The 57,671-nt window shown below is 44.4% G+C and carries 46 protein-coding genes (2 of these 46 cut by a window edge); 24 read left to right on the top strand and 22 right to left on the bottom strand.

The features are described 5' to 3' along the window. The 3 genes in view from atpG to AB6E51_RS04440 are tightly spaced (at most 44 nt apart) and all read left to right on the top strand, a layout consistent with a single transcriptional unit that may run on beyond the window. On the top strand, nt 1-610 hold the 3' portion of the coding sequence (atpG, locus tag AB6E51_RS04450; RefSeq protein WP_017064727.1) for a F0F1 ATP synthase subunit gamma. Its footprint begins 260 nt before the window's first position; only the last 610 of its 870 coding nucleotides appear in the window; the start codon falls outside the window, past its left edge; it ends in the stop codon at nt 608-610. A gap of 44 nt (nt 611-654) precedes the next feature. Continuing rightward, on the top strand, nt 655-2,040 hold the full coding sequence (atpD, locus tag AB6E51_RS04445) for a F0F1 ATP synthase subunit beta (protein ID WP_017060843.1): 1,386 nt from the start codon (nt 655-657) through the stop codon (nt 2,038-2,040). Between the two features lie 14 nt (nt 2,041-2,054). After that, nucleotides 2,055-2,498: a F0F1 ATP synthase subunit epsilon gene (locus AB6E51_RS04440; RefSeq protein ID WP_004730391.1), complete on the top strand. Its 444-nt coding sequence runs from the start codon at nt 2,055-2,057 to the stop codon at nt 2,496-2,498. Nucleotides 2,499-2,656: 158 nt separating this feature from the next. Here the strand turns inward: AB6E51_RS04440 and AB6E51_RS04435 are convergent, their stop codons facing one another. After that, nucleotides 2,657-3,619, bottom strand: coding sequence for a nitrilase family protein (locus tag AB6E51_RS04435; protein ID WP_102332885.1), 963 nt, complete (start codon nt 3,617-3,619; stop codon nt 2,657-2,659). Nucleotides 3,620-3,725: 106 nt separating this feature from the next. On the opposite strand from AB6E51_RS04435, the gene AB6E51_RS04430 reads away from it, so the two are divergent. Then, entirely contained in the window at nt 3,726-4,607 is an 882-nt protein-coding gene (locus AB6E51_RS04430) for a LysR family transcriptional regulator (RefSeq protein WP_017064729.1), read from the top strand. A 136-nt stretch (nt 4,608-4,743) separates the two neighbouring features. On the opposite strand, the gene AB6E51_RS04425 is transcribed toward AB6E51_RS04430, so the two are convergent. The 14 genes from AB6E51_RS04425 to AB6E51_RS04360 form a co-directional block, all read right to left on the bottom strand. Next, the gene (locus AB6E51_RS04425; protein ID WP_017064730.1) at nt 4,744-5,280 is read right to left on the bottom strand and encodes an RNA-binding S4 domain-containing protein; all 537 of its coding nucleotides are present in this window, start codon (nt 5,278-5,280) and stop codon (nt 4,744-4,746) included. Between the two features lie 79 nt (nt 5,281-5,359). Further along, nucleotides 5,360-6,649 (bottom strand): ATP-binding protein, encoded by a 1,290-nt coding sequence (locus AB6E51_RS04420; protein ID WP_017064731.1) that lies wholly within the window; start codon nt 6,647-6,649, stop codon nt 5,360-5,362. A 19-nt stretch (nt 6,650-6,668) separates the two neighbouring features. Further along, the gene (locus tag AB6E51_RS04415; RefSeq protein WP_017064732.1) at nt 6,669-7,373 is read right to left on the bottom strand and encodes a response regulator; all 705 of its coding nucleotides are present in this window, start codon (nt 7,371-7,373) and stop codon (nt 6,669-6,671) included. Nucleotides 7,374-7,613: 240 nt separating this feature from the next. Continuing rightward, nucleotides 7,614-11,561 carry a zinc-dependent metalloprotease gene (locus tag AB6E51_RS04410; protein WP_102332887.1) on the bottom strand — a complete coding sequence of 1,316 codons (3,948 nt, stop codon included), beginning with the start codon at nt 11,559-11,561 and terminating at the stop codon, nt 7,614-7,616. A 72-nt stretch (nt 11,562-11,633) separates the two neighbouring features. Continuing rightward, nucleotides 11,634-12,473 (bottom strand): hypothetical protein, encoded by an 840-nt coding sequence (locus AB6E51_RS04405; protein WP_017064734.1) that lies wholly within the window; start codon nt 12,471-12,473, stop codon nt 11,634-11,636. A gap of 55 nt (nt 12,474-12,528) precedes the next feature. Beyond that, nucleotides 12,529-13,362 carry an ABC transporter ATP-binding protein gene (locus AB6E51_RS04400; protein WP_017064735.1) on the bottom strand — a complete coding sequence of 278 codons (834 nt, stop codon included), beginning with the start codon at nt 13,360-13,362 and terminating at the stop codon, nt 12,529-12,531. Nucleotides 13,363-13,364: 2 nt separating this feature from the next. Beyond that, entirely contained in the window at nt 13,365-14,234 is an 870-nt protein-coding gene (locus AB6E51_RS04395; RefSeq protein WP_102332934.1) for an ABC transporter ATP-binding protein, read from the bottom strand. A gap of 13 nt (nt 14,235-14,247) precedes the next feature. Beyond that, nucleotides 14,248-16,071: an extracellular solute-binding protein gene (locus AB6E51_RS04390; protein ID WP_102332888.1), complete on the bottom strand. Its 1,824-nt coding sequence runs from the start codon at nt 16,069-16,071 to the stop codon at nt 14,248-14,250. Nucleotides 16,072-16,087: 16 nt separating this feature from the next. Further along, a complete protein-coding gene (locus AB6E51_RS04385) occupies nt 16,088-17,131 on the bottom strand; it encodes an ABC transporter permease (protein ID WP_029235249.1) in 1,044 nt (347 codons plus the stop codon). A gap of 2 nt (nt 17,132-17,133) precedes the next feature. Next, complete coding sequence (locus tag AB6E51_RS04380) at nt 17,134-18,156, bottom strand: ABC transporter permease subunit (protein WP_055319460.1); 1,023 nt, start codon at nt 18,154-18,156, stop codon at nt 17,134-17,136. 368 nt (nt 18,157-18,524) lie between these two features. Continuing rightward, nucleotides 18,525-20,174: a microcin C ABC transporter ATP-binding protein YejF gene (gene yejF / locus AB6E51_RS04375; protein WP_372058260.1), complete on the bottom strand. Its 1,650-nt coding sequence runs from the start codon at nt 20,172-20,174 to the stop codon at nt 18,525-18,527. A gap of 9 nt (nt 20,175-20,183) precedes the next feature. Continuing rightward, nucleotides 20,184-21,206, bottom strand: coding sequence for an ABC transporter permease (locus AB6E51_RS04370; RefSeq protein ID WP_017068487.1), 1,023 nt, complete (start codon nt 21,204-21,206; stop codon nt 20,184-20,186). Nucleotides 21,207-21,237: 31 nt separating this feature from the next. After that, entirely contained in the window at nt 21,238-22,326 is a 1,089-nt protein-coding gene (locus AB6E51_RS04365; protein WP_004730359.1) for a microcin C ABC transporter permease YejB, read from the bottom strand. Nucleotides 22,327-22,338: 12 nt separating this feature from the next. After that, nucleotides 22,339-24,234, bottom strand: a complete 1,896-nt coding sequence (locus AB6E51_RS04360; protein ID WP_372058261.1) for an extracellular solute-binding protein — start codon at nt 24,232-24,234, stop codon at nt 22,339-22,341. Nucleotides 24,235-24,646: 412 nt separating this feature from the next. Here AB6E51_RS04360 and AB6E51_RS04355 point away from each other — a divergent pair, with 412 nt between their 5' ends. After that, nucleotides 24,647-25,690, top strand: a complete 1,044-nt coding sequence (locus AB6E51_RS04355; RefSeq protein WP_372058262.1) for an endonuclease/exonuclease/phosphatase family protein — start codon at nt 24,647-24,649, stop codon at nt 25,688-25,690. A 115-nt stretch (nt 25,691-25,805) separates the two neighbouring features. Here AB6E51_RS04355 and AB6E51_RS04350 read toward each other — a convergent pair whose 3' ends face one another. Then, entirely contained in the window at nt 25,806-26,369 is a 564-nt protein-coding gene (locus tag AB6E51_RS04350) for an outer membrane beta-barrel protein (RefSeq protein ID WP_372058283.1), read from the bottom strand. A 35-nt stretch (nt 26,370-26,404) separates the two neighbouring features. Between AB6E51_RS04350 and AB6E51_RS04345 the strand changes: the two genes are divergently transcribed. The 8 genes from AB6E51_RS04345 (at nt 26,405) to AB6E51_RS04310 (ending at nt 35,924) form a co-directional block, all read left to right on the top strand. Further along, complete coding sequence (locus AB6E51_RS04345; RefSeq protein WP_017060852.1) at nt 26,405-26,719, top strand: winged helix-turn-helix domain-containing protein; 315 nt, start codon at nt 26,405-26,407, stop codon at nt 26,717-26,719. Nucleotides 26,720-26,919: 200 nt separating this feature from the next. Next, complete coding sequence (rbsD, locus tag AB6E51_RS04340; RefSeq protein WP_102320981.1) at nt 26,920-27,339, top strand: D-ribose pyranase; 420 nt, start codon at nt 26,920-26,922, stop codon at nt 27,337-27,339. A 99-nt stretch (nt 27,340-27,438) separates the two neighbouring features. Next, complete coding sequence (rbsA, locus tag AB6E51_RS04335) at nt 27,439-28,944, top strand: ribose ABC transporter ATP-binding protein RbsA (protein ID WP_009844906.1); 1,506 nt, start codon at nt 27,439-27,441, stop codon at nt 28,942-28,944. Continuing rightward, nucleotides 28,941-29,927: a ribose ABC transporter permease gene (rbsC, locus tag AB6E51_RS04330; protein WP_229648140.1), complete on the top strand. Its 987-nt coding sequence runs from the start codon at nt 28,941-28,943 to the stop codon at nt 29,925-29,927. The genes rbsA and rbsC overlap by 4 nt, the downstream gene beginning before the upstream one ends. Before the next feature lie 149 nt (nt 29,928-30,076). Then, a complete protein-coding gene (gene rbsB, locus AB6E51_RS04325) occupies nt 30,077-30,955 on the top strand; it encodes a ribose ABC transporter substrate-binding protein RbsB (protein ID WP_017060856.1) in 879 nt (292 codons plus the stop codon). A gap of 191 nt (nt 30,956-31,146) precedes the next feature. After that, nucleotides 31,147-32,091 carry a ribokinase gene (rbsK, locus tag AB6E51_RS04320; protein ID WP_102428317.1) on the top strand — a complete coding sequence of 315 codons (945 nt, stop codon included), beginning with the start codon at nt 31,147-31,149 and terminating at the stop codon, nt 32,089-32,091. Between the two features lie 152 nt (nt 32,092-32,243). Next, nucleotides 32,244-33,245, top strand: a complete 1,002-nt coding sequence (locus AB6E51_RS04315) for a substrate-binding domain-containing protein (protein WP_048613455.1) — start codon at nt 32,244-32,246, stop codon at nt 33,243-33,245. A gap of 219 nt (nt 33,246-33,464) precedes the next feature. Next, nucleotides 33,465-35,924, top strand: coding sequence for a CHASE3 domain-containing protein (locus tag AB6E51_RS04310; RefSeq protein ID WP_102428318.1), 2,460 nt, complete (start codon nt 33,465-33,467; stop codon nt 35,922-35,924). Nucleotides 35,925-36,010: 86 nt separating this feature from the next. Here the strand turns inward: AB6E51_RS04310 and AB6E51_RS04305 are convergent, their stop codons facing one another. Continuing rightward, on the bottom strand, nt 36,011-36,802 hold the full coding sequence (locus AB6E51_RS04305) for a carbon-nitrogen hydrolase family protein (protein ID WP_102428319.1): 792 nt from the start codon (nt 36,800-36,802) through the stop codon (nt 36,011-36,013). 174 nt (nt 36,803-36,976) lie between these two features. Next, on the bottom strand, nt 36,977-37,387 hold the full coding sequence (locus AB6E51_RS04300; RefSeq protein ID WP_017067713.1) for a lysozyme inhibitor LprI family protein: 411 nt from the start codon (nt 37,385-37,387) through the stop codon (nt 36,977-36,979). A 363-nt stretch (nt 37,388-37,750) separates the two neighbouring features. On the opposite strand from AB6E51_RS04300, the gene AB6E51_RS04295 reads away from it, so the two are divergent. The 4 genes from AB6E51_RS04295 to AB6E51_RS04280 all read left to right on the top strand — a co-directional run bounded on the left by AB6E51_RS04295 (nt 37,751) and on the right by AB6E51_RS04280 (nt 41,134). Continuing rightward, nucleotides 37,751-39,322, top strand: coding sequence for an EAL domain-containing protein (locus AB6E51_RS04295; RefSeq protein WP_102428320.1), 1,572 nt, complete (start codon nt 37,751-37,753; stop codon nt 39,320-39,322). A 96-nt stretch (nt 39,323-39,418) separates the two neighbouring features. Then, nucleotides 39,419-39,817, top strand: coding sequence for a hypothetical protein (locus AB6E51_RS04290; RefSeq protein WP_017064752.1), 399 nt, complete (start codon nt 39,419-39,421; stop codon nt 39,815-39,817). 788 nt (nt 39,818-40,605) lie between these two features. After that, nucleotides 40,606-40,854, top strand: a complete 249-nt coding sequence (locus AB6E51_RS04285) for a type II toxin-antitoxin system Phd/YefM family antitoxin (RefSeq protein WP_004730320.1) — start codon at nt 40,606-40,608, stop codon at nt 40,852-40,854. Beyond that, the gene (locus AB6E51_RS04280) at nt 40,844-41,134 is read left to right on the top strand and encodes a type II toxin-antitoxin system RelE/ParE family toxin (RefSeq protein WP_053407936.1); all 291 of its coding nucleotides are present in this window, start codon (nt 40,844-40,846) and stop codon (nt 41,132-41,134) included. The genes AB6E51_RS04285 and AB6E51_RS04280 overlap by 11 nt, the downstream gene beginning before the upstream one ends. Before the next feature lie 123 nt (nt 41,135-41,257). Here the strand turns inward: AB6E51_RS04280 and AB6E51_RS04275 are convergent, their stop codons facing one another. Both AB6E51_RS04275 and AB6E51_RS04270 read right to left on the bottom strand, forming a co-directional pair. Then, nucleotides 41,258-42,088: a hypothetical protein gene (locus AB6E51_RS04275; protein WP_102428321.1), complete on the bottom strand. Its 831-nt coding sequence runs from the start codon at nt 42,086-42,088 to the stop codon at nt 41,258-41,260. A gap of 331 nt (nt 42,089-42,419) precedes the next feature. Then, nucleotides 42,420-45,017: a molybdopterin oxidoreductase family protein gene (locus AB6E51_RS04270; protein ID WP_102428322.1), complete on the bottom strand. Its 2,598-nt coding sequence runs from the start codon at nt 45,015-45,017 to the stop codon at nt 42,420-42,422. A 472-nt stretch (nt 45,018-45,489) separates the two neighbouring features. On the opposite strand from AB6E51_RS04270, the gene nirB reads away from it, so the two are divergent. The 4 genes from nirB (at nt 45,490) to AB6E51_RS04250 (ending at nt 52,065) form a co-directional block, all read left to right on the top strand. Continuing rightward, complete coding sequence (gene nirB, locus AB6E51_RS04265; RefSeq protein ID WP_372058263.1) at nt 45,490-48,072, top strand: nitrite reductase large subunit NirB; 2,583 nt, start codon at nt 45,490-45,492, stop codon at nt 48,070-48,072. Between the two features lie 76 nt (nt 48,073-48,148). Next, nucleotides 48,149-48,493, top strand: coding sequence for a nitrite reductase small subunit NirD (nirD, locus tag AB6E51_RS04260; RefSeq protein ID WP_012600889.1), 345 nt, complete (start codon nt 48,149-48,151; stop codon nt 48,491-48,493). Nucleotides 48,494-48,636: 143 nt separating this feature from the next. After that, nucleotides 48,637-50,106 carry a NarK family nitrate/nitrite MFS transporter gene (locus tag AB6E51_RS04255; protein WP_017060867.1) on the top strand — a complete coding sequence of 490 codons (1,470 nt, stop codon included), beginning with the start codon at nt 48,637-48,639 and terminating at the stop codon, nt 50,104-50,106. Between the two features lie 168 nt (nt 50,107-50,274). Next, the gene (locus tag AB6E51_RS04250) at nt 50,275-52,065 is read left to right on the top strand and encodes a bifunctional protein-serine/threonine kinase/phosphatase (protein ID WP_102428325.1); all 1,791 of its coding nucleotides are present in this window, start codon (nt 50,275-50,277) and stop codon (nt 52,063-52,065) included. Nucleotides 52,066-52,149: 84 nt separating this feature from the next. Here AB6E51_RS04250 and cra read toward each other — a convergent pair whose 3' ends face one another. Beyond that, on the bottom strand, nt 52,150-53,154 hold the full coding sequence (cra, locus tag AB6E51_RS04245) for a catabolite repressor/activator (protein ID WP_065584604.1): 1,005 nt from the start codon (nt 53,152-53,154) through the stop codon (nt 52,150-52,152). 385 nt (nt 53,155-53,539) lie between these two features. Between cra and fruB the strand changes: the two genes are divergently transcribed. Genes fruB through fruA form a run of 3 tightly spaced genes read left to right on the top strand, consistent with a single transcriptional unit; the run spans nt 53,540 to nt 57,436 of the window. Beyond that, nucleotides 53,540-54,673, top strand: a complete 1,134-nt coding sequence (gene fruB / locus AB6E51_RS04240) for a fused PTS fructose transporter subunit IIA/HPr protein (RefSeq protein WP_048608700.1) — start codon at nt 53,540-53,542, stop codon at nt 54,671-54,673. Nucleotides 54,674-54,682: 9 nt separating this feature from the next. Further along, nucleotides 54,683-55,660, top strand: coding sequence for a 1-phosphofructokinase (pfkB, locus tag AB6E51_RS04235; RefSeq protein ID WP_372058264.1), 978 nt, complete (start codon nt 54,683-54,685; stop codon nt 55,658-55,660). 15 nt (nt 55,661-55,675) lie between these two features. Beyond that, a complete protein-coding gene (fruA, locus tag AB6E51_RS04230) occupies nt 55,676-57,436 on the top strand; it encodes a PTS fructose transporter subunit IIBC (RefSeq protein WP_372058265.1) in 1,761 nt (586 codons plus the stop codon). A gap of 165 nt (nt 57,437-57,601) precedes the next feature. On the opposite strand, the gene AB6E51_RS04225 is transcribed toward fruA, so the two are convergent. Next, nucleotides 57,602-57,671, bottom strand: partial view of a DOPA 4,5-dioxygenase family protein gene (locus AB6E51_RS04225; protein ID WP_017060873.1) — the final stretch only. The gene runs 254 nt beyond the window's last position; 70 of the gene's 324 nt are visible here — the last part of the coding sequence; the start codon falls outside the window, past its right edge; the stop codon is at nt 57,602-57,604.

Genomic DNA, 57,671 nt, shown 5'->3' with positions numbered 1-57,671 from the left:
GTGTGGTGGCTTGAACTCAAACTTGTTCAAGAAAGTGTTAGAAGAAATGGAGCAATGGCGCACCAAGGGAGTCGAGGTAGAAACAACCTTAGTGGGATCTAAGGCTATCTCGTTCTTCCAACGCGGCGGCAACGTTATTGCACAAACGTCAGGTCTTGGCGATACACCTAAGTTAGAAGACATCTTAGGTACGGTGAATGCGATGCTCGGGCATTACGACGAAGGTAAAATCGATAGCTTGTATCTCGTTTACAACCAGTTCGTCAACACCATGGTTCAAGCGCCAACGACCTTGCAGTTGCTCCCCCACCCTTCGGATTCTGAGGAAGGTGGTGAGCCTAAAAAAGCGCGTCGTTGGGACTACATCTATGAGCAAGCACCCAAAGACATACTCTCAGAACTGTTACATCGATACATCGAATCGCAAGTGTATCAAGGCATTGTTGAGAGCATTGCCTGTGAGCAAGCAGCCCGAATGGTCGCTATGAAAGCGGCGACTGATAACGCAGGCCAACTCATTGATGACTTGCAGTTGGTCTACAACAAGGCGCGTCAGGCTGCCATTACCCAAGAGCTGAGTGAAATAGTCTCAGGTGCCCAAGCTGTCTAGGGCTAGAAAAGACTGGGTCAAGAACAGAATTTGAGGATTTAAGAATGAGTGTTGGAAAAATAGTTAAAGTAATCGGCGCGGTGGTTGACGTCGAGTTCAGCGGCGGCAACAGCCCACGCGTTTATGATGCATTGAAAGTGACTAGCGACGAAGCAAGCTCGTTAGTATTGGAAGTACAACAACAACTGGGTAGCAATATCGTTCGTTGTATTGCAATGGGTACGTCAGATGGCTTACGTCGTGGCCTAACGGTTGAAAACACAGGCTCTCCAATCACGGTTCCTGTCGGCGAAGAAACGCTAGGCCGTATCATGAACGTGCTTGGTCAACCTATCGATGAGTGTGGTGAAATCGGTCAGAAAGAAAACTACGAGATTCACCGTGAAGCCCCTTCTTATGAAGAACAAGCAAACAGCACTGAGCTTCTAGAAACAGGCGTTAAGGTTATCGACCTTATCTGTCCATTCGCTAAGGGTGGTAAAATTGGTCTGTTCGGTGGTGCTGGTGTAGGTAAAACCGTCAACATGATGGAGCTTATCAACAACATCGCCAAAGCCCACTCAGGTCTTTCTGTGTTTACCGGTGTAGGTGAACGTACTCGTGAAGGTAACGACTTCTACTACGAGATGAAAGAAGCAGGTGTACTAGACAAAGTAGCCATGGTTTACGGTCAAATGAACGAGCCACCGGGAAACCGTCTACGTGTAGCACTTACAGGCCTAACTATGGCTGAGCGCTTCCGTGATGAAGGTCGTGACGTACTGTTGTTCATTGATAACATTTACCGTTACACGCTTGCGGGAACAGAAGTATCAGCTCTGCTAGGTCGTATGCCTTCAGCAGTAGGTTACCAACCAACACTGGCTGAAGAGATGGGCGTACTTCAAGAGCGTATCACGTCAACAAAACAAGGCTCTATCACCTCTATCCAAGCAGTATACGTACCTGCGGATGACTTGACTGACCCATCGCCAGCAACAACCTTTGCTCACTTAGATGCGACCGTTGTACTGTCTCGTAACATCGCGGCACTGGGTCTATACCCTGCGATTGACCCGTTAGATTCAACGTCACGTCAGTTAGATCCGCTGATCGTAGGCCAAGAGCACTACGACATTGCACAAAAAGTACAAACAACGCTGCAACGCTACAAAGAGCTAAAAGACATCATCGCGATTCTTGGTATGGATGAGCTGTCTACTGAAGACAAACAGACCGTATCTCGCGCTCGTAAGATTGAACGTTTCTTAACGCAGCCTTACCACGTAGCCGAAGTGTTTACCGGTCAGAAAGGTGTCTTTGTACCGCTAAGCGAAACACTAAGAGGCTTTAAAGGTCTATTGAGCGGTGAATATGACGATATCCCAGAGCAAGCGTTCTTGTACTGTGGCTCTATCGACGAAGTGCTTAACAAAGCAAAATCACTCTAAGAGGCAGGTGCACCATGGCTATCGGAATTACAGATAATACATTTCAACTTAATATTGTAAGTGCGGAAGGTACGCTGTTTTCAGGTCCAGCGTATGCCCTAGCCGTTTCTGGCGCTGATGGTGAGCTGGGGATCCGCCCGGGTCACTCCCCGCTTCTCAGTAAAATAAAGCCAGGCGTGACCGTGTTTGTCACAGACCCTAAGTCAGAGGGGCAAGTGCTTTATGTTTCTGGTGGGATGCTGGAAGTTCAGCCGGATGTGGTGACGGTGTTAGCCGATACTGCCTTGCACGGCCAAGATATTGACCGCGCTCGCGCAGAAGAAGCGAAATATGCAGCTCTAGAAAATATCAATAAGGGCAATGTAGACATCAACTTTGCACAAGCTCAGCTTGAACTAGCAAAAGCCGTTGCTCAACTTCGTGCATCAGAACTGACGTCTTCTCGCACTCGACACTGAGAATAGAACTTAGATGCTTAGTGCTTGATGTGTAAATAGTCTACCCACTTAAAAAACAGTTTAAGTGGGTAGACTACATCAGGAACCCTTCTCTCCTTTCCAGCTTCCCCTCCCTTTCAACCGTCCCTAGTACATCCTTTTCAACAACGTTTACACCATTACTTCTCTGAAAAACGCGCTTGGTGCGGATCAAGTTCATGACCAAGAGGTTGTGTGAGTGAATGATATAACTCTGGCTTACGGCCACGAATCCAGCGTCTACCAGTACACATGTCTAACTCTTCTGCTTTTAGCTCTGCAATCACCATGTCGTTATCAACACTATCGGTCTCAGCAATGATTTCACCATAAGGGCTGAGGATCATCGCATTGCCTGTTCTTACTTCATCCATATCAACGCCGACACCATTACTAAACACCACAAACATACCGTTGTCGTGCGCTCTTGCAGGCAACCAACGCATTAACCACTCGCGGCCATTCTTGCCCTGCATTTCAGCACGAATCGCCTCTGGGTTTTCATCTCGGTTAAACCATAATTCAGGGTCAATTCGCTTCATCGCATTCGGGCTTCGTGAATGACAGCCGCCCGTTTGGTGTGGCGCAATCAAAATATCGGCGCCTTTCAATGCGGTGATTCGAACGTTCTCAACCAAGTTGTTATCCCAACAAATCAAGATACCGACTTTACAACCATGGGGCGTATCGAACACCGTGTATTGGTCGCCGCTGCTCATATGTGGGCTCACAAAGGTGTGCAGTTTACGGTGTTTCTGAACTTCTCCATTGGGCATCACGAACACATAAGTGTTGTATAACTCGCCATCCACACCCTGCTCTATCAAACCAGCCCCAACACTGATGCCAAACTGTGTTGCCAGTGCAATCAGATTTTGAGTCGATTCACCACTCGGCACAGGTTCCGCTAGCGCTTCTATCTCGTCTCGCGACAAAGCAGACACATGCCAGTAGCCAGTGATGCACATCTCTGGGAAACTGATGATCTCCACACCACTCTTCGCAGCTTGTTGAACGTATTGACCTATCACCGACAAGTTATACGCCTTATCGCCTGCATGATGGTTAAACTGAACCGACGCTACTTTGATGTCTCTTTTCATTATTCGTCCTCAAATTTCGCTTTATCTGATTTGGTATGAACTCAGTATAAAAAATCGATTCAATTCCATATAATGAAAGATATTCTTAGTTCAATGAGCATTCGGAATGGAATTTGATTTACTGAAGGCGTTTTGTCAGTTGGCTAAGTCGGGCAATTATCGTATGGCATCAGAGCAGCTCTACATTACTCAGTCGGCACTGACCAAAAAGATTCAACGACTGGAATCCAATATAGGAGCGAGTCTGTTTTCTCGCGGCAGGAACGGCGCAGAACTGACACACGCAGGTAAAACCTTACTACCCGAAGCCCAACGTTTGGTTCATTCAATGCAAGCGTTTGAGCAGCTTTCAGGCTCCGTAGTGAATGGAACGCAGGGGCATTTGAACATTGGTTTTGGCGTATCTAATTATCACGAAGCACCTAAACTGATTGCCGCCTATAAACAACAGTACCCAGACGTTCACATCACCTTAAATGACACACCTTCTAAGCAGCAGACCGACGAGCTATTGAGCCATGAACTCGATATCAGCTTCAATCGAATACCCGACTCCTCGGATTTAAAGAGCCTAACGCTTTTCAATGATTCGCTTGTGATTGCGGTTCACAAAGATATTCTCAAGCAAGCGCCAGGTAACGATCAGGTTCTCTTTGAGTTATCGAAATGGCCTTATCTAAAATTGGCTCAGCACCGTGGCCCCGGATTAGACAGACAGATTCAACAATATTGTCTTGCCAATAAAATCGACTTATCTAAGACACAAGAAGCCGATGATATCCTCACCCTGCTTGCCTTGGTTTCGGCCAATATCGGTTTCACCATCGTACCCAGCAGTGCGCAGTACATTAGTAACACCGATGTGGAATTCATTGCGTTAGAAGGTGAACACGCGACTTGGCCTGTTGGGTTAATCTGGAATGGAGAGAGTGACAACCCACTCAGGGATAGGTTTGTAGAGTTTGTGGCTCATCAAAAAGGAAATTAGACCAGAAGCTAAATTTCACCAACAAAAAAGGCTCACTAAATAGTGAGCCTTTTGATATTTTCTTAACGTAAACCTAAGTCTAAGGTTGCTTGCGTTTTGAAAGAATAGCTTTAGATCAGTAGGTTAGAGCTATAACTTAGAAGAACTCAATCGAATTACGGCCGCTTTTGTCATCACGTGTTGGCTTTGGCGTATCCGCTTTCTTTTTCGGTTTCTTCTCTTTTTTCTCTTTCTTTGGTTCAGCCTTTGCGCTTAGCATTTCTGCTTTGCTTTTCTTAGATTCCTTCTTCTTAGAATCCTTTTTAGACTGACCTTTCTTCGCCTTGTTCTCTTTTTTAGGCGTTTCTTTCTTTTTCGGCTTTTCTGATTCTTCTTGTACTGGCTGATCACACACCACTACATAGTATTCTTGGTTGAATTCAAAGAAGTCGCCATCGTACATTTTACGACGCTTACGGGTTTCTAGCTCACCATTTACCGCTACGTAGCCTTCAGAGATGATGTGCTTAGCTTCACCGCCACCACTCACTAGGTTAGCAATTTTAAACACTTTGTAGAGCTCGATTGGCTGTGATGAAACATCAATACCAATTGCTTCAATTTCAATCTCTTCGCCTTCTTCGCCCAGCTCTTGGCCTTCGTAATCAGCGTCTTCGTAATGTTCTTGGTCCATGGTGACCTCTACCTAAATATGTACTTCTGAAATATTGGGCGCAGTGTAATCTTAAAACAACTAAATGACCATGTTGAATTTATAGCTCAAGCCGAGGAAACGACAAGGCAAAACACGCACCATCCAAGTAACTTTCACCAACAGTGACATGTGCTTGGTGACGGTCACACACCTGTTTAACAATAGCTAACCCTAAACCATGGCCCGTTTTCCCCTTGTTCCTCGCTGCATTAGCGCTGTAGAAAGGATCAAACAAAAAAGGCCAATGCTCCGCTTCAACGCCTTTACCGTCATCATGAACCTCAATAACAAATTCATTGTCGGTATACCACAACTCAATAACGATCTTAGTATCGGCAAACTTAAAAGCATTCCTTACTATATTATCCACCGCCCTATTGAATAACTTTAGATCGACATACAAAGAGGCTGGGACTTTTAGTGGCACCTTAATGAGATCGAGTGTTGTCTCTTTCTCCCAAATGCTAAAACGCTCGTTTAGCCATTCATTGGCATCAATAGGTTGCTTAAGCAATTCAAAGCCCCCTCTTTCCAATCGAGCGTAATACAATAGCTCATCAACCATGTCTTCCATTTCATCCGTATCAGCAAGAATACGGGCTATCGCCTTAGATTGTTGCGGAGTTGGTGCTAAGTCACTCAACAACTCAGCCTGCCACTGAATTCGGAATATAGGCGTCCTTAGCTCGTGAGCAACGGCATTAGTCAAAGACTTATTACTATTGATTAAGTCTCTTATCTTGTCCGCCATAACATTAAAGCTACGGTTTAACGTACCTAATTTTATGCTATTTTTTTCGGAAGCTCTTTCTAGTAGATCCCCATGAGAAAAAGCAACCGTCGCCATTTCAAGGTTATTTAATCGGCGCTTGATTCTCCAAACCAAAAACAAGCCGCTAAACGCGAAACCTGTTATTGCAAAAACCCAAATAAGCCGGTTTTCAAATTTGATTTGCTTCCTCAGATAAGAATTTTTGTTCTTAGATAACTCATATAAATCATCACTTCCAACTAACCTTAACCACAGGAAGTATTCGTCATGGTAGTAAACATTTCGGCCTTGCTGCTGAAACGCTTTTCTCACTAGTTCTGGAGCGTTATCAAAAGGTATGATTCGCAGGTTCTGCCGAGTCTTATCCGCATAACTTTTTAATAGATTCTGCGTTTCAAGCAAACCTTTTTCACGGAAAACCACATCAATTAATTCTTGATAAGCTTCTGCTTCATGGTCTCGTAATATGTATTCGTAGTCAGTGCTTAACTTGTAAACAATAAAAGCATAGGAATATATACTCACTAAGAAGATGACTGTCAGCCCCGCTAGGTATTCAAAATAGATACGTCGCATATTATTTATTCAGCTACCGTTACCAACGTTCTGGTACGAACAAGTAGCCTTTACCTCTTACAGTGATGATCTTTTTAGGTGGGACAGTTATGTCATTAAGCTTTTTACGTAAGATTACGATTTTATTGTCGATAAAGCGGTCAATGCCATCGTAATCAATACCTCTCAACTGTTGAGTCAAAAAATTACGTGATAACACCTGTTCTGGCGAGGAAGCCAATAGCCAAAGCAGTTCAAATTCACTCTCCGCTATGGATATATCTTTTCCAATATGCGTACAGGCTTTGGTTGTGCGGTTTAAATTTAACTTACCAAAAACTAACTCATTCTTACTCACTTCAGCACTTATTGAACTGTCAGGAGTGCGACGCAAAAGCATCCTCACTCGAGCAAGTAATACTCTTTGGCGAATTGGTTTACTAATAAAGTCATCGGCGCCAGTTTCTAACGCTGCAACATGGTCAAAATCATCATCACTAGCTGTAAGAATGAGTATCTTTCCCTTAAACTGACTCCGGACTTGCCTACAGATAGTTAGCCCATCAACTTCTGGCAACATAAGATCAAGTAGAACAATGTCGGGCTGAATATTTAAGATTTGCTCACTCGCTGATGCGCCATCAGAAATAGTGATTACATCAAAAGATTGGCTTTCAAAATATTCCTGTAACATCTCTCTTAAGATGGGATCGTCTTCTACGATCACTAGTTTCGGGTTGGTCATAAATCCTTCTCACCATTCCTATTGCTACCTTGCGAACCCGCGCCTCTCTATTGCGAAATTCAGCATATTCTTTTTACATAGCTTGTATTTATAAAATTAACAAAAACATCTATATAACATATAAATATAAGGTAATGCAGCTAAAAATAGACCAAAAGCTCTTAATTTTAGACTCAAAAAAACCGGTCACCTTAGTAAGGTAACCGGTTCAATTTATGGGTTTAATTAAACATTTGTTGTCTAGTCATCATAAACAGGGAACTGTTCAAATGCGCGACGATAATTCACGTACTCATTAGAGCTCCATAACCTCAATTCTTCTGGGTCATAGTTGTACACTTCTTTATGAGCCGCATTTGTGGAACTGGTGTTGTTATCCGCAATCTGATTACCAAAGATTTGTGCTAAATCGAATATACGTTCGTGCTCTTCATCTTCGAATTTACCAATCGAGCTATTTTGTACCGTCTGCAAACTGGATTGAGAGTTACACTTACGTTTCATGTGATCTTCGGTCGACTCGCCATCGACTTTAAATCGTAAACACTTCTGACCATCTTCATCATATTCTTCGAACTGATTATCAAACATAAAAAAGCGTGCGAAACCAGTGGTGTCACGAAGAGCAACGAGCGCCTCTTTATCACCGACAGCGATAATACGAGCTTCGTTGCGATCTCGCGTATTCTTAAACACAGACAGCGCGTTACGGACTCGGTAAGGCAAACCGTTTAATTTTTCTACGCGAGCTTGCTGCTCTTCTGTGTATAAGGCGCGTGAAGCTAAAGCATTTGCAAGTGTGTTACGTGAACTCAACGAGTAATTTGTCCCTTTCCAAGTAAAGTTAATCCCATCTTCGTCGGCATAACTACTATTTGCATAGTTGACATGGATAGAGTCGCTAAAACCAGATACTGAGTCACTCAAACCATATTCATTTGCACGATTATACTTGTTTAGGTTAGCCAATAAGGTTCCAAAGTACGGCACCTTCGTATCTTGGCTAGCTCCCTCAGTCCAATACACAAATGCTTCATTACCGCCCATTGAGAAATAGCGCTTCATTGGCCACAGGTATGAAGGTGTAGCCTCAATTGTTTCGGTAATGTCTTGTTTGTATTTCAGAACCGTTTCTACGTAATCCCCTTTCCCATCAACAAAGATAGCTTGGCGAGCTTCAGCTCTACCCGTTAAATCGGATAGATACGTATACAAGTGTGAAATTTTGTCTGACATATCAACCAACGCTAAGCTCGAATTCTCAGTTGATTTGAATGGTGTATCACGCCTAACTAACATCTGTGCTGCTAGTAGTTTGTCTGGCCATACGCCTAACAAATCGACAGAAGAAGACGATGTTTGATAAGGGTTGTTCGCTTTTAAGCTCGCCCATACTTTTCCATCTCGAGTTTCAGAGCGAATGACGATCTCGTTAGCTTGACTTGCTAACATCTGAACTAATTCCTCATCGAAACAACTGGTTGGAACATCGCGATTTTGCGACATGCCGCCTTGGTAGGTTAACCAAAGGTCAGATAACTTAGCGAAACGATAGCGGTTAGGAACTCCAACAACACCACTCAATTCTTCTAATTCACAAACTTTATCTGGTGCTGTTAGCACTTCTAAAAAGAAGTCTGCTGCCAAATTTGCTGCATTATAAGTATCACAAATTGGACGAACACCCGCAGACAAGTTCTCTAATGGAATAGCGTTACCGCGAAAATCCACACAGTTGTTTCCGGCTATTTCTTCAAAAACCTGCCCTTTGTTATTCGTCGTATTTGCACCTAAGTAACGAGCAAACATAAAGTCAATTTCACCAACGTTTTCAACGATATCGCGAATTTTTTGGAACTCCCCCATTCGATATAAGAAGTAGCTATATTGATGAAATTGTTCAAATCTCTCACGTCCATTTCTTTGGTTAACCGTGTCGTAGCTATCTTTGTATCGCTGAATTCTAAACTCTGTGGCTTCTTGAAGGCTTGTACCTTCATCAAAACGATCACATAACAAGTTAGTGGTCGTGTGTTCATCCGTACAATAGCGATAGCTCACTAACGAATCTGGAATACCATTTTGACCAGCGTTAGCTCTCAAGTGTGCAATAACACCCGTCGGATAAACCTTATAGTCATTAGATAACTGACGGTCATACTCAGCCAAAGAATAGACTTTGCGCTTTTGTGCTCCTGTGGCGTCTACTACAGCGACATCGTCTCCCTCGCTATTGGTGTTAACGATAAGTTCATTTGTTTCAACCTGACGAGCATAAGCGAAACGTAAAGCGGCCTTGTCATACTTACCGAACGTCAACAGTTCATCAAATATTGATGCACCGTAATCCATGATCGAACTGTACGCAGCTGGCTTATCAAGGTGCCCAATTTTGCTTTGTGCAAGCTCAGCCTCTGTATAAAAATGGCTTTCGTCCGTTGAACCCATAAAGTTATGACGTAAACCAAGGTTATGCCCGAGCTCATGAATCAATGTTGATTTAAACATATGCTTTGAAATCGCTTGGCTTGCTAGCTTCTGCTGATCAATCGTTAGCGCTTCCCACGTTTTCATTTTGCTCTGATCAGCATCGGCGAAGAAGCCACCTTGGATATAGTCTAAACCCTTCACTAAGCCCTTTGACTGGGTACTTAACCACATCGCATCAACGCTATATACATTCTGCTCAGAGAATCGCTTCAACATATCTTGGCGTTTATAGAATGATTGCAAAGCGAGGTCTTGGTTGCTGGTATCGTATTTGAAATCCAAATCGGCTTCAGGCAGTGAATCGACTAAATTATCTTTGCCCACCAAATTAATTTCGCGTTCACTCAACGCTGGAACATTGATCGAAGGTCCTCGATCTTCCTCGAGCATTTTATTGAACAAATCGATTTCGGTTGGCTCAGAGCTTGATTTCGAAGCGTTGCTTTTTTCCGCCACAACCACAGGTTGTACTTTTTCAATTTCTTGGCGGTTGTAACGCTTAGCGAGATCATTCCACGTATGGCGACTTGCGGAACGAATCACACCTAAATATTGGTTAACATGCGCATGAATAATTTCACCCGTTAATGGGTTAGTGGCAGATGGGCCATAGCCAAGAAGGCCGTTGTCAACCGGATCCTCGATCAGGTTGAATACGTTGTAACGTAAGTCACCCGTTTTTACACCCGCTTTCTTGTCACTATTAACAATGTTAATGCGAGGAACACCTGTGCCTTCTAATGACTGATTTACCTCTTTCATGGTATCGAGCGTAAGTTGCAGGTACGCTTCATTGCCATCATCGAAGTAGCTGTCGCTTAAGTAGTAATCGATCGACTCTAACTTGGGATTGAATCGGTTAATATAAGAAAAACGAGAACCCTGTACGTTACTCTCACCAGTGTGAGTTTTTACTTCTTTGCTATCGTTGAAGAACCCAAAGTATGCGCTGTCTTGGCCTTGGTAATAGATAGGTTCGTAATTTTCACTTGCTAACTTATCAAGCTTAACAAGAGAATAGAAAAAACGTGTTTTGAATGATAAGTCTTTAAGCTCGCCACCAAACTGGTATTGATCTTCCGCTTCTGCAGTAAAGGTTCGTTCTACTTCAACGTTAATTACCCCACCTTCAGGATCGTATTCGTATGAAATCAAACGAGGCTCTGCAGACTCCGTAACATTACTGGAGGTATACCAAGCTCTAATTGTGTCTTGAGATAGTGATTTAATCTCTTCATATTTAGGTACAAAGTGTGTGGCTTGATCCCAAGAAACGTCTTCATCTGCGTTAATTTCTTCTTTATTTGTACATTCGCCATAACCGTTCTCAGCACAGCGATACTGACGGAATTCTCCAGGAATTTTAAGCACAGGAGCACGGTTAATTTCCGTATCCCAACGACTTTCATCTGTCGAATTCACTTTGTCGCGATCAACTTCTTCGACATAAATACCATTAGTTTCATCAAAACGAAGCGTCACCAACTTTGGATCGCCTTGGAAAAAGCCGCGCTGAGTCATTGCATAACGAGGAGCATCGCCGGTTGACGGCATGTACATCCAAAGTGATTCCGTATCTAAAGATTGAACAGAAATCTCTTCGGTTGGTTTTTCATAGGTGTCATAGGCACGATCTTCGGCCCCACACCCGCTGAGGATTGTGGCAATACTTGCTGCGATAATTGCTTGTTTAAACATAATTTACCTATATTTATAATTATATTACATTTTTACTTCTAACTATTTAAATTCAATGCGAACGGAGCAATATTAGAATTGATAGTTAATCACTGCGTAATAAGTTGTTTTCTTTAAATCGACTAAATCATTAAGAGGGTTTGAGCCTCTTTCTGGATTGTAATAACTAATGCCATTAGTCAAACCAGCAGAAATAGAAATACTCTTAGTTATTTGGTAACCCACCTCTTCCCCATGTAATAAAGTTGGGTCAAACGTGCTCCCGTTATAATCCCATGACTGTCTAGGCATTACGAAAATGTTAAAATAGAAGTCTTCTGCAAAAACATAATCAAGAGAAAATTGGCTGCTCAATTGGTATTCAATAAGCTGATTACCACCAGCTGTTTTATATTCGTGAAAGTTTTTTCTAAGTAATAACGTATTACTTAATGAAAGCCCTTCAATCCAATTATCGAATGGAGCACTCCACCTGACTTTCAACCTAGTTCCTAACGTTAGATCGTTCCTCCTTGACCATTTGGACGTTGGCAATATTACTCTCACCTCACCACTCAGTGATGAACCATCAGTTGGTTTGAATAATCCATTGCGCCCCCATGAGATGGACGTATCATTCCAGAACTGTCCCCTAGTCCCATATTCATCACCGTCGGACAAGTGGTAACCTGACGCCACAACTTGGAGTCGAGATTTGTCTGAAAACGAATATCGGACAACGCCAGTTGCAGAAGCCGAACGGTTTGCTAAAGACGCACTGTCTTCATATCCGTTTCGAGAATAGTCAGCACTAATGTATCCAGACCAAGGGTTTTCATTGTTTTTGGACTCCCACTCATCTTGCAAATTATTTGCTAGGGCGAGCGAAGGCGCCACCAGCATGAACGCTGGCAACATAAGTAGTTTATTCATATTTTCCTTCTTGTATTACACTTCCGTATTATATCTACATTTTCTTTTTCCAGTTTTAAGCCTGTTTAGCTAACCTCGTTGTTTTTATTTTATTCCTTTGAGATGGATGCGTTATTGGAATCGACGCCAATAGAGTTTTTGTATATTCTTCTTTTGGGTTTTTATAAACGTCTTCCACACTTCCAAACTCAATTATTTTACCTTTTTTCATTACGACCACATTATCTGAAATGTGCTTAACGACAGAGAGATCATGTGAAATAAAAATAATGGAAAGGTTCATCTCTTTTTGTATTTTTAGTAATAAGTTCAATATCTGTGCTTGCACAGAAACATCTAATGCCGATACTGACTCATCGCAAATCAATAACTTTGGCTTTAATGCTATTGCTCTTGCTATGCCTATACGCTGCCTTTGCCCTCCAGAAAACTCGTGCGGATAACGGGTTACGGCGGAGTGAGGTAATCCGATCTTATCGAGTAGATCTAAAACCCATTGCTTTCGGTCTTTCTTTGAACCAATCCCATGAATAATAAAAGGTTCTTCAAGTATGCCGCCTACTGTATGCCTCTGATTCAATGATTCTAGAGGATCCTGAAATACAATCTGCATATCTCGACGAAGTGGACGCATTCTTTTTGTACTGTAATGGGTGATGTCTTCGCCTTCGAAAAAGATCTTCCCAGCGGATGGCTCATACAGTTTAAGTAATGTTCTACCAAGCGTACTTTTTCCACAGCCAGACTCTCCAACCAAACCTAACGTCTCACCTTGCTTCACTGAGAATGAAACGCCGTCAACAGCCTTGATTACATAACCTTTCTTAAATAGGTTCTTACCTGATAGAAAATGCTGCTTTAGCCCTTCAATTCTAATGACTTCTGACATAATCAACTCCCCTTGTATTCTGGGAATTCATTCAAATCAATTGGGTTGATTTGAATGGTTTGTTTCGGCTCGACATTGAGATCTGGAATTAAGCTCAAGAGTCTTTTTGTATACGGATGTTGTGGGTGATCGAAAAGTTCGAAAATTTCTGCATGCTCAACAATACGTCCGTCATACATCACAGCGACTTCATCGCAAATTTCCGCAACAACACCTAGATCATGAGTGATAAAGATCACTGCCATCCCGGTCTCTTCTTGAAGCTCTCTTATCAGTTCCAAAATTGATGCTTGAACCGTTACATCTAATGCAGTCGTCGGCTCATCACATATCAAGATGTCAGGCTTACATGCAAGCGCTATCGCTATCATTACCCTTTGTCGCATCCCACCAGACAGACTATGAGGGTACTCTTTAAAACGTAGTTTCGGCATTGGAATTTCAACTTTCTCAAGCAAACCAATTGCGTACTCTATCTTTTCAGACTTAGACATCTGGCTATGGTGCAAATCCAGAACCTCGACAATCTGCTTGCCAATTGTCTGAACAGGGTTCAAGGCAGTCATAGGGTCTTGGAAAATGATTGAGATACGGTTCCCACGCATCTTATGCATCTCATGTTCAGGTACCTCTGTAAGGTCTGTATCACGATAAATTATTTTTCCAGCCGTGACCTTTCCATAAGGCTTAGGAAGTAGTCCCATAATAGACATGGAAGTTACGCTCTTCCCACTGCCCGACTCTCCAACCAAACCGAGTGTTTTGCCTGATTTCACGTCAAAGGACACACCTTTCAGTATCTTGACAATGCCCTCATCAGTATTGAACTCTGCTTCTAAGTCACGAACTTTTAATATAATATTTTGGTTCATTCCACGGTCATCCTTAGAGCTTATATCTGTCATCAATGATGGTGATGGGTGGATATGCCTTACCTTCTTTAGAAGCCAACTGAGTTTCTTCTTTTAGGTCTGTATCAATCCAGAAATTACTGGTATCTAAAATATTAAACATGGCGCCAGTCTTCTTCGTCATTGGGTTCTTTGGGAACTTAATCCAACGCCAGTAGGCATCTCGCGTATAAGGCACCATATAGCCAGGCACAATCACATACGCATCCTTTATTTTTCTTTGGATGTTCTGAGATAGCTGCTGTTTTCTTTCCATATCAAACTCAGAAATAAACGCCTCAATTTTTTGATCTAGCTCTGGTGAACTGAAATTTGTATGGTTATTAGTTTGAGGACGGTTGGCATTTGTCGAGTGAAAATACTCTTTGTAAGCTGGTATCTCCCCTCCGCCCATATTAAGAAAAGCAAGCTGGTGCTTTTTCTCGAGAATAAATTTGAATGCAGCAGAACCATCGACAAGGTTTAAGTCGAGCTCTAAACCAGCTAACTTCGCTTGCTCTTTTAGATAGGCAATTCTTGGTGTCCAAATGTTGTAGCCATACGTAATCTTGAAACTCAAACGAAGCCCATTAGCATTCATTCGGATACCATCAGAACCGATATTATCGAAGCCTGCAGATTCAAAATAACCAATCGCAAGTTCAGGCCTAAACGGTGGCGGCTCTACGCCTTCTAAATCGTATTTTCCATGCCCAAACCCCATAGCATGAGGTTTTCTAGAGTAATCGCCTCGTAACACGTTTTTGATCATGCCGTCGAAATCAGTCGCGTACGTGATGCCTTTCCGAACATTAATGTCGTTCAGCAGTGGCATGGATGTATTGATCCATAAACCGCCTGCGCCTTGTGGCCTTTGATTAAAGCCCCAGAATTTCTGTATAAAGCCATGACTAAAAGGTTCTGAGTTAGTTTTCTCATGCCACAGTTGAGGCTGTACCATTGCAAACGTGTCTAACTTTCCTTTTTCAAAATGCTTGCGTGCAATATCACTATCACGAATTACCTTGATGCGAAGTTTTTCCACGTTAAATCGGTTTTTATAATATTTATTTCCGTAACCCCACCAGCTATCACCAACATGTGAAAACGTAATGCTGCGGCCTTTATTTACTTTTGATATAAAATAAGGCGATGTTGTTGGCTCTGCCTTGAAGTTGTATTTGCGAACAAAATTATCATCCATGCCATCCTTATTCCCATCGTTAATATCAACAAAATGATGCTTTGGACGAGGCTGGACTCCGTGACTCGGCATATTGATAAGAGCCATAAGTTCATCATTACTTTTAGGCTCGGCCATCGTAATACTTATCGTATAGTCATCGAATTTTTCAACGGTCGTGATGCTATTGCGGAAAAAGTCGCTATACCAAGGATCAATAATGTCTTTGGAACGGTAATACGTAAGCATAAATAGATAGTCGTCAGCCGTTACAGCTTCCCCGTCAGACCATTTCGCGTCAGGATTCAGTTTGAAATAAACCGTCTGGTGATCGTTCCCAAATGCCCATTCATTCGCCAGTTGTGGAATCCAATTGTCGGTATTTGGATGTCGTTGTGCCAATTTAGGCGTGCCATCCATTAAATAGAAACGAATACCTGAATTCGCGTCGGGGCCCACTGAACGTAATGTTTGTGGGAAACTAGGCATAAAGCTACGTAAAGTACCGCCACGCTTAGCCTCTTCAGAAGCAAAAACGGGATCATCCCAATTACTTTGCCATTCCAAGTTATTTGGTGTTTGTTGTGCTTGAGCTAAGAAACTCAACAACAAAGCGAATAGTCCGTATCTGTACATCATCACTTCCTAGTGCCTATCTATAAACTGTGTATTTTTTGGGATCAAAAGCCGTTCTTATCGCTTCACCGATGAATGTAACCATGACCAACACACCGACTATTGCCGTCACAACAGAGCCAACAATCCATGGCGAATCGAGATTCGACTTGCCTTGTTGAAGAAGCTCTCCCCAGCTTGGGGTCGGTGGAATAAGACCTAAACCTAAGTAGTCCAGTGCAGTTAATGCAGTGATATTGGCTGCAATAGTGAAAGGCGCCAGAGTGACGATCATCACCATCGTGTTGGGTAAAATATGATTGAAGAGGATTCTTGCTGTTGATGCTCCTAGCGCCTTTGCAGCTAACACATACTCTCGAGCAGATTCTCTGTAGGTCATCGTTCGCATGTACCAAGTAATACCCATCCATCCAAAAGTCACATTGATCAATACAAACAGCATGAATGTGGGTTGTGCTATCGAGACCAAAATCATGATCACGTAGAGGAACGGCACCATTGACCAAGTCTCAATGGCTCTTTGAACAATCAGATCAAATTTGCCACCAAAGAAACCCATCGCACACCCCACCGTTACACCAATGCTGTATGCGATGACCATAGTTATCAGAGCAAACCCCATTGCTGTTCTAAACCCGTAAACCAATCGTGCTAAAATATCCCTCCCGATTACGTCAGTGCCCAAATAGTGCTTTGAGTAAGCACTTGGAGCATGTGGCGGATATTCACCAGAGAAGTCTTGTTCATACGGATTCCAAGGCACCAAAGGTAAAATCGCAAAGTCACCATTGTTTTTATCTTTAAGCGCTAATTGAAGTAGTCGATAGTTTGCCTCTCCCGAAGACTCCAAACCAAATGTCTTGCCGGAGTAAACATCAGATACAATTGGAAAGTAATATTCCCCCTGATAACGCACCACTAAAGCCTTACTGTTGATCAACGCTTCAGCAAAAAGAGACAGTAATAACATTACAGATAGAATGATCAGCGACCAGTATCCACGCTTTATTTGTTTGAATCGCTTGATCTGCTTTAGCGTCAACGGATTTAATTTAATCATCATCAAGCTCCAAACTTCACTCTAGGATCGACCAATGCAACGCAGACATCAGACAAGATATTGCCAAGTAGCAATATGCAGGCGTTGATTGCGACAATACCCATAACCACTGGGTAATCTCTTTCTACAATTGATTCATAACCAAGCAGGCCTATGCCATTAATATCGAAAATGACTTCAATTAAGAAAGAGCCCGTCATGAAGAAAAGAAGAGAGTTGCCAAAGTGGCTAGCGATTGGGATTAAACTATTGCGTAGTGCGTGTTTACGAATCGCCTCTCTAAAAGGCAAACCTTTAGCGATAGCAGTGCGAATGTAATCTGACGATAAGTTTTCCATCAAATTATTCTTCATGGTCATGGTTAACGTCGCAAAGTCACCTATCAGATAACAAAGCAAAGGTAAGACCGCATGCCACAAAATATCAGTAATTTGCTCTGAGAAAGTATTGAAGTCGTCGAAGTCATCATCCACAAAGCCCCCCATTGGGAACCACTCTAGGTGATAACTGAAAAACGTAATAAGAAGCACGCCGACCACATATCCTGGTAAGGCATAGCCGACAAAAATCATGATTGATGAAACAGAATCAAAGACGCTGCCGTGCTTCATCGCCTTAAAATAACCAAGAGGAATAGAGACAAAATAACTAATGAAAAAGGTCACACCACCATACATAGCAGAGACGGGCAGGCGCTCAAAAATCATGTCACTGACCGGTTCGTAGTAGCGTGTCGACTCGCCTAGGTCAAAATGAACAAGTCGAACTAGCCATTCGAGATACGCTTCCGTTACCGGCTTATCCAATCCATAAAATTTATTAAGATCGGCGAGTTGGTCTTCAGACAAAGCTGAGTTTTGGCCAACGAGACTAGACGCACCACCATCCCCTTGAGGCTGCATGTTAGCGAGCATCCTCTCGACAGGGCCACCTGGAACAAAACGCGTAATCGCGAATATCAAAATCGTAATACCAAGAAACGTAGGTACAACTAAAGCAAAACGTTTCAGTAAATATGCAATCATCCTAACTAGCCAAATTCCATTTAAAGCAATATTTCATCAATTTAATCAATAAAACAAAGTAGTCAAATGGTTACATTTACCTACATTAACTTACAATTTCATTTAGTTTGGATTAATTTACTTAATAAATTTTAATCTTAATAATCAAAAACTTAAATTGGACACCAGAAAGGAATTTTGAATTAGAAGGTGTGGGTAATCTTTGTTTGTAACTTAGAAAGTGAACTGCTTAGACAATTCAAACATGTTTGTAAGCTGCATTGATATGGTGACAAATCGAAATCAAATACAAAAAAATCGCCACTGTTAAACAGAAGCGATTTATTGGTCTAATGAATGAGGAGTTAATCTATGAATAATGTATTTGGCTACACACCACCAACATTCGAAAGACTCACCAACTGCTTAGTATATTCATGCTGCGGATTACCAAACAAAGTCTCAGTGTCGCCCTTCTCTATTACCTCGCCAGCTTTCATGACGATGGTGTAATGACACAAGGATTTCACGACATTCAGATCATGACTGATAAACAAATAGGTCAGGCCATACTTTTCTTGAAGTGACTTCAGCAAATCCAATACTTGAGCTTGAACGGTTCTGTCCAATGACGATGTTGGTTCATCGAGCAGGATAAACTCTGGCTTTAAAATCAAAGCACGAGCAATCGCAATACGCTGCCTTTGACCGCCAGAAAACTCATTTGGGTAACGGTGACGCGTTTCAGGATCGAGGTCAACCTCTTTCATTACGTCACAGATGCGTTGGTCGAGTTCGTGCTCATCCAATTGTTGATGCACTAACAAACCTTCGCCAATCACCTGAGCGACCGACATTCTCGGGTTTAGCGCAGAAAACGGGTCTTGAAAGACTACTTGCATACGGCTTCTAAACGGAAGCATCTGTTTTCGATCTAAACCTTGAAGCTGTTCACTCGAGTAGGTGATTGACCCTTCACTATCTACCAGCTTAAGTATCGCCATACCGGTCGTCGATTTACCAGAACCACTTTCGCCAACCAAACCGATTGAGTGCCCTTTCTTCAAAGTGAACTCCATGTCGGTCACAGCTTTAACATGAGAAATGGTGCGCTTGAATAAACCGCCCGTGATCGGGAACCAAACACGAAGTTGATTTACATCGAGTAGCGGTTTGCTTTCGGGTGACACAGGAACGGGCAAACCTTTCGGATCAGAGTTAATAAGTTTTTGAGTGTAAGGGTGAGCAGGCGCGTTAAACAGGGTATGACAGTCGTTACTTTCGACCAAGCGACCATCTTTCATTACTGCTACTCTGTCGGCAATCTTACGAACGATACTCAAGTCATGAGTAATGAAAAGCATTGCCATACCCAGCTCTTGCTGCAGGTCTTTTAGAAGGTCGAGGATCTGCGCTTGCACCGATACATCCAAAGCCGTTGTCGGCTCATCAGCAATAAGCAGCTCTGGTTCATTGATCAGTGCCATCGCGATCATCACGCGCTGGCGTTCTCCACCAGATAGCTCGTGCGGATAGGCTGAAATCTTTTGCTCAGGATAGCGAATGCCAACCTTTGAAAGCCACTCTATCGCCAAGGCTTGTGCTTTGTTGGTTCGCATACCACGATGAATTGCTAAGGTTTCAACAAGCTGTTTTCCAATTCGATGAAGCGGATTTAGGGAAACCATAGGCTCTTGGAAGATCATTCCAATACGACCACCACGAATCCCACGTAGCTGTCTTTCAGAACAACTCAGAATATCGGTGCCAGAGAAATTGATCTTACCGTTTAAGTAATGAGACGAGCCTTTTGGTAACAGCTTTAAAATCGAGTTAGCCGTGACCGATTTTCCGGAACCACTCTCACCCACCAGCGCTAATGTCTCACCTTTGTATATTTCTAAAGAGACATCTTGTGTCACTTGCTCTATCGAGTTTTTTCGCCCGAAACCGACAGACAATTTATCGATGGTCAGAACTGGAGATACATTAGAAGCCTCTGCTGTTGACCCTGAAGTAGGAACTGTATTTGAAGTCATAACCTATCCTTACTTCTGTTGATGCGGGTCGAAAGCATCACGCACCGCTTCACCAACGAAGACCAGTAACGTAAGCATCAGTGAAAGCACGACGAAGGCAGAAATGCCAAGCCAAGGCGCTTGTAAGTTAGCTTTACCTTGCGCCAACAACTCGCCTAACGAAGGCGAACCCGCAGGAAGACCAAAGCCCAAGAAGTCTAACGAAGTCAGTGTGGTCACCGAGCCTGAAAGAATAAACGGCATCATGGTTAACGATGCAACCATCGCGTTAGGTAACATGTGACGAAGCATAATACGTTTGTCATCAACACCCATGGCTTGCGCGGCTCGCACATAATCGAAGTTTCGGCAGCGTAAAAATTCCGCTCGCACGATGCCGACTAAACTCATCCAACTAAACAGCACCATAATCCCCAGCAACCACCAGAAATTCGGCTCGATAAAACTCGACAAAATAATCAGCAAGAACAGGGTCGGCATACCAGACCAGACTTCAATGAAACGTTGCCCAAACAGGTCAACCCAACCGCCGTAATAACCTTGTGTAGCACCAACGACCACACCAATGACACTTGAAACAATCGTCAGAACAAAACCAAAGAGTACCGAGATACGAAAGCCGTAAATAATTCTCGCCAACACATCTCGCCCTTTGTCATCTGTCCCTAACCAGTTAACCGAATCAGGCTCCGATGGTACCGCGCCTGCGATATCAAAGTTGATAGTGTCGTAGCTAAAAGGAATGATTGGCCACACGATATAGCCACTCTCTTCAATGAGGTCGATTACATACGGGTCTTTATAGTCAGCCTCGGTTTCAAACTCCCCCCCGAATTCTGTCTCTGCGTATTCATTAATGACAGGCACAAACCATTGATTGTCATAAGAAACCAATAATGGCTTATCGTTCGCGATGATTTCAGCGAACAGGCTCAAGCCAAACAAGATGGTAAATATCCAAAGGGAGATAAAACCACGCTTATTTGCTTTAAAACGTAACCAACGAGCTTCAGCTAAAGGGTTGTTAAACATTTATTATCAATACCTTGTTATTCGTTCGCCATTAACGCGCTTCAAAATCAATTCGAGGATCAACCCAGGTATAAGTCAGGTCGGAGATAATGCTCAGCACCAAGCCAAGCAAGGTCATGATATAGAGAGAGCTGAACACCACGGGATAGTCACGTTGAATGGTTGATTCAAAGCCAAGCAAGCCAATGCCTTCGAGTGAAAACATCACTTCAATCAACATAGAACCCGTGAAGAAAATACTAATAAATGCGCTTGGGAAACCCGCAATAATGATCAACATGGCGTTACGGAAAACGTGCTTATAAAGAATACTGCTCTCGTCCAAGCCTTTCGCTCTCGCAGTCACTACATATTGCTTATTGATTTCATCAAGGAAGGAGTTTTTGGTCAGCATGCTGAGCGTGGCGAATCCACCGATAACCATGGCGAAAATGGGCAACGCCAAGTGCCAGAAGTAGTCGCCAATTTGCTGATACCAGTTGAGCTGGTCGAAGTTACTCGACACAAGCCCTCGCAATGGGAACCAACTGAAGTAGTTACCGCTTGCAAACAAGATAATCAGAATAATCGCAAACAAGAAGCCCGGCACCGCGTAGCCGACAATCACCACCGCGCTCGACCAAATATCAAAGCGAGAGCCGTGATGTATCGCCTTCATAATGCCTAAGGGTATCGAAATCACATAGATGATTAACGTACTCCACAACCCTAAGGAAATGGAGACAGGTAAACGCTCGATGATTAAATCAATCACGTTACCACCCTTAAACAGGCTTTCACCAAAGTTAAAGGTCGCGTAGTTTTTCAACATATCGAAGTAGCGAACGTGAATCGGTTTATCAAAACCAAACTGCTTTTTGATCTCTTCAACCACTTCAGGATCAAGCCCGCGTGAGCCTTTATAGCCACTCGCAGATGCTTGGTCACTTTCGCTCAAATCAACTTCTTGTCCACCACCAGAAAAGCGCTCCATAATGCCAGAGTTATGCCCTTCTAATTGAGCAACAGCTTGCTCTACCGGGCCTCCAGGCGCTATCTGGATGATGAAAAAGTTGATGGTGATGATCGCCCACAGCGTGGGGATCACCAACAATAAACGTCGAAATATATACGCTGCCATGCTAACTAACTCCTAGCGACGTTTTTCAGGAAGCAAAGCCGCCTTGTCTTCTGAAATCCACCATGTATCGATACCTAAATCGTATTTAGGCAATACATCTGGACGCTCAAACTTGTCCCACATTGCTACGCGATACTCGCCAACGTGCCATTGCGGGATGTTGTAGAAATTCCACTGCAATACTCGGTCTAGTGAACGACCTAGTGTAAGAAGCTTTTCAGGGTGCTGTTGGTTACGCGCAATTTCTTCTGTTAACGCGTCAACCACTGGATCGATAACACCTGCAGTATTGTAAGTAGAATCAATGTAGTTAGAGTTCCAAACGATCATTAAGTTCGGGCTAGGATAAGGGTTTGCGGAAAATGACGACGAAACCATGTCGAAATCACGATCACGCAAGCGCTTGATGTATTGAGTGGTATCGATGGTACGGATCTTCATCTCAATACCCATGCGCTTAAGGTTCTTTTGAACCGGCGTTGCGATACGTTCCGTGGTTGGGCTGTAAATCAACAACTCAAATGACATCGGCTTGCCAGTCTTTTCGTTGGTCATGACTTTGTCTTTCAGCACCCAACCCGCTTCTTTCAACAATTTGAAAGCGGTACGCATTTGGCTACGAATACGACCGCTACCATCGGTGACGGGTGGTTGGAATTCTTCGGTGAAAACTCGCGGTGGAATCTGATCTTTGTATTGAGACAACAACTCGACTTCAGCTTCGCTTGGTAAGCCTTTCGCTTCGTAGTCGGTATTTTGGAAGTAGCTACGAGTACGCTTGTACTGACCATAGAACATGTTCTTGTTCATCCACTCAAAGTCCATCGCGTAGGTTAACGCTTCACGCACTTTAGGATCCGAGAACACAGGAGATTGGATATTAAAGACGAAACCTTGAGTCGTTTCAGGCTTCTCGTGGTTAATCTCTTCTTTAATGATGTAGCCTTTATCGAAGTTCGCGCCCGTATAAGAGTTGGCCCAGAACTTAGCCGAGTTCTCGGTTCGAAGATCGAACTCCCCAGCTTTAAAGGCTTCCAACATTACCGTGTCGTCACGGTAGTAATCGTATTGCACTTGCTTGAAGTTATTACGACCAACGTTAACCGGTAGGTCAGCTGCCCAGTAGTTTTCATCTAGACCATAGGTAACACTTTGGCCTGATTTATAACTGATGATCTTATAAGGACCACTACCGACTGGTGGCTCACTTAGAGGTTCAGACAGCTTTCTGTCTTTCCAGAAATGTTTCGGTAATACACGAGTGCTTTGCGCAAAGCTGAACAGTTTTTCGCGGTTTGGAATGTTCATTTCAATACGAACAACCAAATCAGAGACCGCTTTTACTGACTTAATATCTTTGTAATACACACGATACTGAGGCACGCCCTCGGTTGAGAACTTGTCAAAAGTAAAGGCAACATCATGCGCAGTGATAGGCTCGCCATCTTGGAATTTAGCATTTGGGTTGATGTCGATTTCCATCCAAGTGAAATCACTGGAGTAGCGAACCTTTGAAGCGATCAATGGATAGTACGCATCAATCTCGTCACTCGGAGAAAACATCAAGGTATCGTAAATCTCTCCGGTATAACTTGCAGCAACGCCGCGGGAACCGAATCGATTAAAGCTATCGTACGTACCTATGCTGCCATAGGTCACTTTGCCCTGCTTTGGCGCATCAGGATTAACGTAATCGAAGTGAGTGAAATCGGCTGGATATTTTGCTTCACCAAAACCAACCAGTTGTGTGGTTTCAATAACGGTGACAGCAGGAGTTGATTGGGTTTCAGAAGCGTAAGTAACGGAGGGTTGTAAAGCAATAAGCGGCAACATGATTGCACATGACTTCAAATTAAACCTGAAAAACTGAGTGCGTTGCGAAGCTTTGCGTCGAAAAACTGTTCCCATTTGACTCTCCCTTCAAATGTCATGAATTCTATATTCAAGTTGATTTATCGGCTTTGAATGCATGCCGTTAAATCAAGTATAGGTTCAAAACTAACATCATGTAATAACTAATAAAACCATCAGCACTCTATCTCTGACGGTTTATTTACAAATTACTCGTCACCACTCAAAGTTATTGGATGCAGTGAGCTTTGATTGCTTTGGTTCCTTTGATTGAGTTGATTAGCTTGGTGGCGTTGGAAAGCACGGGGGAAGGCAGAAGCACTAAGATTGCTCTAGCCTGAATGACACAAGCCTCAACGGCTAAGATTCCTTTGGTTGGCTTCTAAAGTGAAATTTAGGCTCTAAATAATCAACAAACTATACTTTTACTGGAGTATCCTTGCTGCCTAGGTCTAAATGGAATGACACTTTGAACAAACCAAACCAAATAACATTCGCAACGTTCAACCTTCTGAACTATCTCGAGCCACCGAATGCTTATTATGATTTTGAGAACATCTACAGCTTCGAAGAATGGCAGAAGAAGCAACATTGGATGGCTGAAGCGATTCGTTCATTAGATTGCGATGTGATTGGCTTCCAAGAGATATTTAGCCCGCAGTCTTTAGAGCAATTGATGAACGACCTAGGTTATCCATACTTTGCAGTGGTCGATAGCGCACACGTTGAAGATGATTACCTATACACCTCACCTGTCGTTGGTATTGCTTCCCGTTACCCTATTGAAAACGTTCAGCCTGTTACGCCAGATTCGACGTTACTGACAGCATTCAACCTTGGCGACAAATTCTCATTCAACAGAACACCTGTTCACGCGACGATTACGTTACCCCATTTAGGTTCAACCGACTGTTATGTGGTGCACTTCAAATCACAACGTCCGACAGAACCAAAAGCAGAATCTGTCGATACGAACAACGCTCAGCAAGGTGCAAAACCACAAAGTGACACGCTCACTCGTTTTCACCAAGAACGGCTTGGCTCTTGGCTATCAAGTGTCCAACGCGGTCTAGAAGCTCAGATGCTGCATCAATACATCACCAACCAACGCTACCAAACCGAGCAACCTGTTGTGTTGATGGGTGATTTTAATAAGCCTCTATTTAATGATGAGTTTAAAGGGCTGTTGAGTTACTCAATCAAACGAGACGAAAACAGCAAGCATTGGCTATCCCACTTTCGATTAAAAGACAGCTGGGATCTTTACCATCAGCTACATGAAGAAGATTTGCTTGAGCAGCGTAAGCCAACCCATTACTACGGCGCATCTGGGTCTGTACTGGACTACATTTTGATGTCGAACGAGTTTGATTGTCAGAACTCGTCTAGTTTGATGGAGATCTCTAGCTACACAGTGTTAGACCATCACCTCACCAATCCAAGCTTTGAACACGACCAATTCAGTACGGACCATGCCATCGTGTCTGTTACCGCTCATATTCGTGAAGCCTAGAGTTAAACATAAAAAAGCCGCAGTCAAAAACTGCGGCCTTCCACTTTAGCTAAACGGGTTGAGCTAACCGACGCCCCATTTAGAAACCGATTTACCGTTTAGCAAAGTATGAAACTTAGAATGTGTACATTGCGCCTAAGTAGAAAGAATCCAGAACAACAGTATCTTCTGTCTTGTGTCCGTTTTCGTAATCTTCGATATCAAAAGCATCGGCTTCGTACGCTAAGCGAAAGCTCAACGAAGACATTGTAGGTGGCGTATATCCAACACCAACACCCATACGGATGCCATCTCCCGAATCATCAAAACCATCTCCTGAAGGGCGAGAGCCATCAGCAAGCTTCATGTCTAGATCAATAGTCGACAGACCGATAGTGCCAAATGGACGAATGCCATTATCAAACGTGTAACCGAGGTTCGCCGTTACCGAAAAGATTTGAGGTGTCCAAGTGAAAACCTTATTACCAGATTTCGTTTTCAGGGCGATATCACCAAAATCTGTGTATTGAGCTTCAACCGAAACAATGCGGTTAAATTTGTAACCAGCAATTAATCGGTAAGTATTGTCTTCGGCTTTAAAAGTAATAGGCTCACTGATCGTGTCAGTTAACCCGCCCACTTCGACCATTAGCACACTTAAATAGTTACCCGCTCCAACAGCAGACCAGTTTTGCTCAATCTCCACAATTTAGAATAAGACGAACAGAAAACACGATGAACCACACAATAGACTTCAACGGCTTAATCATTGATATCGACGCTCGAACGATTACCAACCAGCAAGGAAACAAAATCACTTTGCGCCCTCGCCTATTAGCAGTGCTCTGCTTGTTATTGGAAAATGTGGGAAGACCGATTTCAAGAGAGCATATTGTTGATGTGTGTTGGGACGGACAACTCTCGTCACCACATGTTCTTGCAAACGTAGTCTATAACCTACGCAATGTGTTCGCGCGATTAAGAGCATCCAACGTCCAGATCATTACCATTAGTAAGTTCGGATATGCGCTATCGATTGAACCCACGTAAAAGGATTTATGCAATCAATGGCGGTGACTAAGATCACCAAAAAACGCCCCATCGAAACGTTTCGATGATCATTATCACACTCTAAAACAATCAAACGTGCAAATGATAAATCAGACACTATTATCACTATCGAAACGTTTCGATGGCTTTTCTTGAGTTGTTCTCAACCCATCAAGCGTTATTTTTCGATAGGTCGTGATATGAAAAAAAGTACTCTAATAAACTCTGAACTCTCTTACCTAGTGGCGACTCTTGGCCACACAGATGAAATCACGATTTGTGACGCGGGCTTACCAATTCCAGACCACGTAACTCGTATTGATCTTGCTTTGACTCACGGTGTCCCAAGCTTTCAGCAAACGGTAAAAACCATGCTGGATGAATCTCAAATCGAAGGCGTTGTGATTGCAGAAGAGTTTGCGAAAGTAAGCCCAGAACACCACGCAGCACTGATTGATTTAATCAAGACAGAAGAAGCACGTTGTGGCAAATCGCTTTCGATTACTTACATCACTCATGAAGAATTCAAGCAGCGAACGCATGAAAGCCGCGCGGTGATTCGCACTGGTGAATGCACACCATACGCAAATGTTATTTTCCAAACTGGCGTAACCTTTTAGCTCAAGCAAAACGCAACGACAGCTCAGTGTTATCACTGAACCAAAACAATACATAGACAGAATAATCAAATACAACTGGCCCCGAGTAAAGGAACCGACATGACTCAAGCCATTTTAGAACTTAGCTCAATTGAGAAAGCCTTCCCTGGTGTTAAAGCACTGGATAAGGCAAGCCTCAACGTTTATCCAGGACGCGTAATGGCGTTAATGGGTGAAAACGGTGCAGGTAAATCAACGCTTATGAAAGTGCTGACAGGTATTTATCACTTGGACGGCGGCACTATCGCCTACCAAGGAAAACCTGCTGCATTTAAAGGGCCACGTGATTCTCAACAAGCAGGCATTAGCATCATTCACCAAGAGCTGAATCTAATCCCTGAATTGACCATCGCCGAGAACATCTTCTTAGGTCGTGAAATCACGGGCACCATGGGTCGTATCTTGTGGAACGAGATGTACCAAGAAGCAGACAAGCTACTTAAACGCCTTAACGTGAAACACAGCTCGAAAACGCCTCTAGGTCAGTTGAGCCTTGGTGAGCAGCAAATGGTAGAGATTGCGAAAGCCCTATCGTTTGAATCTAAAGTCATCATCATGGATGAACCAACCGATGCGCTAACCGATACCGAAACTGAATCTCTGTTTAAGGTGATTAACGAATTGCGCGATGAAGGCTGTGGCATTGTTTACATCTCTCACCGTTTGAAAGAGATCTTCGAGATTTGTGATGACATCACCGTGCTGCGTGACGGTAAGTTCATTGGTCAGTGTGAAGTAAAAGACACCGACGAAGATGGCCTAATCGAAATGATGGTTGGTCGTAAGTTAGACGAACAATATCCACGTATCGGCCAGAGCCATGGTGAAACTTGTCTTGAAGTGATTGGCCTGACGGGTTCTGGTGTTCACGATGTGAGCTTTACGCTAAAACGCGGTGAAATCCTGGGTGTATCTGGCCTAATGGGTGCTGGCCGAACTGAACTGATGAAAGTGATTTACGGTGCCCTTCCAAGTGAACGCGGCGTCATCAACCTAGAAAATAAAACCATCAACCCTGTAAGCCCGAAAGACGGCTTGGCCAATGGCATTGCTTACATCTCTGAAGACCGTAAAGGCGATGGCTTAGTTCTAGGGCTTTCTGTTAAAGAAAACATGTCGTTATGTTCACTTGACCTACTAACAAAGAGCGGTCAAATCCAACATAAAGACGAAGTGATTGCAGTAGATGACTTCATCAAGCTATTCAACATCAAAACCCCGACGCGCGAACAGATTATTGGCAACCTTTCTGGTGGTAACCAACAGAAAGTGGCTATCGCTAAGGGCTTGATGACCAAACCAAAAGTACTGATTCTCGACGAGCCAACGCGCGGTGTCGATGTCGGTGCCAAGAAAGAGATTTACCAACTCATTAATAAATTTAAAGCCGACGGCATGAGCATCATTTTAGTCTCATCTGAAATGCCAGAAGTGTTAGGAATGAGTGACCGCATCATGGTGATGCATGAAGGCCGTGTAAGCGGTGAATTTGATGCTAAAGAAGCAAACCAAGAATTATTACTGGCGTGTGCGGTCGGTAAAAAGATCAACGAGGACGCAGCATGAGTACTAAAACCATGAGCAAAACAACTGAAGCTCCAAAGAAAAAACCGTTAATCAGCAAAGAGTGGCTGATTGATCAAAAGTCATTGATTGCTTTGATCTTCCTGATTGTTGTCGTTTCTTTCTTAAACCCGAACTTCTTTACTGTCGACAACATCCTAAACATTCTGCGCCAAACCTCGGTTAACGCAATTATCGCTGTAGGTATGACGCTGGTTATCTTAACCGCGGGTATCGACTTGAGTGTGGGCTCTGTACTGGCACTTTGTGGTGCATTCGCAGCCAGCATGATTGGCATGGAAATCCCAGTGATGATCGCAGTGCCAACCGCTCTTGTAGCAGGTGCAGCATTAGGTGCAATCAGTGGCGTGATTATCGCCAAGGGTAAGGTTCAAGCCTTCATCGCAACACTTGTGACTATGACTCTATTGCGCGGCGTGACCATGGTTTACACCGACGGTCGTCCTATCTCAACTGGCTTCACAGACACAGCAGACGCATTCGCTTGGTTCGGTACTGGCTACGCAATGGGTGTACCGGTTCCAGTATGGATCATGGTCGTGGTATTCGCAGCAGTATGGTACCTACTTAACCACACACGCTTTGGTCGCTACGTTTACGCACTGGGTGGCAACGAATCAGCAACTCGCCTATCAGGCATCGACGTAGACAAAGTAAAAATCGGTGTTTACGCAATCTGTGGTCTGCTAGCTGCAGTGGCAGGCATCATCGTGGCATCGCGTTTGTCATCTGCTCAACCAACCGCAGGTATGGGTTATGAGCTAGACGCTATCGCAGCCGTAGTTCTTGGCGGGACAAGCTTAGCTGGCGGTCGTGGCCGTATCATGGGCACATTGATTGGTGCTCTGATTATCGGCTTCCTAAACAACGCCCTAAACCTACTAGACGTATCTTCTTACTACCAGATGATTGCAAAAGCAGTGGTTATTCTTCTGGCAGTATTGGTCGACAACAAAAACAAATAAAACCTATTCACACTCTAGGTTAATACAAGTAACACTCTAGTTTAATAAAAGTAACAGTTTGTTTTACCTTAAAATATTAGAATCTATAAATAATGTAACAACGAGCTAGGACTCACCTCTTAGCTCCCCCTACACAAAGGACTTACACCATGAAAAAATTAGCGACTCTTATTTCTGCTGCTCTTCTTTCTACAACAGTATCTGTGTCTGCACAGGCGCAAGATACAATGGCAATCGTTCTGTCTACATTGAACAACCCATTCTTTGTAACCATGAAAGATGGCGCAGAAGCGAAAGCTGAAGAGCTAGGCTACAAGCTTATCGTTCTGGATTCTCAAAACGACCCAAGCAAAGAGCTGTCGAACATTGAAGATCTAACCATTCGTGGTGTTAAGGCAATCCTGATCAACCCAACAGATTCAGACGCCGTGTCTAACGCAATTCGCATGGCTAACCGTTCAAACATCCCAGTACTAACACTAGACCGTGGTGCAAGCCGTGGTGACGTAGTAAGCCACATCGCTTCTGATAACGTAATCGGTGGTGAAATGGCAGGTCACTTCATCATGGAAAAAGTGGGCGAAAAAGCGAAAGTAATCCAACTTGAAGGTATTGCTGGTACTTCTGCAGCTCGTGAACGTGGTGAAGGCTTCATGAATGCAGTAAACGGCAGCGACCTTGAGCTTCTTGCAAGCCAACCTGCTGATTTCGACCGTACTAAAGGTCTGAACGTAATGGAAAACTTGCTTGCTGCTAACCCAGATGTACAAGCAGTATTTGCTCAAAACGATGAAATGGCACTAGGTGCACTTCGCGCAGTTCAAGCGTCAGGTAAAGAAGTGATGATCGTTGGCTTTGATGGCACAGACGACGGCATCGCTGCTGTTAACCGCGGCCTACTAGGCGCTACAGTTGCACAACAACCTGACCTAATCGGTTCTCTAGGTATCGAAATGGCAGACAAAGTACTGAAAGGCGAAACAGTAGACGAGTACGTACCAGTACCTCTAAAAATCATCGCTAAGTAATCGTTACGAGGTAACGCGATATAAAGCAGGGAGTTCCCTATCTCCCTGCTTTGATTGGCTCGCTGACTCAAACAAAAGCAAACCCCGACAGTGCATCGCTGTTTCTCATTCCGCTCACAAAAGAGAGCGCACTTAACACCATGAGAAAGACCCATGCATTTTCAAATACGATATATCATAAGGCTCGTATCATGACTCAACTGATTGTTTTAGGTAGCGTTAACGCTGACCACGTACTGCAAGTTCCTTCGTTCCCTCGTCCGGGTGAAACCTTGATTGGCGGTAACTATCAGGTCATCCCTGGCGGTAAAGGCGCAAACCAAGCAGTCGCTTCTGCGCGATTAAACGCAGATATCGGCTTCATCGCCTGTGTCGGTGACGACCCATTCGGCATCAACATTCGTCAAGACTTCGCTAAAGACGGCATCAACATCGACGGTGTTATCGTGGCAGACAACACGCCAACTGGCATTGCGATGATCCAAGTATCCGCAACGGGTGAAAACAGCATCTGTCTTTCTGCAGAAGCTAATGACAAGCTGACTTGCGACCAAATCGAACCACATCTAGAGAAGATTCGCGGAGCCAAATACCTGCTAACTCAACTTGAAACGCCAATTGAAGGTATTGAGTACGCTGCGAAAGTAGCAAAAGAGAGTGGCACGCAAGTCATTCTAAACCCGGCTCCTGCTCGTCCATTATCGGATTCACTGCTTGCTTGTGTTGACGTGATTACACCGAACGAAACTGAAGCAGAAGTGCTGACAGGCATTACCGTGACGGACAACGCGTCTGCTCATCAGGCTGCGTTGGCTCTGCATGCTAAAGGCATAGAAACGGTAATGATCACGCTAGGCGCGAAAGGCGTGTGGGTGAGTCATCGCGGTCAAGGCAATGAAGCCAGCGAAGGTGAATTAATCGCAGGTTTCCGTGTTGAAGCAACAGATACAACTGCCGCAGGTGACACCTTTAACGGCGCGTTGGTGACAGGCTTGCTTGAAGATATGCCACTTGAGCGTGCGATTAAATTTGCTCATGCTGCAGCTGCTATCTCTGTGACACGCTTTGGTGCTCAAACGTCGATTCCAAGCCGTGCTGAAACCGATGCGTTTTTGGCAGAGCAACTGTCTGCTTAGTTTGATACCTATTTGAAGGCCTAACTTCTGAGCTAAACCGTGGTTAACGGATGTTAGCCTTCAAATTCGGTAACAACAAATAACAAGAATAAGCCCCTGTTTTCAGGCAGAATATCGCCCAACGTGGAAGGTTATTCCCACAAGGATTTTTTATGGCAACAATGAAAGACATCGCACGGCTCGCAAAGGTTTCGACTTCTACCGTGAGCCACGTGATCAACAAATCACGCTTTGTCAGTGAAGAGATTGCTGAGCGTGTTAACAGTGCGGCTAAAGAACTCAACTATGCGCCTTCTGCATTGGCTCGCAGCTTGAAAATGAAGCAAACCAAAACCTTGGGAATGCTAGTGACCACATCCACCAACCCATTCTTTGGCGAAGTGGTAAAAGGTGTGGAACGTCGTTGCTACGAAAAAGGCTACAACCTTATCTTGTGTAACACCGAAGGCGATAGCGAACGCATGAAATCCTCTATCGATACCTTGCTGCAAAAGCGAGTCGATGGCCTGATGCTAATGTGTTCTACCCTTGAAGGCGAACATATCGATGTATTCGAGCGCTACCCAGAACTGCCTGTTGTAGTCATGGATTGGGGCCCTATGTTGTTTGCGAGCGATAAGATCCAAGACAACTCGCACCAAGGTGGCTACATGGCAACTAAGCACTTGATAGATAACGGTCATTCTCAAATTGGTTGTATCACTGGCCCACTGCACCGTAATCAAGCTTCGTCTCGTTATCAAGGCTTCAAGCAAGCAATGGAAGAAGCCAATTTAGAGATCAACCCTAAGTGGATTGTTGAATCCAACTTTGAATGTGACGGTGGTTTTGACTCTTATCAGACATTGAAAACTCGTGGCGAAATGCCGTCTGCCTTGTTCGTCAGTAACGATATGATGGCGATGGGCGTGATTCACGCTGCGGCGCAAGATGGCACATCGATTCCGAATGATCTGTCTATCATTGGCTACGATGACATCCACCTGTCGAAGTACATGACACCCGCGTTAAGCACTGTCCACCAGCCAAAACATCGTTTAGGTAAAGCCGCAGTGGATACGCTTTTGAGCAGATTACAAACTCCAGATGCTTATCCGCAAGTCGTTGAACTTGAACCTACTCTTGTTGAACGAAGCAGCGTAAAAGCGCTTTAGTACTCGCCACACTCATCACACCGTTGAAAGCTAGCTTATTGAGCTAGCTTTTTTGTCTTTGAAACATAATAACGCCGCTTAATCGCCCCTAAAATGCCGTCAATATGCGAAACTTACATGCTAAAATATGCATTTGCGCACTCAGCAACTATTCACGCAATTAACGACTAATTCATCTACACTAATATTAAATAACAACGGCATGGAGAGCGTAGTTGTATGATCGCGGGTTGGTTTGACAATATATCCCTACAAAAAAAGCTATTAGTCAGCTTTTTAATTCCTATCACTTTGATGGTCATCGTCTCTTTCTCTGTGTATGAAAACACCCAATCTATTGTGAAAGATAACCATTGGGTTGTTCACACTCACAAAGCCATAGCCCGAGCTCAAGAGCTGCTCAACCTAATTGTGGATATGGAAACCGGACAACGTGGCTACCTAATCACGGGCGATCCCGTATTTTTAGAGCCCTATCATCTGGCACTGGATGTTTGGCGTCAAAAAATGCAAAGCCTATCAACTCAAGTGAGTGACAACCCCCCTCAAGTTGAACGCCTCAAAAGAATCGATGATACTCATAAGACATGGCTAAAGGAGTCGGGCGAGAAAGAGATCATGCAACGCAACCTCGTCAATAAAGGCGAAGCGAAAATGCAAAGTGTCGTCTACCTCACTCAACAACAGACCGGAAAACAACTGATCGATAAGATCCGTAAAGAGATCGCTCAATTTATCGATATTGAACAGCAACTTATCAGAGTCAGAGTCGATAAGTCCGTTAACTCGGCCAACCAAACCACTTACGTACTGGTTGTCGGTACCCTGTTTTCAGCATTTATCTCATTGCTTGTGGCGGCGTGGTCATCAAACCGTATTAAACGAAGAATAGACATACTGCTCGCAGCCGCAAACCAAGTTGCTGCTGGCCATTTAAAAGAAGGGGCATCGACCCTCAAACTTTCCTCAAACATTAACGCTCAAGACGAAGTAGCTCACCTCAGCCATAGCTTTCAAACAATGGCAACAAACCTGGTAAAAAACGACAATGAAATGCGAGCGAAAAATCAGGAGCTAATCGCTGAACGAACCAAAGCTGAAGCCGCAGTAAAAGCTAAGGGCGATTTTCTGTCTACCATGAGCCACGAAATCAGAACACCAATGAACGGTGTTCTTGGAATATCTCAGATCATTGCAAGCCAAACCCAAGAACCCGAAACAAAAGAGAACATCAACATCATTCTCGAATCTGGTCACCACTTGATGACGATACTCAACGACATTCTGGACTTCTCAAAAGTCGAAGAAAACAAGCTTGAGTTAGATGTGGCTCCCTTTAACTTTGTTCAAGTCATGCAGCCTGTATGCAGCGCACTAAAACCCTTAGCCGATGAAAAAGGCATTCGCCTGTTAATCGAAAATAACATACCGAAAAACATCCAACTCTTCGGAGACTGTGCAAGGCTGCGCCAAATCATGTTCAACTTGGGCGGTAATGCGACAAAATTCACCAAAGAAGGTCATGTGTCCATACAAGCTGACCTCAATCGCCCCAACAACCAGTTGATCCTCACCGTGACAGACACCGGGGTTGGTATCCCGAAAGATAAGCACGAGCAGGTATTCAATTCATTCGAACAAGCCGACACTTCGACAACAAGGAAGTTTGGCGGAACAGGGCTTGGCCTCGCAATCGTCAAGAACCTAGTCAACCTCATGAATGGAGAAATCACATTAACCAGTGCTGTCGGGCTTGGTACAAAATTCCAAGTCTCTCTGCCTATCACATGGCAAGAAAGCAAAGCGAAAGACATCGCGACCCATACAGTCGATGCAGAAACTCTCAGCTTTGACTCGTTAAGTATCCTGTTGGTGGAAGATAACCGTATTAATGCCATTGTTGCACAAGGCTTTTGTGAAAAACTCGGCCATCATGTTGAGCATGCGGAAAACGGGAAATTGGCGATTGAACGCCTCAAAACAACTCAATATGACCTTATCTTGATGGACAATCATATGCCTGAAATGAACGGGGTCGAGACAACAAATTACATTCGTGAAAAACTGAAACTCGATACCTTGATATTCGCTTACACGGCCGATGTATTCCGTGAGGCGCATGACAACTTTATTCAGGCGGGTGTCGACCATATTCTGACCAAGCCTCTGCAGCAAGAGAGTTTCTTCGACGCCCTACAACAGTTCTCAAGTCGATTACCGAAACAAACAGCAGCCGAAGGTTCGAGTGAGAATGAAAACATTGTCGAGCTTCATCGTAAGCCTATTGAAACGTTAAGGTTAACGGAAGAAGAGATCAGCCATTCAGAAGTGATACAAATACTGAAAGATGACACGGAAGGGTTCAGCTTACTCATAGACTCGACCATTATTGAGTTCGAACAGTCAGTTGATCGCGTCATTGAATACTATTTAGCGAAAGAATTAGAGCCACTTTGTCGCACCCTGCACTCCATTAAAGGCATGTCGCTAAACTTAGGTCTTAACATGCTTTCTAAGCAGGCATTGGAGCTAGAAGTCGAAGCCAAAAATCAACAATTGCCGGATATTGAACGACTGCAAAAACTGCTCAATCGCCTTATGGTCAATATCCATCAAGCTCAGCGGATGAAAAACGCCCATTCAGTCAAGCATCTGAATCAAATGAACGATCAAGCTTAAGAACGCTTCGTTCCCAAGCTAAAACGCAAGGCTTAATCACCTTGCGTTTTTCGATCTTATACCGCGCTAGTCTCTGTTCTAGCGATTTAACGGTTTAACAGGGCGGTTATTTGCTGGATCTCATCTTCGACATCAATACCATTATATTGCGGCGCAATCGAGAGATCTTGAATACTCACGGTTTCTACCGATTGCCTTTCGTTGAGCTGAGTCATTAACTCTCCTTTTGGTGAGTAGACTCTGCTTCCACCACAATAAGTCGCGGTAAACGCATCAACCACATCCTGTCCAACTCGATTACAAGTCACGACATGACACCCCTCTTCTAAAGCCCTTGCATGAGCAATAGCAAAGCTATGATGACAACCAAAATTCGCGGGATGGAGAATAACGTCGACCGACTGATACTCTCTCATGATCTCCGGGAACCAAATATCGAAGCAAATCGCGACACCAAACTTTAAGCCTTTGTGCTCAAACGTGAGGCGCTTCTCCCCTCTCGAGAAATACTGCTTATCGAATTTGGTTTGACTGATTTTTCTATATTTGTGTCGTAAACCGGAAGCATCCACAACCACGACGCTGTTGTAATATTGGCCACTATCTTTCTCGGCAATGCCTGCAACAATCAAGGTGTCATGCTTCGCTGCAAGCTGCGTTAATGAATCAATAGTACTGCTGTCGGCGAAGTCTTCAGCCAATTCGTGAATTTCTTCAGCCTCGTTAAAAATATACCCAGTCGTGAACAGTTCAGGCAGTAAAGTAATATCACCGACTAACGGCTCCGCTTGCAAAAGATCAGAGACCGAATCTATATTCTTTTGTTTGTTTTTGTATTCAACTTCAAGCTGAATAAGCGTGATACTGACATTATTCAAAATCGATTCCTTACTAGGTAATACTTAAAGCTGTAATGCTTCAAGCTGGAGACTAAGAACTAAGAACTAAGAACGACAGAGTAGGCCAATCCCCTATCGCTTTCTTATTCGCCCGCCAAAGGTTGAAGCAGGTGCACAGTCCTGTACGTATTTTAAACCTGCCTACGGCGCTAATTAAGGCTCTGGTAAAACGGGAGGCGTGCTGTCCATATAGGTTAAGAAATTCACCCACACCTCATGCGTGCGCTGCTTGGTTAACGTCATCTTGCAGGAAAGCGCCATAACCCCTCGAATAGAACCTTCACGCCATTGGGTGTACACAGAATCACAATGTGCTGTCATGTACGCCTGCCAGCTCTCCTGAGCCTTCTTAATTGACGCCACCAGCTCAGCATCATAAGCATTGTGCTCAAAGCTGGCTGCAAGGTATTTATCCAGTTCCGCTTGTGCAGATTCCAACTCAATTGCCGCACAGTGATTGATCTCGATGGTATTCATCGCATTCTCGCAATCAACAACACCTTCGTAGGCCAACGCAGAGAATGAGAAGCACACCGCTATGAGTGCCGATATCAGTTTTGTCATAATCATCCTTTATGCTGCCACCACCAAAACGAATCGTGTCGTGACTTTATTTATTTAAACGTGGCTCAATATTTAGCTCATTCAGCTCATTCAGCTCATTCAGCTCATTCAGCCAGAGCAAATAACAATAAAATTTATCAGGATATAAGCATTTGTTATCCGCATGAATCATCAAAAATGACGCCTCGCCAACTCAAATAAACGAGATAACGCTCAGATTTTGCTGGTAAAACTAGAAAACATATTATTTATATCAATAATTCGTGCCTGCATTCACACTATTAATTATTTATATTGCTACCTAAACGCTAACTTTATAAATTAAATCGAATGCTCACATAAATCGGTAACGCTTCTCCAACTATGGATATCAAGTACCAAAACATTGCCAAGACTTCATTTTACTTTGCCATCTCTTTCTTTTTTTCCATGGCAATGCTCATTCCTTTTACACCGTATCACTACCAAACATTAACCGAAGACACATCAAGGTTAGTCGAAACTAGGTTAGAAAGGATCCAATCAAGGTTCGACCGTTTTTTATCTGAAGTTAGACCTGAACAGTCTTGCGACGCGATCGTTAGACAGCTTCGACAAAACGTTTTTGAAGCCGATTGGGTAAAAGAAGCAGCGGTATTCAATAAACAGAACCGATTTTACTGTTCAACCACCGATGGTGACGTTTCATTTCGCCTATACAGCACCATCAGGCAGCGACTCAATGACGACCCGAATTTAACAACCCTGTCGTATTCCAACTCGGCCATCACGCAAGTTCAGTCCATCATGCTCATTTTCTCGAACAAAGAAGATGCCGGAGTGAGCCTGATGATTCCGCCACACTTCATCTATGACCTTGTTGAAACAAGCCTCAGCAACCATGGAATACAGGCCAAAGTTGAAGTGATCAAAAGAGATATCCACCCTATCGATATTGACTCATCAATCGCCAAGGTGCGGATACAATCGAACACCTACCCATTAACCATCACCTCATACATTGGGTATCAGTTTTATCTTCACTTCATGTTGAGTTATTTATGGTTTGGCTTTTTGATGGCCGGAATCACGACCATTATTCTCCTTTCCATCAAGCATAAAAAGCAGAGCCAACGCAGCTTAGAATATTCGCTTTCAAGTGCGCTAAAAAACCAGCACCTTCATGTTCACATGCAGCCTATCGTTAACCAAAACACCAACGAGATCGTCGGCTGTGAGTCATTATTGCGATGGAACGACCCAATTGAAGGTAACGTCTCCCCGGCTATTTTCATCCCGCTTGCTGAAAGCTTAGGCTTAATTGAGGAGCTCACCTACTTCGTGCTACGCAAAGTATTAATGACGTTGAAAAGCAATCAAGATGTGTTCGACTCAAAGTACATCAGCGTCAACATCAGCCGCAACGTAGTGTCTAACAGTAACTTCTCTAACAAAGTGATCAGCATCTTTAAAAGACACCCTGAGATTCTCAAACAGGTAGTTTTTGAAGTAACCGAAGATGGTGAATGTTCTGATGCCGACATGGTCAAAATTAGAGACAACCTAACCAAACTATCGAACATGGGCGTAAGAGTTGCGATTGATGATTTTGGTACAGGCTACGCAGGGTTAGATTTCGTAAGACAGTTCCCGTTCAGCATTCTCAAGATTGATCGCGTGTTCGTGAAAAACATATCCGACGAATCCAGCTTTGGTCTCCCTTTGCTAGAGTCCATGCTTCAACTATCACGCACCTTAGGGATGCAAGTGATCGTCGAAGGTGTCGAGTATGAGTCACAAGTAAAAATCTTATCTAAGCTTGGTGTCGACTATATCCAAGGCTTCTATTTTTATAAGCCGATGCCGATAAACCTGACTGTCAGCTTACTCAGGCAGCAGCATTTTGAGTCCGATAACGTTGAGGAACAAACCAACCAGACATTCCTTGTTACATAAGGCACTAAAAAACAACGAAAGAAAATGCGAAGGCTATGGGTCTCCTTTGATGAACATTTAAACCATCGCATCATTGAATGCATCACAAGGGATATCATGGAAAAGACACTTCAAACCAAACTGGCGACTAGCCTACTACTGCTGAGAATCGGCATTTTTATCGTCTTCTTGTTCTGGGGCTTAGATAAGATCCTTGTCCCTGAGCACGCGACAAAAGTACTGTCTGGCTTTTACGGCATCGACATCTCGAACAATGCGATGATGGCTCTGGGTGTCGCGCAGCTCGGATTTTTAGGCGCATTCGTTGTAGGCATGTGGAAAAAGTACACCTACGGAGCCATTTTAGTCCTTCATGCAGGCTCAACCTTTTCCTCTTTTGGAAAATACATGGACCCGTTCAACAACCTACTGTTCTTCGCCTCTTGGCCAATGCTCGCAGCCTGTATCGCAATCTTCTTACTTCGCAATTACGACACTTACAGCGTGTCCAACTAACACAAAGGGCGCCGTTATTGGCGCCCTGTTTGGTTGGGTTGATTCTTATCAACCTAAAATACTCTGTTAGCTGTATGACCCTATTTTACATTTCTATAAGTTACTAGAAACCCTGTCAAACCTATTGAGAGAGCAGCAATACATACTCCCCTCAGTATTGCATCATTGAGATAAGCTGAGTAGAAAAGCATTGCAATAAATGCACTACATGACACCAAAAAAGGTGCAATTGAACGATGGGTAAAACGTGAAGTATCAACCACACTATAACGATCTAGAACCAAATCCAAGAGCAAGAGCATGTGCATAACAAACAAAACATTTAGTACTGGAAGTACCCAGTAAAACCAACTATCTACAGGAAAGCTAAATAGTTGAACAAAGGTAAGGTGAGCCAATATAGAAAACAAAATACTTTTCCAACCATTCGAACTACTTTGTACTCTAATGCGGTATGTTCGTCGGGCGACAGAAGCAAGTGGCTTGACTGAAGAAACCCAAATAGCCAACCAAACTATAAGTAATACCATGGTTCAAGAGCCTCTAAATTAAGGTTTACGCAGCTATTCTGAATTAGATATCTAGAACTATTATCCCAAGATATCGACACTTTACGCCTTGCTAAGGTGTGAGCAAACCAATACCTTAGCCTCCGCATAATACCTTAAACACATAAACCAACGCATAGTAAAAATGCCACGCGTTGCGAATTATTCTTAAGCAACTTGTTATACCTCTTGGTTGAGGCTAAAATGACCAAAACAAAGACCACTTAAGAGACCTATTACATGACCACTAGAATTTTAGCCGATGTTGCTGCAAGCATTACTGAGTTGAAAGCTAACCCTATGAAAGTTGCAACTAGTGCTTACGGTGAACCTGTTGCTGTACTGAACCGAAATGAGCCAGCATTTTATTGCGTACCAGCCGAAGCGTACGAAATGATGATGGACAGACTCGAAGATCTTGAACTACTAACTATTGCGAAAGAGCGTGAATCTGAAGAGAGTATTTCGGTAAATATTGATGACCTATAAACTCGACTTTAAAAAGAGTGCACTCAAAGAGTGGAAAAAGCTTGGCTCAACGCTTCAACAACAATTTAAGAAAAAGCTAATCGAGCGTTTAGATAACCCGCATGTTCCGGCTTCAAAACTCTCTGGAGCTGACAACATGTATAAGATTAAGCTGCGCCAATCGGGCTACCGTCTCGTCTACAAAGTTGAAGACGATGTCATCATTGTAACCGTCTTAGCAGTCGGAAAACGCGAACGTAGCGATGTTTACCGTAACGCTATGAAAAGGTTAGATGATTGATTGCGGTATCAACGCCGCATTAAGCGGACTAAAATTGTGGGTTATACTGTGAAGCGAAGCGGAACGTAACCCACTGTTTTAGTTCCGTTTAAATACCTTGTTATAAGAATGTAGACGCCATACTTACAACTTGTTTCTATCAAGTAACATTAGGCGGACATCATCGAATTCTAGTGCGATTTGAATAGGTTCATGATGTGTATCTTCAGTAAATACCGTCAAGCCTAAACAGTCACCACCTGCACTTTCATAACGGGCTATAGCCGACTCAAACACCTTCCTAGCGGATGTGACATTAGCAGCAGTCAAACTGCGAATCCTGTGGTGAACATCAGTTAGCCTAGAAACATACACCTTACTTGCTTGCAAAAGATCAACTGACTCGGGTGTTTCTTTTAAGGTTGCTTTCTTATTTTTCGAATTCTGAGCAAGTTGTTCCTGAGTGGAAAATACCATTACTTTATTCTGTACTCCTCGTTCCGTGAGCTCTGATGCGTGCTCTAGAGTATGGATAGCTATACCATTGTGCTGGACATGGTTACGTATCATTTCCATAAATCGATATTCAAAAGATGCATCATACATTTCATTAAAGTACTTCTTTGCATCTTTTAATATCTCAGGTTGATTATGAAACGAATCTCTAGCCGCAGAAGGAATTTGATCTACATATGTTTTGGTAGACGTTAATAGGTTTGCCAGCCTACGCTCAATTAGAATACGAAAATTAAATACGCCATTGTAATCCATAGACCTAAATGCATCATTGAGCATAGTTTCATTACAAACGTCCAATTCAAATTCTTTTAGGTTTGAATTCATTATTTCAAATTTTTCTTCTATCGATAAACCGCATCTTAATACTCTATTTGAGTGAATTATCTCCAAGTATTCCGCTTCTTTAATTTCTACAACCGGAACGTTTCCAATTACATTTTTCTTCAGATAGTACATAACCCACCAAATTCTTATAACAGCTATATTAGACAGAATAATTCTGCATTTTGTCCCTGAAACAATTCTGTCTAGTTTCCAAGACTCGCTGCACTTAGTCTAATAACTCATTTAATAACATCATCTTACCTACTTATCTTTGTATCAAACATGACGAAAAGCAGAAATTTTCCATATAGTTCCGGCAAAATGCAGAAAACTCCCCAATATGTGAGTAAACCGCAGTTCAGGCTATGAAGGTTGTATCTTGGAAGTTGTATTCTCAAACAAAAAAAGCGCCGACATGATTGTCGGCGTTTTTGCTATAGGTATGATGAGTGGGAGGTAGTAACTACTTCGCCATGGTGCTCAAAAACTCGGCTTCGAACTCTTCATCGGCTTCTCGGGTTAGGCATTCCACCAGCCAGTCGATGCTTTGATGGTCTAGCTTACTGTTCACCACGAAGGCTTGCTTTACGCCAGACTGACCCAGCTTGGCAGAGCCGTAGTTCTTGAATGATTTATTGCCATGATAATGGAGTGATTTGATCGCCTCCGCGTTAGGTTCTGGCAAGGCATCGAGGGTATTAGCAAGCTGAATCACCAACTCCATTGGGTTCTTAGAGGAAGATATTCGATACAGAAAACCGCCCTCCACTCTTTGGCGAACCCAATAATCAAAGCCGCTGCAATCCATCACCTTGTCACTGACCAGTGCGGCTTCGCTGCGATAGCCACACGGTTCAACCATCACTGGGGTATGTTTGAATTCTGGTTGACCTGATGCGGCATCGGTATGAGGCAAGATTAGTTCGCATGGTTTGCTGTCTTTGGCGGTGGGTGCGTTCCAGTGGATAGGCATGAAGACTTGTTCACGGCGCATCTCTTTGGTCACCACTAAGCGCGCTTGGCACTCCCCTTGTGCGCTGCGCACTTTCACCACAGGGTTAATAGTCGCGTGGTTGAAAGCATCTAGCCCAAATTCATCCAAGTTCAGTTCTGAAACGGTATCTGGGTGGATGGCGACAAACGGTTCTGGGGTGTGTTCACCTAAGCCTGCCGCCAAACCTGTGCGGCTCATGGTGTGCCATTGGTCTCTGATTCGACCTGTGTTCATGATAAGCGGGAATTCAAGGCTGGTATCGGCAATCGGTTTGTCGTGCTCAACTGCAATAAACTGCGCTTTGCCTGATTCAGTAAAGAACTCGCCATTGGTGAACATGCGTTGCTCAATGATCTCTGGTTGATACTCTAACACTGGCCATTGCTGTGGAGTGAGTTCGCCATAGCCTTTCTCATCCAGTTGCGTGAGTCCAATTAAGCACAAGTCACGTGCTTTGCCTGATTCATTGCCGAGCGCTGTCATCTCGCAATACTCTTTGAAGATCTCACCTTCGTGGCGGAACTCAAATTGCTCTTTGAATCCCATTTTTTGTGCGACTTCTTTTAGAATCCACCAATCGGGTTTGGCTTCCCCTGGGCTTGGTAACACGCGGCGCTGGCGTGAAATTCGGCGTTCAGAGTTAGTCACGGTGCCCGACTTTTCGCTCCACCCTTGCGCGGGTAGCACTACATCGGCCAAGCGAGTGGTTTCAGTATCGGCAATGCAGTCCGACACCACCACAAATGGGCACTTCTCTAATGCAGTTTTGATTTTTTCGCTATCAGGCAGGCTCACAACTGGGTTGGTTGCCATGATCCACACGGCTTTGATTTTGCCTTCATTCATGGCATCAAACAGGTCAATCGCTTTTAAACCCGCATGTGTGGCTAAGCTATCGGTTTGCCAGAACTCGCTGACGGTTTGGTGTGATTGCGGATCACCAAATTCAAAGTGCGCCGCTAAGGTATTGGCTAAACCGCCCACTTCTCGGCCACCCATTGCGTTCGGCTGGCCCGTTACAGAGAATGGCCCCATGCCCGGCTTGCCAATTTTCCCGGTGGCTAAATGGCAGTTAATAATGGCGTTTACCTTATCGCACCCTTGTGTCGATTGGTTCACGCCTTGGGAGTAAATGGTCAGCACCTTCTCGTTCGATGCAAACAAACTGTAGAACTGTTTTAGCTGCTGCTCTGTTAACCCTGTAAGTTCAGGAACACTTTTGTCGCCCCAGCCTGATTCGGTATAACCTGACTCTGTATAACGGTAGTGAGTCGCAGATCGAATCGATTCAGTAAAGCCTTGGGTGTGGTTTTCTATGTAGTCTGCATCTAGCTTGTCGTTATCGTCGAGATAGCCCAATAAGCCGTTAAACAGCGCCACGTCTGAGCCAGATTCCAATGCCAAGTGAATATCTGCAATTTCACAAGTGTCGGTATAACGCGGGTCGATGACGATAACTTTCAATGCGGGGTTGGCTTGTTTCGCGGCTCTTAATCTTTGGAAAAGTACCGGGTGACACCATGCTAGGTTTGAGCCTGTAATCACGACTAGATCGGCTTGCTCGAGATCTTCGTAGCATACCGGTACGGTGTCTGCGCCAAATGCACGCTTATGCCCGACCACAGTTGAAGCCATACATAGCCTAGAGTTACTGTCGATGTTGCCACTACCAATGAAGCCTTTCATCAGTTTATTGGCAACGTAATAGTCTTCGGTAAGCAGCTGACCAGACACATAGAACGCAACCGAATCGGCCCCAAATTCTTCGATGGTTTGATTAAATTTGTCTGCGACCAACTGAGTGGCACTGTTCCAATCTAGCTCTTGTTTTTGCTCATTCTGAATATGAGCAGGCTGTGTAAGACGACCTAAAGGCGTGACGGTGTCGCCGAGCGCAATCCCTTTAGTGCATAGCTTTCCATAGTTTGATGGATGATCTTTATCACCACGCACTTCTAGTTTTCCTAACGATGTCGGTCTCGCTTCTATTCCACACCCTACACCACAATAAGCACAGGTCGATTTTATCCAGCCGCTGTTTGAATCGGTCATCCGTTTCTCACTCAATTATCCATAATTGTAATAACTAAAAATAAGCAAATAACACGCCACTTAATAGCAGCTGATGAATAGCAAATAATTTCACCTAAAAACAACAACTTAATAAAAACACAAATATCAGCAATGAACCAATTAGAACTTAACCAAGATAGAAACTTAATTTTTGCACCATCTTGCTGAAAGTTGCACCACAAACGCTCATTTATATAAATCTAACAAAAATTTTACATACCACTTTAGGGGTAATTGCGTGCCACCTCTATTTTTTAAACCACTGAAAATTATAAGTTAATTTTTATTTAAATGAACGAACCGTAATCTGGCATCCTCCTTGCTCCACTAAAAACCAAGACTTAGAAAAAACATTTTTGTTTTTCTTGATGATTATGAATTGAGTGGAATCTCAACCCGGTATTCATCTGCTAACGACTAGAAATTAGATGCTAGTGATGGTGACGCCGAGAATAAGGAATGGATTATGAGCAAGAAGAAAATCGTCGTTGTTGGTAACGGCATGGTTGGACACAAATTTATCGACAACATCCTGCAATCAGAGAGTGATGAGTTTGATGTGATTACTTTTAGTGAAGAGCCAAGGCTGGCCTACGACCGTGTTCAGCTAACGGCTTACTTTAATGGTAAAAGCGCTGATGACCTGTCATTGACCAGTGAAGAGTATTACCAAAGCAACGGCGTGAACTACTTGTTGAACCAGAAGGTTGCCAAGCTAGACACCGCCAATCAACAAGTCATCACTGAAAGTGGTCACGTTGAAAGTTACGACAAGCTAATCTTGGCGACGGGCTCTTTCCCTTTTGTTCCCCCTATTCCCGGTAACGACCAAGAACACTGTCACGTTTATCGCACCATCGAAGACTTAGACGCCATCGAGCTTTCAAGCAAAGGCAGCAAATCTGGCGTGGTGATTGGTGGTGGTCTGCTTGGCTTAGAAGCCGCAAACGCAGTCAAAAACCTTGGTTTGGAAACTCATGTGGTTGAATTCGCGCCTCGCCTAATGGCCGTACAATTAGATGACGGTGGCGGTGCGCTACTGCGCAGAAAGATTGAAGACCTTGGGGTGCAGGTTCACACCGAGAAAGCGACCTCTGAAATAGTCGACGGAGAAAACGCTCGCTACCGTATGAACTTCGCCGATGGCACCCATTTAGAAACCGATATGATCGTATTCTCTGCCGGTATTCGCCCTCAAGATGCTCTAGCTCGCAGCTCTGATGTCGAGATTGGCGAGCGTGGCGGTATTGTGATCAACAATCACTGTCAAACCAATATCGACAACGTTTACGCCATTGGAGAATGTGCCCTTTGGGATAACAAGATCTTCGGCTTAGTGGCGCCCGGTTATTCCATGGCGAAAGTCGCGGCTTCGCATATTGTCTCTGACGGTACTGACGACGCTGCGTTCACTGGCGCCGACATGAGCACCAAGCTCAAACTGCTTGGCGTCGATGTTGCCAGTATTGGTGAAGTGCACGGCAAGACAGAAGGTGCTCAATCGTATACCTACAACGATGAAATAGAACAAGTTTATAAGCGCCTGATCATCTCGGCTGACGGCACAAAGATTGTTGGTGCTGTGTTAGTGGGTGATGCAGAAGCCTACGGTTCGCTACTGCAAATCAAGCAAAATGATATGCCCCTTCCTGAAAACCCATCGGTATTGATTTTACCTAACGTGGCCGATGATTCTGGCTCGGCAATGGGTGTTGAAGCTCTGCCTGATAGCGCTGTGATCTGTTCATGTTTTGATGTGACTAAAGGCGATATTAAAGACGCGGTTTCTGCTGGCTGCACCACGATGGCTGCACTGAAAGAAACCACTAATGCTTCAACAGGTTGTGGCGGTTGTTCTGCCCTTGCGAAACAGGTTCTCGATAGCGAACTAAGTAACTTAGGTGTGGAAGTCTCTAACGATATCTGTGAGCACTTTGCTTATTCTCGTCAAGAGCTTACCGACATCATCCGCGTCAACAAAATCAAGACCTTCGACGAGCTGTTAGATTCTCACGGCAACGGATTGGGTTGTACTGTATGTAAACCGGCTGTCGGTTCGATACTGGCTTCGTACTGGAACGATTACATCCTTGAAGATCAACATATCGAGCTGCAAGACACCAACGACATCTACCTTGGCAACATGCAAAAAGACGGCACTTACTCGGTGGTTCCGCGTATTGCTGGCGGTGAAATCACTCCAGATAAATTGATCGTGCTTGGCGAAGTTGCTAAAGAGTTCGACCTCTACACCAAAATCACGGGCGGTCAGCGTGTCGACTTGTTTGGCGCACAGCTTAACGAACTGCCTATCATCTGGAAAAAGCTGATTGATGCAGGTTTTGAAACGGGCCACGCCTACGGTAAATCGGTTCGTACCGTGAAATCTTGTGTCGGTAGCACTTGGTGTCGATACGGTGTCGACGACAGTGTTGGCTTAGCGATTCGACTTGAGAACCGCTACAAAGGCCTGCGTTCACCACACAAGATCAAGTTTGCGGTTTCAGGCTGTACTCGTGAATGTGCAGAAGCCCAATCGAAAGACATTGGTGTTATCGCCACCGACAAAGGTTGGAACCTCTACATCTGTGGTAACGGCGGTATGCGTCCTCGTCATGCAGACCTATTCGCCACTGATTTAGACGAAACCACACTCCTTAAATACATCGACCGCGTTTTGATGTTCTACACACGTACCGCAGACCGCTTACAGCGTACATCGGTATGGATGGAGAACCTCGAAGGCGGCATTGAATACCTCAAGCAAGTCGTGATTGAAGACAAGCTCAACGTAGCTGAAGAACTCGAAGCGGACATCGCACTCAACATCGAGAAGTACCAGTGTGAATGGAAAACCACCATTGAAAACCCTGAGAAGATGAAGCGCTTCCAGCACTACATCAACAGTGAAGAAATGGACACTAGCCTCTCTTTCATCAAAGAGCGAGAGCAGCGTTTTCCTAAGCCGAGCTTGAGTGATGCTTCGAATTCAAAACGCGATGAAAAGCTCGCTAAAGCAGACCAAATCGAAGTGACTGAGGTTTCATAAATTTCATCAGGTTCATCAGGTTCATCAGGTTCATCAATAAAAAAATAAAAACTCAATTTTAGACTAGGAGAAAGTCATGGAAAATTGGACAACCGTATGCAGCACCAGCGATCTAACCCCAAACGGGGGAATTTGCGCCAAAGTAGACGATAACCAAGTGGCTATTTTTTACTGCAAGCGCAGCGACACGCTTTATGGGCTCTCTAATTACGACCCTATCGGCAAGGCGAATGTGATGTCACGTGGTATAATTGGTTCATTAAGCGGAGAACCTTACGTGGCCTCACCCTTATACAAGCAGCATTACCACTTAGAAACTGGCGAATGTCTTGAACAGCCTGAGCTCAAGCTCGTGAAATTTGAAGTTCGCAAACAAGGAGAACAAGTTCAAGTTCTCGCACCACTTGCTATCGCCAGTTAACTAAACCGCCGACACCATCATGCAAACGCTTATTAGCGTGCGCAATTTCGGCACAGGGTTTATGCACATTAAAAGCGTTCTAAGTTCGGAAGTAACGCAGGTGCACAAACCGGGTAATTTTCCAGATTTAAAGGATTTAAACCATGGATAACACTAAATTTTCGCTGCTTTCATTTACGGGTAAGATGAAGGTCTTACACCTAAGCTGGATGGCCTTTTTCATTACCTTTGTTGTGTGGTTCAACTTTGCCCCACTACTGCAAATGGTAAAAACTACGCTTGGTCTTTCTACTGAAGAGATCAAAACCCTCCTGATCCTCAACGTTGCATTGACCATTCCGGCACGTGTCGCAATAGGCATGCTAACCGATAGATACGGCCCAAGGTTGGTTTACTCTTCGCTACTCGCGGTCTGTTCTATCCCTTGTTTCATGTTTGCTCTGGCAGACTCTTTCATTCAAGCAGCAATCGCTCGTTTCCTACTGGGCTTCATTGGTGCAGGTTTCGTTGTCGGTATTCGTCTTGTGTCTGAATGGTTCCCACACAACGAACTGGGTACTGCAGAAGGTATTTACGGCGGCTGGGGTAACTTCGGTTCAGCAGCAGCAGCGTTCACACTTCCAACTCTCGCTCTAGCGTTTGGTGGTGAAGACGGCTGGCGTTATGCGGTTGGTATTACTGGCGTAATGAGCTTAGCGTTCTCGTTTATCTTCTACAAAAACGTGTCAGATACACCAAAAGGTTCAACTTACTTCAAGCCTGCTCAAGTAACAGCGATGGAAGTGACATCAAAGGGTGACTTTTTCTTCCTACTTATTATGAAGATCCCTATGTATGCCGCTTTAGCGCTACTGACTTGGAAGCTATCACCAAGCAACATCAACATGTTATCTGACATGGCGGTTTACTCTGTGTATGCAGGTTTGGCTGCGCTTTACGTGTACGAAGTGTCGCAAGTTTGGAAAGTAAACAAGAACGTATTTAAAGAAGAAGTACCAGAGATTCACCAATACAAATTCAAGCAAGTGGCGGTACTTAACGTATTGTACTTCGCGACATTTGGTTCTGAACTGGCTGTGGTTTCTATGCTGCCACTGTTCTTCTCTGAAACCTTTGAATTAACACCGGTTCTTGCAGGTATGGTTGCATCGGCTTATGCCTTTATGAACCTAATGTCTCGCCCAGGTGGTGGTTGGATTTCAGATAAATTCGGTCGTAAACCAACACTGCTTATTCTAACGATTGGCCTTGCGGTGGGTTACTTCGCAATGGGTCAAGTCGACAGCACATGGCCTGTATGGCTAGCAGTTGTCGCGGCGATGGCGTGTTCTTTCTTCGTGCAAGCGGGTGAAGGTGCGGTATTCGCAACGGTTCCTCTAATCAAGCGTCGTATGACAGGTCAAATTGCTGGTATGACGGGTGCTTACGGCAACGTGGGTGCGGTAGTTTACCTAACTGTGTTGTCATTCGTGAGCTACCAAACCTTCTTCTTAGTGATTGCTGCAACAGCGGTACTTGGCTTTGTGACTCTGCTGTTCATGGAAGAGCCTAACGGTCAAATCGCCGAAGTAAACGACGACGGCAGTGTCACGCTGATTAATGTTTCAAGCTAGGGTCTGTACTAAGAAGCATTGATATTATTGAATCGGGAGAGGCACCTTAGCGGATACATCAATGCTAGGTGCTTCGTTCAAAGGCTCTAAGTTCACTAGGGCTTTTGTTCTTCCTAGGATGTTCTGTCAAGGAAGCGGGAAGAAGAGCAGTTAAGAAGAAGACAAGTTATGACAATTTCATTCAGCCAAGGGCAAGTCATCACGCCAGAATCCAACAACCAGTTAACGCTTAAGTTTGGTGGTTATTCGAATCAAGGCGTACGTGATGAAAACCAAGATGCCATCATTGTAAAACACCCTAAAACTCGCGCAGAGCAAGAGTTGAAAGGCAGTGTTGCCTGCATTGCAGACGGAGCAAGTTGTAGTGAACACGGCCAGAAAGCCAGTCACACCAGCGTGATGCAGTTTATCGACGACTATTACGCAACCCCCCAAAGCTGGAGCATTCAACGTTCGGCGCAAAAGGTCTTAACGTCCCTCAATTCTTGGCTCTTCAATACGTCTGTTTCTAATATCCATCCCGCACAACAAGTGAACCACAATGCCCTCGTTTCGACGTTCAGCAGCGTGATATTAAAATCGAACACCGCACATATCTTCCACGTTGGCGACAGTCGCATTTACTTACTCAGAGATGGAGAATTACGCCAACTGACCCGCGACCACACCCGTAAGAATATGGGGCAAAAGCATTATCTAACACGCGCCTTAGGCATGGACAACCAACTCAACGTTGACTATCAAACCCTACCTATAAAGAAAAACGACTGCTTTATCCTGACATCTGATGGCGTGCACGAGTTTGTCTCTCCCAACACCTTCAAGGAACACATCGACAAACCCGGAGCGGATTTCGAATACGCGGCACAAACCATCTGTAACACGGCTTTAAGCCACAATAGCTCGGACAACGTGAGCTGCTTGATTGTGCAAGTCAGCCATCTGCCTAAACCTTCGCTGATTGAGTTCCATGAGAAGCTGGCTAAACGTGCTATCCCACCCCCTTTAAAGCTCGGGCAAAGTATCGACAACTTCATGGTACTTGAGGTGTTGTATGCAGGGTCAAGAAGCCATGTGTATCGTGTAATACAGAAAGATACACAAACCGAGTTCGTGCTGAAAGTCCCTTCCGTTCAATATCACGATAGCCCTTCGCAACTTCGAGCTTTCTTTAATGAACAATGGGCGGGGATCTTGCTGAAAAATAAGAGAGTAATGAAGGTTTACCCGACGCCAGAGAACTCGCAATTCTTATATCAAATCTGCGAATGGGTAGAAGGCATCACCCTAAGACAATGGATGTACGACAATCCAAAGCCGTCACTCAATGAAGTGCGCGACATACTAGAAAAAATCACACAAGGCATTCGAGTATTACAACGTGCAGACATGGTGCACCGAGACTTAAAACCGGAAAACATCATGATTCAACGTGATGGTGAGGTAAAAATCATCGACCTTGGTGCGGTGTTAGTGAGAGGCCTTGAAGAGGGAGAGCTCACCGACAAAGACGACACACCATTAGGCGCGGTCAATTACATAGCGCCAGAGACCATCAAGCACAACAGCGCGACCACCAGCTCAGATCTGTTCTCTATCGCTGTGATCGGCTATGAGATGCTAACCGGTGAATTACCCTACTCTGAAATGACCGCACAATCGCTTAAGCAATCTCGTCACCATCAATGGGAATACCAACCCATCACACAGAAACGAGCTGACTTACCAAGCTGGGTGGATTTGGTATTACAAAAAGCCTGCGCGGAATCACCAAGCGAACGTCATCAAGTGTTGGGGGATTTTGTCGCTGACCTTTACACACCAAACCAAAGCTTGGTGAAAAGCAAAGCCAAGCAACCTTTGATAAACCGAAACCCAATCCAGTTTTGGAAAGTGTTGGCTTTGTTGCTCGGCATTGTTGCCATTGTAGAAATGGGCTTATTACTCAGTGCTAGTTAAAACCAAGTTCGAGTTAATTACAGGTTCGAGTTAATTCCAAGCTCGAGCTAAACGCGAGGCTTCTAGCTAAGCGTAAAATTCGAGCTAGCCACGCTTTACTAAGCTTCTTGGTACTAACTCAATACCCGCTTGGTAACGTTTAGCAGACGCGTTCAAAGCAAGTGCAAAGGCGCTGTCTGCAATCACTTCGAATTGCTGTGGCAATGAATGGACTTTAAAAGGTAAGAAATCCAATAAACGGTTATCACCAAAGGTTGCCAGTTTTACTTGATTAATCAGTTCTGGCTTTTCAACCATCACATCCAACACACCTTCTAGTAAGGTATAAGACATAGTGACAATGGCATCGGGCACTGTGCCTTTGGCAATCCAACCCTCAAAAATCTCACGCCCTGATTCTCTATCAAAGTGCTCACCATAACCCAAAACCGTCGGCTTGTTTTCGGTTAGCCCTGTTTGTTGAGTATGTGCTTTATTCGCCGCTTCAAAACCCAACTGACGTTCACGTGAAATGTTCAGATCAGGCAGTGCACCAATCAAACCAACACTATGAATGCTGTCATCAAGAATCGAGTGCGTCAGTTCAAATGCCGCTTCGAAGTCTTCACTGATCACGCAGGCAAAATGTTCATCGTCTAACGGACGGTCAATCGCGATGACTGGTGTGCCTGAGTTTTGCAGTTTCAAGTAGAACTCATTGGCGTCTGGCATAGAGCTCGCCACCAGCAAGGCATCGATACGACGGCTAACAAGCGCTTCCGCAACTTTACGTTCGGTTTCAGCGTCATCATCTGAGCAACCAATCAAAATTTGATAACCCACTTTACGTGAGTTCTGCTCTATCAATTTTGCTAAACGCGCGTAACTGCTGTTTTCCAGATCAGGAATAATCAAACCAAATGAACGGCTATTACCAGCGCGCAACGACGAAGCAGCATGGTCTGGTCGGTAGTTATACTCTTCCACGACTGCCATTACTTTCTGCTGAGTCTTTTCACTGATTCTGTATTTCTGCGCCTTGCCATTAATAACATAGCTGGCTGTCGTTTTCGACACACCGGCTAGTTTGGCAATCTCATCTAGTGTCATATGGGTGACCTGTATTTTGTGCGTAGGATCATATAACCAATCTTCTGATCCTTGGATTAGTTGAATTATATGCTGAATCGATTCAGTATAAAAGCTGAAAGGATTCAGCAAAATCTGAAAAGTGACTTCAATCATCCTTTTGAATGGATTGAGCGTCATTTGTCGTGATTCAGCTTCTTGTTGTTAACGAAACTGAAATTACGACACGCAGCAAAACTATTTTGAAAACCAAAATCGGCTTTGCTGAATTTTTTTACACTGAATGCTGAACCGATTCAGCTAATATAAAACAAAGAGTTAAGCAACAAGTTAAGCTCCATGAATCTTGCTCTAGACTGAATCGTAGCGATACACAAATTCTCAAGCGATACGCTAAAGAGGCACCATGCTTAAATTATCAAAATCTGACATCACTCTAGGCCAAACTGCCGAAGACAAATTCAAAGCAATCCAAAACATTGCTGGCGACCTGACAGCTAAAGGTTTAGTTGACTCTGGTTACGTTGAAGGAATGCTGAACCGTGAAAACCAGAACTCTACGTTCCTAGGTAACGGCATCGCGATTCCTCACGGAACGACGGATACTCGTGGCCTAGTAAAAGAGACAGGCGTTGCAGTACACCACTTCCCTGAAGGTATTGATTGGGCAGACGGCAACCGTGTTTACGTTGCGATTGGTATTGCAGCTAAATCAGACGAGCACTTGGGCATTCTTAAGCAACTAACGAAAGTGCTAGCGGCTGACGGTGTTGAAGAGAAATTAAAGCAAGCGAAATCAGAAGACGAAATCATCGCCCTACTTAACGGCGAAGTTCAACTAGAAGCCGACCTAGACGCTTCTTTAGTTCAGCTACTGTTCCCTGCGAGCGACATGATTCAAATGTCTGCAGTTGCGGGTGGCCTACTTAAGAACACAGGTTGCACAGACAACGCATTCGTTGCTGACCTAGTAACAAAAACACCAACTCACCTAGGCCAAGGCCTGTGGTTGTTGGGCAGCGACAAAGGCGTAACACGCACTGGCGTATCTTTCGTTTCAACAGCGAACCATTGTGAATACGAAGGCACACCAGTTAAAGCATTGGTGGCATTCGCAGCTTGCAACAGCGCGCACCAATCTATTCTGGCAAACCTAAGCAAGATGGTTTTCGAAGGTAAACAGCAACAACTGTTAACCGCTGACGCAGCGCAAGTGATTGGTCTTCTGAAAGGTGAAGCGGTTTCTACAGCCTCTCAAGACGATGACAACTGCGCAGTATTCAAAATCAAAAACGCACACGGCCTACACGCTCGTCCGGGTGCAATGCTAGTTGCTGAAGCGAAGAAGTTTGAATCAACGATCCGCGTTTCAAACCTAGATGGCGACGGAAAAGAAGTGAACGCGAAGAGCTTGATGAAAGTCATCGCGCTTGGCGTTAAACACGGCCACCAGCTTCAGTTTGTTGCTGAAGGTGAAGATGCAGCACAAGCACTTGAATCGATTGGTAAAGCTATCGCTTCAGGCCTTGGCGAAGGTTAAGGAATCGATATGTCTGATAAACAAGTCAAAGCCGTTACTGTAACGCTTAACCCTGCTCTAGACCTGACAGGCGCTATCGACGCACTAAATGTAGGTTCAGTTAGCCTAGTAAACAAAGGCTCTCTGCATGCAGCGGGCAAAGGCGTAAACGTCGCAAAAGTGCTTTCAGAGCTTGGCGCGAAAGTGACCGTAACAGGTTTCCTTGGTCGCAATAACGAAGAAGCGTTCTGCCAACTGTTTGAACAGATGGGCGCAACTGACCGCTTCATCCGTGTTGATGGCGCAACTCGCATCAACGTAAAACTGGTTGAAAACTCAGGCCAAGTAAGCGACATCAACTTCCCAGGTGTTCCTGTTGATGCTGACGCGATTAAAGCGTTCGAAGAAACCCTATTAGAACTTGCTGAAACGCACGATTACTTCGTGATTGCAGGCAGCTTGCCACAAGGTATCTCTCCTGAGCTTTGCGCTTCTTGGGTTCAACGCTTACACGATTTAGGCAAGAAGGTGCTATTTGATAGCAGCCGTGACGCACTTAAAGCCGGTATCAATGCACAGCCTTGGTTGATCAAACCAAACGATGAAGAGCTGTCTCAGCTGTTCAACGCTGAACTCACTACACGTGACCAATGCCAACACGCGGGCCAAGCCCTAAATGAAAAAGGTATTGAGAACATCGTGGTGTCACTTGGCGCAGAAGGCGTGATGTGGCTTAACCAAGGTGAATGGTTACATGCTCAACCGCCGCGTATGCAAGTAGTGAGCACAGTAGGTGCAGGCGACACCTTAGTTGCTGGCCTATGTTGGGGTCACATGCAACAGATGCCAAAACCAGAACTTATTAAATTCGCAACCGCCCTATCTGCTCTAGCAGTTTCACAGGTAGGCGTGGGCATCACCAGCCAACAAGAGCTGGATTCAGTACTACAAAATATCCAATTACAGTCGCTTAGTGCTCCAACTAGCCAGTTAGACACAAGCAAATAGGACAAAAGGTTTATTATGAATATTACCATTATCACAGCTTGCCCAAGTGGCGTAGCAAACAGCATCATCGCCGCGGGCTTGTTAGAGCAAGCGACAAAAGCACTGGGTTGGAACGCCGCTATTGAATGTCAATCAAGCGTGCTACCTGACTCAACCGTATCGCAAGACACTATCGACAGCAGCGACGTTGTGGTTATCGCAGCCAACACCAACGTTGATAAAGCGCGCTTTGTCGGCAAGAAAGTGTACCAAGCGGCTATCTCTGAATGCACTGCAGATGCAAAAGCGTTTCTAGAGAAAGCGGTAGTAGAAGCAACAGTACTAGACGCTTCTCAAGTTGAAAGCACTGTTGAAGTGACCGGTACCTCTCCAAACTCTTCTACAACAGCAAGCACAGGCAGCAAGAAGATCGTAGCGATTACGGCTTGCCCAACGGGTGTTGCACATACCTTTATGGCAGCTGAAGCGCTTGAAGCAGAAGGCAAACGCCTAGGTCACCAAATCAAAGTGGAAACTCGCGGCTCTGTAGGTGCGAAAAACCAACTGACAGACCAAGAAATCGCAGACGCTGATCTAGTTATCATCGCAGCAGACATCGACGTTCCTCTGGATCGTTTTAACGGCAAAGCGCTGTACAAAACTACAACAAGCCCTGCTTTGAAGAAAACAAAGCAAGAGATGGAAAAAGCATTCGCAGAAGCTAAACCATACCAACACACTGCTTCTTCAAATTCAGCACCTGCTGACGAGAAGAAAGGCGTGTACAAGCACCTAATGACGGGTGTTTCTCACATGCTTCCAGTGGTAGTTGCAGGTGGTTTGATCATTGCTCTTTCTTTCGTATTCGGTATCGAAGCGTTTAAAGAAGAAGGCACGCTGGCCGCTGCACTGATGACTATCGGTGGTGGCTCTGCATTCGCTCTGATGATTCCTGTTCTTGCTGGTTTCATTGCATTCTCAATTGCTGACCGTCCGGGTCTGGCTCCAGGTCTAATCGGCGGTATGCTGGCTAGCTCAACGGGCGCAGGTTTCCTAGGTGGTATCGCAGCAGGTTTCATTGCAGGTTACGCAGCGAAATTCATTGCCGACAAGGTTCAACTTCCACAATCCATGGAAGCCCTCAAGCCAATCCTGATCATTCCGTTTATCGCGAGTTTGTTCACTGGTCTTGTGATGGTTTACATCGTGGGTGGCCCTGTTTCTGGCGTGATGAGCGCAATGACAACTTTCCTAAACAACATGGGAACGTCTAATGCGATTCTTCTGGGTGTGATTCTAGGCGCAATGATGTGTTTCGACCTTGGTGGTCCGGTAAACAAAGCAGCTTACACATTCGGTGTTGGTCTATTGGCTTCGCAAACTTACGCACCAATGGCAGCAATCATGGCAGCAGGTATGGTTCCAGCTCTAGGTATGGGCCTTGCGACTTTCCTAGTGAAAGACAAGTTTGAAGCAGGCGAGCGTGAAGCGGGTAAAGCATCATTCGTTCTTGGCCTATGTTTCATCTCTGAAGGTGCAATCCCATTCGCAGCGAAAGATCCAATGCGTGTTATCCCAGCTTGTATGGCAGGTGGCGCACTAACTGGCGCTCTATCAATGATGTTTGGCGCACAGCTAATGGCTCCACACGGCGGCTTGTTCGTACTACTAATTCCTGGTGCTATCTCTCCAGTGCTTATGTACCTAGTGGCGATTGCAGCAGGTACGGCAGTAACAGGCTTTGGTTACGCGGCTCTTAAAAAGATGAGTGACTCTAAGGTAACTGCAGAGGCTTAATCCCCCTACTCTGGTTAACGGTTCAGCCCGATAACCAGAGGCTCTTGATAACCGGTTTCTTGGTAAAACGGCTCCTTAAAACAAAGGCTCCTCATTTGAGGAGCCTTTTTATTGTTCATGTATTTTCCGGTCGGAATGAGTTAAGTGCAATATTGGTATATTTGATTAGCTAGTAAGCGTTTCTTCAAAGACACCCAATTCACGACCAAGCCAGATCGCTCGTACTGTGTGATCC

Source organism: Vibrio sp. 10N.247.311.47 (assembly GCF_041467535.1).
GTDB classification, from domain to species: Bacteria; Pseudomonadota; Gammaproteobacteria; order Enterobacterales; family Vibrionaceae; genus Vibrio; species Vibrio crassostreae_C.
This window is presented reverse-complemented; position numbering and strand designations above follow the sequence as displayed.

Bases quoted from the DNA above. Each gene is read 5' to 3' on its own strand.
- rbsK (WP_102428317.1), top strand. From the start codon at position 31,147: ATGACTCAACTGATTGTTTTAGGTAGCGTTAACGCTGACCACGTACTG.
- AB6E51_RS04435 (WP_102332885.1), bottom strand. From the start codon at position 3,619: ATGAAAAGAGACATCAAAGTAGCGTCGGTTCAGTTTAACCATCATGCA.
- AB6E51_RS04285 (WP_004730320.1), top strand. From the start codon at position 40,606: ATGACCACTAGAATTTTAGCCGATGTTGCTGCAAGCATTACTGAGTTG.
- atpD (WP_017060843.1), top strand. From the start codon at position 655: ATGAGTGTTGGAAAAATAGTTAAAGTAATCGGCGCGGTGGTTGACGTC.
- AB6E51_RS04430 (WP_017064729.1), top strand. From the start codon at position 3,726: ATGGAATTTGATTTACTGAAGGCGTTTTGTCAGTTGGCTAAGTCGGGC.
- AB6E51_RS04360 (WP_372058261.1), bottom strand. From the start codon at position 24,234: ATGGGAACAGTTTTTCGACGCAAAGCTTCGCAACGCACTCAGTTTTTC.
- AB6E51_RS04385 (WP_029235249.1), bottom strand. From the start codon at position 17,131: ATGATTAAATTAAATCCGTTGACGCTAAAGCAGATCAAGCGATTCAAA.
- AB6E51_RS04290 (WP_017064752.1), top strand. From the start codon at position 39,419: ATGGAAAAGACACTTCAAACCAAACTGGCGACTAGCCTACTACTGCTG.
- rbsD (WP_102320981.1), top strand. From the start codon at position 26,920: ATGAAAAAAAGTACTCTAATAAACTCTGAACTCTCTTACCTAGTGGCG.
- AB6E51_RS04425 (WP_017064730.1), bottom strand. From the start codon at position 5,280: ATGGACCAAGAACATTACGAAGACGCTGATTACGAAGGCCAAGAGCTG.
- AB6E51_RS04440 (WP_004730391.1), top strand. From the start codon at position 2,055: ATGGCTATCGGAATTACAGATAATACATTTCAACTTAATATTGTAAGT.
- AB6E51_RS04315 (WP_048613455.1), top strand. From the start codon at position 32,244: ATGGCAACAATGAAAGACATCGCACGGCTCGCAAAGGTTTCGACTTCT.
- AB6E51_RS04390 (WP_102332888.1), bottom strand. From the start codon at position 16,071: ATGTACAGATACGGACTATTCGCTTTGTTGTTGAGTTTCTTAGCTCAA.
- AB6E51_RS04275 (WP_102428321.1), bottom strand. From the start codon at position 42,088: ATGTACTATCTGAAGAAAAATGTAATTGGAAACGTTCCGGTTGTAGAA.
- AB6E51_RS04295 (WP_102428320.1), top strand. From the start codon at position 37,751: ATGGATATCAAGTACCAAAACATTGCCAAGACTTCATTTTACTTTGCC.
- AB6E51_RS04345 (WP_017060852.1), top strand. From the start codon at position 26,405: ATGAACCACACAATAGACTTCAACGGCTTAATCATTGATATCGACGCT.
- rbsC (WP_229648140.1), top strand. From the start codon at position 28,941: ATGAGTACTAAAACCATGAGCAAAACAACTGAAGCTCCAAAGAAAAAA.
- yejF (WP_372058260.1), bottom strand. From the start codon at position 20,174: ATGACTTCAAATACAGTTCCTACTTCAGGGTCAACAGCAGAGGCTTCT.
- AB6E51_RS04370 (WP_017068487.1), bottom strand. From the start codon at position 21,206: ATGTTTAACAACCCTTTAGCTGAAGCTCGTTGGTTACGTTTTAAAGCA.
- AB6E51_RS04280 (WP_053407936.1), top strand. From the start codon at position 40,844: ATGACCTATAAACTCGACTTTAAAAAGAGTGCACTCAAAGAGTGGAAA.
- AB6E51_RS04400 (WP_017064735.1), bottom strand. From the start codon at position 13,362: ATGTCAGAAGTCATTAGAATTGAAGGGCTAAAGCAGCATTTTCTATCA.
- AB6E51_RS04300 (WP_017067713.1), bottom strand. From the start codon at position 37,387: ATGACAAAACTGATATCGGCACTCATAGCGGTGTGCTTCTCATTCTCT.
- nirB (WP_372058263.1), top strand. From the start codon at position 45,490: ATGAGCAAGAAGAAAATCGTCGTTGTTGGTAACGGCATGGTTGGACAC.
- AB6E51_RS04310 (WP_102428318.1), top strand. From the start codon at position 33,465: ATGATCGCGGGTTGGTTTGACAATATATCCCTACAAAAAAAGCTATTA.
- AB6E51_RS04250 (WP_102428325.1), top strand. From the start codon at position 50,275: ATGACAATTTCATTCAGCCAAGGGCAAGTCATCACGCCAGAATCCAAC.
- pfkB (WP_372058264.1), top strand. From the start codon at position 54,683: ATGTCTGATAAACAAGTCAAAGCCGTTACTGTAACGCTTAACCCTGCT.
- rbsA (WP_009844906.1), top strand. From the start codon at position 27,439: ATGACTCAAGCCATTTTAGAACTTAGCTCAATTGAGAAAGCCTTCCCT.
- AB6E51_RS04420 (WP_017064731.1), bottom strand. From the start codon at position 6,649: ATGCGACGTATCTATTTTGAATACCTAGCGGGGCTGACAGTCATCTTC.
- rbsB (WP_017060856.1), top strand. From the start codon at position 30,077: ATGAAAAAATTAGCGACTCTTATTTCTGCTGCTCTTCTTTCTACAACA.
- AB6E51_RS04365 (WP_004730359.1), bottom strand. From the start codon at position 22,326: ATGGCAGCGTATATATTTCGACGTTTATTGTTGGTGATCCCCACGCTG.
- fruB (WP_048608700.1), top strand. From the start codon at position 53,540: ATGCTTAAATTATCAAAATCTGACATCACTCTAGGCCAAACTGCCGAA.
- AB6E51_RS04405 (WP_017064734.1), bottom strand. From the start codon at position 12,473: ATGAATAAACTACTTATGTTGCCAGCGTTCATGCTGGTGGCGCCTTCG.
- cra (WP_065584604.1), bottom strand. From the start codon at position 53,154: ATGACACTAGATGAGATTGCCAAACTAGCCGGTGTGTCGAAAACGACA.
- AB6E51_RS04410 (WP_102332887.1), bottom strand. From the start codon at position 11,561: ATGTTTAAACAAGCAATTATCGCAGCAAGTATTGCCACAATCCTCAGC.
- fruA (WP_372058265.1), top strand. From the start codon at position 55,676: ATGAATATTACCATTATCACAGCTTGCCCAAGTGGCGTAGCAAACAGC.
- AB6E51_RS04255 (WP_017060867.1), top strand. From the start codon at position 48,637: ATGGATAACACTAAATTTTCGCTGCTTTCATTTACGGGTAAGATGAAG.
- AB6E51_RS04380 (WP_055319460.1), bottom strand. From the start codon at position 18,156: ATGATTGCATATTTACTGAAACGTTTTGCTTTAGTTGTACCTACGTTT.
- nirD (WP_012600889.1), top strand. From the start codon at position 48,149: ATGGAAAATTGGACAACCGTATGCAGCACCAGCGATCTAACCCCAAAC.
- AB6E51_RS04395 (WP_102332934.1), bottom strand. From the start codon at position 14,234: ATGAACCAAAATATTATATTAAAAGTTCGTGACTTAGAAGCAGAGTTC.
- AB6E51_RS04415 (WP_017064732.1), bottom strand. From the start codon at position 7,373: ATGACCAACCCGAAACTAGTGATCGTAGAAGACGATCCCATCTTAAGA.